The sequence below is a fragment of the Streptomyces sp. NPDC005808 genome (assembly GCF_042871385.1).
Lineage (GTDB): Bacteria > Actinomycetota > Actinomycetes > Streptomycetales > Streptomycetaceae > Streptomyces.
Genome location: NZ_JBIAIK010000004.1, coordinates 302530 through 358340 on the forward strand (window position 1 = coordinate 302530; position 55811 = coordinate 358340).

General features: G+C 70.2%; 52 protein-coding genes and 3 pseudogenes. 18 read left to right on the forward strand and 37 right to left on the reverse strand.

Annotated features, from left to right (window positions below; genetic code table 11):
* Positions 1 to 259 precede the first annotated feature (259 nt).
* Positions 260 to 1021, forward strand: coding sequence for an SLATT domain-containing protein (locus ACFYPC_RS11775; RefSeq protein ID WP_388674327.1), 762 nt, complete (start codon positions 260 to 262; stop codon positions 1019 to 1021).
* A 163-nt stretch (positions 1022 to 1184) separates the two neighbouring features.
* On the opposite strand, the gene ACFYPC_RS11780 is transcribed toward ACFYPC_RS11775, so the two are convergent.
* The 4 genes and pseudogenes from ACFYPC_RS11780 to ACFYPC_RS11795 form a co-directional block, all read right to left on the reverse strand.
* A complete protein-coding gene (locus ACFYPC_RS11780) occupies positions 1185 to 2714 on the reverse strand; it encodes a substrate-binding domain-containing protein (RefSeq protein ID WP_388673930.1) in 1530 nt (509 codons plus the stop codon).
* Positions 2715 to 2848: 134 nt separating this feature from the next.
* Positions 2849 to 5029: a protein kinase gene (locus ACFYPC_RS11785; protein WP_388673932.1), complete on the reverse strand. Its 2181-nt coding sequence runs from the start codon at positions 5027 to 5029 to the stop codon at positions 2849 to 2851.
* Positions 5030 to 5108: 79 nt separating this feature from the next.
* A pseudogene (locus ACFYPC_RS11790) lies at positions 5109 to 5669 on the reverse strand (MarR family winged helix-turn-helix transcriptional regulator).
* Positions 5666 to 6002, reverse strand: a pseudogene (locus ACFYPC_RS11795) (hypothetical protein). The pseudogenes ACFYPC_RS11790 and ACFYPC_RS11795 overlap by 4 nt, the downstream one beginning before the upstream one ends.
* A gap of 14 nt (positions 6003 to 6016) precedes the next feature.
* On the opposite strand from ACFYPC_RS11795, the gene ACFYPC_RS11800 reads away from it, so the two are divergent.
* The 3 genes from ACFYPC_RS11800 (at position 6017) to ACFYPC_RS11810 (ending at position 9233) form a co-directional block, all read left to right on the forward strand.
* A complete protein-coding gene (locus ACFYPC_RS11800) occupies positions 6017 to 7372 on the forward strand; it encodes an aspartate aminotransferase family protein (protein ID WP_388673934.1) in 1356 nt (451 codons plus the stop codon).
* Between the two features lie 174 nt (positions 7373 to 7546).
* Positions 7547 to 8242, forward strand: a complete 696-nt coding sequence (locus tag ACFYPC_RS11805; RefSeq protein ID WP_388673936.1) for a GntR family transcriptional regulator — start codon at positions 7547 to 7549, stop codon at positions 8240 to 8242.
* A 340-nt stretch (positions 8243 to 8582) separates the two neighbouring features.
* Positions 8583 to 9233, forward strand: coding sequence for a hypothetical protein (locus ACFYPC_RS11810; RefSeq protein WP_388673938.1), 651 nt, complete (start codon positions 8583 to 8585; stop codon positions 9231 to 9233).
* Between the two features lie 70 nt (positions 9234 to 9303).
* Here the strand turns inward: ACFYPC_RS11810 and ACFYPC_RS11815 are convergent, their stop codons facing one another.
* The 5 genes from ACFYPC_RS11815 to ACFYPC_RS11835 form a co-directional block, all read right to left on the reverse strand.
* Complete coding sequence (locus tag ACFYPC_RS11815) at positions 9304 to 9717, reverse strand: hypothetical protein (protein WP_388673940.1); 414 nt, start codon at positions 9715 to 9717, stop codon at positions 9304 to 9306.
* Complete coding sequence (locus tag ACFYPC_RS11820; protein WP_388673942.1) at positions 9714 to 9977, reverse strand: hypothetical protein; 264 nt, start codon at positions 9975 to 9977, stop codon at positions 9714 to 9716. The genes ACFYPC_RS11815 and ACFYPC_RS11820 overlap by 4 nt, the downstream gene beginning before the upstream one ends.
* Before the next feature lie 116 nt (positions 9978 to 10093).
* Entirely contained in the window at positions 10094 to 10981 is an 888-nt protein-coding gene (locus ACFYPC_RS11825; protein ID WP_388673944.1) for a hypothetical protein, read from the reverse strand.
* A gap of 170 nt (positions 10982 to 11151) precedes the next feature.
* Positions 11152 to 11442: a hypothetical protein gene (locus tag ACFYPC_RS11830; protein WP_388673946.1), complete on the reverse strand. Its 291-nt coding sequence runs from the start codon at positions 11440 to 11442 to the stop codon at positions 11152 to 11154.
* Between the two features lie 83 nt (positions 11443 to 11525).
* Complete coding sequence (locus ACFYPC_RS11835; RefSeq protein ID WP_388673948.1) at positions 11526 to 11966, reverse strand: hypothetical protein; 441 nt, start codon at positions 11964 to 11966, stop codon at positions 11526 to 11528.
* Between the two features lie 75 nt (positions 11967 to 12041).
* Between ACFYPC_RS11835 and ACFYPC_RS11840 the strand changes: the two are divergent.
* Together ACFYPC_RS11840 and ACFYPC_RS11845 are read left to right on the forward strand one after the other, a co-directional pair.
* Positions 12042 to 12536 (forward strand): annotated as a pseudogene (locus ACFYPC_RS11840) (DUF5753 domain-containing protein); the annotation flags it as partial.
* A complete protein-coding gene (locus tag ACFYPC_RS11845; protein WP_388673950.1) occupies positions 12533 to 12775 on the forward strand; it encodes a DUF397 domain-containing protein in 243 nt (80 codons plus the stop codon). The pseudogene ACFYPC_RS11840 and the gene ACFYPC_RS11845, both read left to right, overlap by 4 nt.
* A 28-nt stretch (positions 12776 to 12803) precedes the next feature.
* On the opposite strand, the gene ACFYPC_RS11850 is transcribed toward ACFYPC_RS11845, so the two are convergent.
* From ACFYPC_RS11850 to ACFYPC_RS11865, 4 genes are all read right to left on the reverse strand, one after another.
* The gene (locus ACFYPC_RS11850) at positions 12804 to 13403 is read right to left on the reverse strand and encodes a hypothetical protein (RefSeq protein WP_388673952.1); all 600 of its coding nucleotides are present in this window, start codon (positions 13401 to 13403) and stop codon (positions 12804 to 12806) included.
* Complete coding sequence (locus ACFYPC_RS11855) at positions 13400 to 14716, reverse strand: hypothetical protein (protein ID WP_388673954.1); 1317 nt, start codon at positions 14714 to 14716, stop codon at positions 13400 to 13402. The genes ACFYPC_RS11850 and ACFYPC_RS11855 overlap by 4 nt, the downstream gene beginning before the upstream one ends.
* Complete coding sequence (locus ACFYPC_RS11860; protein WP_388673956.1) at positions 14710 to 15459, reverse strand: ATP-binding cassette domain-containing protein; 750 nt, start codon at positions 15457 to 15459, stop codon at positions 14710 to 14712. Before ACFYPC_RS11860 ends, ACFYPC_RS11855 begins: the two co-directional genes overlap by 7 nt.
* A gap of 152 nt (positions 15460 to 15611) precedes the next feature.
* Entirely contained in the window at positions 15612 to 16895 is a 1284-nt protein-coding gene (locus tag ACFYPC_RS11865; protein ID WP_388673958.1) for an adenylosuccinate synthase, read from the reverse strand.
* A gap of 193 nt (positions 16896 to 17088) precedes the next feature.
* Here ACFYPC_RS11865 and ACFYPC_RS11870 point away from each other — a divergent pair, with 193 nt between their 5' ends.
* Positions 17089 to 17997: a diacylglycerol kinase gene (locus tag ACFYPC_RS11870; protein WP_388673960.1), complete on the forward strand. Its 909-nt coding sequence runs from the start codon at positions 17089 to 17091 to the stop codon at positions 17995 to 17997.
* A gap of 143 nt (positions 17998 to 18140) precedes the next feature.
* Here the strand turns inward: ACFYPC_RS11870 and eutC are convergent, their stop codons facing one another.
* Positions 18141 to 18938, reverse strand: coding sequence for an ethanolamine ammonia-lyase subunit EutC (gene eutC / locus ACFYPC_RS11875; RefSeq protein ID WP_388673962.1), 798 nt, complete (start codon positions 18936 to 18938; stop codon positions 18141 to 18143).
* A complete protein-coding gene (locus ACFYPC_RS11880; protein ID WP_388673964.1) occupies positions 18935 to 20329 on the reverse strand; it encodes an ethanolamine ammonia-lyase subunit EutB in 1395 nt (464 codons plus the stop codon). The genes eutC and ACFYPC_RS11880 overlap by 4 nt, the downstream gene beginning before the upstream one ends.
* A gap of 206 nt (positions 20330 to 20535) precedes the next feature.
* On the opposite strand from ACFYPC_RS11880, the gene ACFYPC_RS11885 reads away from it, so the two are divergent.
* Complete coding sequence (locus tag ACFYPC_RS11885; RefSeq protein ID WP_388673966.1) at positions 20536 to 22056, forward strand: APC family permease; 1521 nt, start codon at positions 20536 to 20538, stop codon at positions 22054 to 22056.
* A 111-nt stretch (positions 22057 to 22167) separates the two neighbouring features.
* Here the strand turns inward: ACFYPC_RS11885 and ACFYPC_RS11890 are convergent, their stop codons facing one another.
* Positions 22168 to 22719: a GbsR/MarR family transcriptional regulator gene (locus ACFYPC_RS11890; RefSeq protein ID WP_388673968.1), complete on the reverse strand. Its 552-nt coding sequence runs from the start codon at positions 22717 to 22719 to the stop codon at positions 22168 to 22170.
* Positions 22720 to 22879: 160 nt separating this feature from the next.
* Here ACFYPC_RS11890 and ACFYPC_RS11895 point away from each other — a divergent pair, with 160 nt between their 5' ends.
* The gene (locus tag ACFYPC_RS11895) at positions 22880 to 23794 is read left to right on the forward strand and encodes an ATP-binding cassette domain-containing protein (protein WP_388673970.1); all 915 of its coding nucleotides are present in this window, start codon (positions 22880 to 22882) and stop codon (positions 23792 to 23794) included.
* Positions 23791 to 25413 (forward strand): ABC transporter permease, encoded by a 1623-nt coding sequence (locus ACFYPC_RS11900; protein ID WP_388673972.1) that lies wholly within the window; start codon positions 23791 to 23793, stop codon positions 25411 to 25413. The genes ACFYPC_RS11895 and ACFYPC_RS11900 overlap by 4 nt, the downstream gene beginning before the upstream one ends.
* A gap of 165 nt (positions 25414 to 25578) precedes the next feature.
* Here the strand turns inward: ACFYPC_RS11900 and ACFYPC_RS11905 are convergent, their stop codons facing one another.
* Both ACFYPC_RS11905 and ACFYPC_RS11910 read right to left on the reverse strand, forming a co-directional pair.
* Entirely contained in the window at positions 25579 to 25776 is a 198-nt protein-coding gene (locus tag ACFYPC_RS11905) for a DUF397 domain-containing protein (protein WP_388673974.1), read from the reverse strand.
* A 20-nt stretch (positions 25777 to 25796) separates the two neighbouring features.
* On the reverse strand, positions 25797 to 26642 hold the full coding sequence (locus ACFYPC_RS11910) for a helix-turn-helix domain-containing protein (RefSeq protein WP_388673976.1): 846 nt from the start codon (positions 26640 to 26642) through the stop codon (positions 25797 to 25799).
* A gap of 173 nt (positions 26643 to 26815) precedes the next feature.
* On the opposite strand from ACFYPC_RS11910, the gene ACFYPC_RS11915 reads away from it, so the two are divergent.
* Both ACFYPC_RS11915 and ACFYPC_RS11920 read left to right on the forward strand, forming a co-directional pair.
* Positions 26816 to 27229 carry an ATP-binding protein gene (locus tag ACFYPC_RS11915; protein ID WP_388673978.1) on the forward strand — a complete coding sequence of 138 codons (414 nt, stop codon included), beginning with the start codon at positions 26816 to 26818 and terminating at the stop codon, positions 27227 to 27229.
* Positions 27230 to 27545: 316 nt separating this feature from the next.
* Positions 27546 to 27737, forward strand: coding sequence for a hypothetical protein (locus tag ACFYPC_RS11920; RefSeq protein ID WP_388673980.1), 192 nt, complete (start codon positions 27546 to 27548; stop codon positions 27735 to 27737).
* A 64-nt stretch (positions 27738 to 27801) separates the two neighbouring features.
* Here the strand turns inward: ACFYPC_RS11920 and ACFYPC_RS11925 are convergent, their stop codons facing one another.
* The 4 genes from ACFYPC_RS11925 to ACFYPC_RS11940 form a co-directional block, all read right to left on the reverse strand.
* Positions 27802 to 29022: a cytochrome P450 gene (locus ACFYPC_RS11925; protein ID WP_388673982.1), complete on the reverse strand. Its 1221-nt coding sequence runs from the start codon at positions 29020 to 29022 to the stop codon at positions 27802 to 27804.
* Positions 29023 to 29108: 86 nt separating this feature from the next.
* A complete protein-coding gene (locus ACFYPC_RS11930) occupies positions 29109 to 29786 on the reverse strand; it encodes a response regulator (RefSeq protein ID WP_388673984.1) in 678 nt (225 codons plus the stop codon).
* Entirely contained in the window at positions 29783 to 31129 is a 1347-nt protein-coding gene (locus ACFYPC_RS11935) for a sensor histidine kinase (RefSeq protein WP_388673986.1), read from the reverse strand. The genes ACFYPC_RS11930 and ACFYPC_RS11935 overlap by 4 nt, the downstream gene beginning before the upstream one ends.
* A gap of 212 nt (positions 31130 to 31341) precedes the next feature.
* Positions 31342 to 32334, reverse strand: a complete 993-nt coding sequence (locus ACFYPC_RS11940) for an alpha/beta hydrolase family protein (protein WP_388673989.1) — start codon at positions 32332 to 32334, stop codon at positions 31342 to 31344.
* Positions 32335 to 32516: 182 nt separating this feature from the next.
* On the opposite strand from ACFYPC_RS11940, the gene ACFYPC_RS11945 reads away from it, so the two are divergent.
* Positions 32517 to 33197, forward strand: a complete 681-nt coding sequence (locus tag ACFYPC_RS11945) for a TetR/AcrR family transcriptional regulator (protein ID WP_388673991.1) — start codon at positions 32517 to 32519, stop codon at positions 33195 to 33197.
* Positions 33198 to 33346: 149 nt separating this feature from the next.
* On the opposite strand, the gene kynU is transcribed toward ACFYPC_RS11945, so the two are convergent.
* From kynU to ACFYPC_RS12000, 11 genes are all read right to left on the reverse strand, one after another.
* On the reverse strand, positions 33347 to 34711 hold the full coding sequence (kynU, locus tag ACFYPC_RS11950; RefSeq protein ID WP_388673993.1) for a kynureninase: 1365 nt from the start codon (positions 34709 to 34711) through the stop codon (positions 33347 to 33349).
* A complete protein-coding gene (locus ACFYPC_RS11955; RefSeq protein WP_388673995.1) occupies positions 34704 to 35660 on the reverse strand; it encodes a tryptophan 2,3-dioxygenase family protein in 957 nt (318 codons plus the stop codon). Before ACFYPC_RS11955 ends, kynU begins: the two co-directional genes overlap by 8 nt.
* 166 nt (positions 35661 to 35826) lie before the next feature.
* Positions 35827 to 36240: a DUF3151 domain-containing protein gene (locus ACFYPC_RS11960; protein ID WP_388673997.1), complete on the reverse strand. Its 414-nt coding sequence runs from the start codon at positions 36238 to 36240 to the stop codon at positions 35827 to 35829.
* 208 nt (positions 36241 to 36448) lie between these two features.
* On the reverse strand, positions 36449 to 38032 hold the full coding sequence (locus ACFYPC_RS11965) for an MFS transporter (RefSeq protein ID WP_388673999.1): 1584 nt from the start codon (positions 38030 to 38032) through the stop codon (positions 36449 to 36451).
* A 63-nt stretch (positions 38033 to 38095) separates the two neighbouring features.
* Positions 38096 to 39118: a class II fructose-bisphosphate aldolase gene (fbaA, locus tag ACFYPC_RS11970; protein ID WP_388674001.1), complete on the reverse strand. Its 1023-nt coding sequence runs from the start codon at positions 39116 to 39118 to the stop codon at positions 38096 to 38098.
* A 172-nt stretch (positions 39119 to 39290) separates the two neighbouring features.
* On the reverse strand, positions 39291 to 39839 hold the full coding sequence (gene pyrE, locus ACFYPC_RS11975) for an orotate phosphoribosyltransferase (protein ID WP_388674003.1): 549 nt from the start codon (positions 39837 to 39839) through the stop codon (positions 39291 to 39293).
* Positions 39840 to 39849: 10 nt separating this feature from the next.
* Entirely contained in the window at positions 39850 to 40638 is a 789-nt protein-coding gene (locus tag ACFYPC_RS11980) for an aldose 1-epimerase (RefSeq protein WP_388674005.1), read from the reverse strand.
* Positions 40639 to 40879: 241 nt separating this feature from the next.
* Entirely contained in the window at positions 40880 to 41809 is a 930-nt protein-coding gene (locus ACFYPC_RS11985) for an SRPBCC family protein (RefSeq protein WP_388674007.1), read from the reverse strand.
* A gap of 76 nt (positions 41810 to 41885) precedes the next feature.
* Positions 41886 to 43547, reverse strand: a complete 1662-nt coding sequence (locus ACFYPC_RS11990) for a polyamine aminopropyltransferase (RefSeq protein WP_388674009.1) — start codon at positions 43545 to 43547, stop codon at positions 41886 to 41888.
* Positions 43548 to 43707: 160 nt separating this feature from the next.
* On the reverse strand, positions 43708 to 44241 hold the full coding sequence (locus ACFYPC_RS11995) for a DUF2617 family protein (RefSeq protein WP_388674011.1): 534 nt from the start codon (positions 44239 to 44241) through the stop codon (positions 43708 to 43710).
* Between the two features lie 407 nt (positions 44242 to 44648).
* Positions 44649 to 44942, reverse strand: coding sequence for a hypothetical protein (locus ACFYPC_RS12000; RefSeq protein WP_388674013.1), 294 nt, complete (start codon positions 44940 to 44942; stop codon positions 44649 to 44651).
* A gap of 128 nt (positions 44943 to 45070) precedes the next feature.
* On the opposite strand from ACFYPC_RS12000, the gene ACFYPC_RS12005 reads away from it, so the two are divergent.
* Complete coding sequence (locus tag ACFYPC_RS12005) at positions 45071 to 46285, forward strand: pyridoxal phosphate-dependent aminotransferase (RefSeq protein ID WP_388674015.1); 1215 nt, start codon at positions 45071 to 45073, stop codon at positions 46283 to 46285.
* A 266-nt stretch (positions 46286 to 46551) separates the two neighbouring features.
* Here the strand turns inward: ACFYPC_RS12005 and ACFYPC_RS12010 are convergent, their stop codons facing one another.
* Both ACFYPC_RS12010 and clpB read right to left on the reverse strand, forming a co-directional pair.
* The gene (locus tag ACFYPC_RS12010; RefSeq protein ID WP_388674017.1) at positions 46552 to 47082 is read right to left on the reverse strand and encodes a YbjN domain-containing protein; all 531 of its coding nucleotides are present in this window, start codon (positions 47080 to 47082) and stop codon (positions 46552 to 46554) included.
* A gap of 291 nt (positions 47083 to 47373) precedes the next feature.
* Positions 47374 to 49971, reverse strand: a complete 2598-nt coding sequence (gene clpB, locus ACFYPC_RS12015) for an ATP-dependent chaperone ClpB (RefSeq protein ID WP_388674019.1) — start codon at positions 49969 to 49971, stop codon at positions 47374 to 47376.
* A 266-nt stretch (positions 49972 to 50237) separates the two neighbouring features.
* On the opposite strand from clpB, the gene ACFYPC_RS12020 reads away from it, so the two are divergent.
* Positions 50238 to 50654, forward strand: coding sequence for a pyridoxamine 5'-phosphate oxidase family protein (locus ACFYPC_RS12020; protein ID WP_388674021.1), 417 nt, complete (start codon positions 50238 to 50240; stop codon positions 50652 to 50654).
* Positions 50655 to 50787: 133 nt separating this feature from the next.
* On the opposite strand, the gene ACFYPC_RS12025 is transcribed toward ACFYPC_RS12020, so the two are convergent.
* A complete protein-coding gene (locus tag ACFYPC_RS12025) occupies positions 50788 to 51126 on the reverse strand; it encodes a hypothetical protein (protein WP_388674023.1) in 339 nt (112 codons plus the stop codon).
* Positions 51127 to 51467: 341 nt separating this feature from the next.
* On the opposite strand from ACFYPC_RS12025, the gene ACFYPC_RS12030 reads away from it, so the two are divergent.
* From ACFYPC_RS12030 to ACFYPC_RS12040, 3 genes are read left to right on the forward strand one after another with little or no spacing between them, the layout of a single operon-like run.
* Positions 51468 to 52457 (forward strand): helix-turn-helix transcriptional regulator, encoded by a 990-nt coding sequence (locus tag ACFYPC_RS12030; RefSeq protein ID WP_388674025.1) that lies wholly within the window; start codon positions 51468 to 51470, stop codon positions 52455 to 52457.
* A 23-nt stretch (positions 52458 to 52480) separates the two neighbouring features.
* Positions 52481 to 53470: a LuxR C-terminal-related transcriptional regulator gene (locus ACFYPC_RS12035; RefSeq protein WP_388674027.1), complete on the forward strand. Its 990-nt coding sequence runs from the start codon at positions 52481 to 52483 to the stop codon at positions 53468 to 53470.
* Entirely contained in the window at positions 53467 to 54465 is a 999-nt protein-coding gene (locus ACFYPC_RS12040; RefSeq protein WP_388674029.1) for a helix-turn-helix transcriptional regulator, read from the forward strand. Before ACFYPC_RS12035 ends, ACFYPC_RS12040 begins: the two co-directional genes overlap by 4 nt.
* Here the strand turns inward: ACFYPC_RS12040 and ACFYPC_RS12045 are convergent.
* On the reverse strand, positions 54431 to 55498 hold the full coding sequence (locus ACFYPC_RS12045; RefSeq protein ID WP_388674031.1) for a LuxR C-terminal-related transcriptional regulator: 1068 nt from the start codon (positions 55496 to 55498) through the stop codon (positions 54431 to 54433). The two genes, ACFYPC_RS12040 and ACFYPC_RS12045, sit on opposite strands and share 35 nt — an antisense overlap.
* Positions 55499 to 55811 lie beyond the last annotated feature (313 nt).

Consider the following 55811-nt stretch of genomic DNA (forward strand, 5'->3'; position numbering starts at 1 on the left):
CTCCTGGTTTCGTACGGCTGTGAGTGCGGGTTTTCCCTCTCGGCACGAGCCTACGTGGTCCGCGGGGCCATCGCTCAAGCACTCTTTCGAGTGAGACGGTCCGGAAGCCTATACCTGATCAAGCCCCACTTCCGGTCGGAAAAGCGATGAAACCTGGGCCATCGCCACCCATTGGGCGGTAAGAAGGTGGCGACGCTCCTGCATCATGCGTCACGTGACGTCACGGAACGTCATCACCGTCGTCAGTAGGGAGTGCCGGGTGAGCCAGCCGGAGATGCAGCCCGAGGGGCCGCCCGAGGACGGCCGGGGCGGGCAGGGCGGGCGCGACGACGGCGCCGCGGGGGCCCGGCCGGGCGGCGACCTGACCGGGCGGCCCTTTCCGCTCGGGGACTGGGGCGAGCCGGCGGAACGGCTCGACGAGCTGTACCGGTGGGTGGAGCACGGGGCGCTCGACACGGCTTCCTGGTATCTCACCGACCGGGTACGCAAGCGGCGCGGGGCGCGGGCGCTGCGGTGCGGGGCCGCGCTGGGCGCTGTCGCCGGGGCCGCGCTGCCGTTGCTCGACCTCACGGGCGTGGTCGGCGGGGTCGCCCCCTGGGGGTACCTGGCGCTGTTGCTCGGGGGCGCGTGCGTCGCGGGGGACCGGTTCTTCGGGGTGACGTCCGGGTGGATAAGGGACGTGGCCACGGCTCAGGCGGTGCAGCGGCGGCTTCAGGTGCTTCAGTTCGACTGGGCGTCCGAGAGTGTGCGGGAGGTCCTGGGGCCGACCGAGGGGACGGCCAGTGAGGCCGCCGATCGGTGCCTCGGGGTGCTGCGGCGGTTCTCGGACGATGTGACGGAGCTGGTGCGGGCGGAGACGGCGGACTGGATGGTGGAGTTCCGGACAGGGTCGGCGCCCATGGGGATCCAGTCGGCCCTGGCCGGGTCGCCCCGGCCCGAGGGCACCCCGCCGGGGCGGTTGCCGTTGCCGCCGGGGACTCGGCCGAACATGCCTCGACAGCGGCCGCCGGAGCCTCGGTAGCGGGGCGGGGCGGGGCGGGGAGGAGTTTCTTCGCCCCCTCCGCCCCTGCCCGTCCCTTGTTCCTGGGGGCTGCCGCCCCCAGACCCCCGCATCGCGCTGGACGCGCTCGTCCTCAAACGCCGGACGGGCTGAAAGTCTCCGCCCTGGCGGGAGGAACCCCGGTTCAGCCCGCGCCGCAGATCCTCAGCCCCACCGGCGTCCCGCACGGCAGGTGCCCGTGCGTGCGGATCACGTCCTGGCCGGCGCCCCGGATGTAGGTGAGAAAGCTGGAGACGAGGGAGTCGACGGGCGGGGCGCCGTAGGTGGAGGCGTACTCGATCTCGCGGTACGGGTAGTCGCTGGTGCCGTGTTCGAGGTCCTCGACGGAGGCGTCGTGCCCGTCGAGGCCGATCCGGTGCAGACCGTCGTAGCCGTTGGCGCCGTTGAGCTCGCTGTAGCCGATCGCGCCGGGAAGCTCGGCCACCGTGCTCAGCACCTGGTCGGTGGAGTCGAGTTCGCAGCGGACGACCGGGGCGGCCGGGTCGTCCTTGTGGACGCAGTCCAGCGAGGAGTTCGCGATCTCGCCGCGCTCCAGCACGCGCCGCTGGAAGACCTGCCGGGTACCGGAGTTGGCGTCCCTGCTGACGAGGAGGACGGGCAGGTCGGGGCCGTCGAGCTCCGTCCAGTTCTTGATCTCGCCGCGGTAGAGGCGGCGTACGTCCTCGAGCGAGATGTTCATGAGGGGGATCTTGTTGTTGACGACCAGGGCGAAGACCGAGACGGCGACGCGGTTCTCGCGAAGTCTGTCGTAGCTGTCCGGCTTGGGCCCGTCGGAGAGGGCGATGACGGGCGGCGAACCGTTCTTGGACTTGGCTCCGGCGCTGTTCAGATCCCGCATGCCCGCCTGGCTGCCGTGCGCGTCCACCGTGATGTCGGCGCCCCCGCAGTCGTCCTCGTACTTCTCGGCCAACTCGCGCATCACGGGCGCGAATGCGGTCGAGCCGGTGACCGTCAGGCTGCCCGTCTCGCATCCGATCGGAGGCCGGGTGTCGTCCCGCATCACGACGATCAGCGCGAGCGTCACCACGCACACGGTCAGCAACGCGGTGATCAGCTGGGCCGCACGGCTGAACAGCGGCGGCCGGTCGTCCGGTGTCATGGCACGGTTGGGCCGGACCTCGCCGTCCCTGATACCGCCGATGATCCGAATCGGACTCCCCACGTCGCCGCCCGAAAGCAGCACCAGCAGCTTGAAGTGCTCGCCCCGGTTGAGCGGAACGCGCGGGATGAGCAGGGTGTTGTCCTCGTAGGCGAGGCCCGCGGCCCGAGTGAAGTGGTCCATCAGATGGTCGGTTCCGGCCGGCTGGGTGACGGACACGCCCCGGATGACGCGGTCCGTGAACACCGCGGTCAGACCGTGCCGTTCACGGCTCGTGTAGTCGTCGCCTGCGATGCTCTGCGAGCCGTCGTTCTCTATCCGCAGCAACACGAGCGTGGCGTCGGCCATGCCGGGCGCCTCGTCGAACCATCCCTGCCGGACGTTCGCACGCCCCGAACGCGCGCCGTCGCCCACCGGGTTGTCCATCTGCACCCGGTAGCCGATCCGCTTGCGGCGCGGCACCCGGCGCTCGTACCAGACCATCACGGCGGAGGCGACGACACCGATCACGGCGGTCCCGACAGCCACCACATTCTCTGCGCTCAGCCACTCCACTTGAGCCACTCCCCCGCGCCCGATGATCCGCACACGGTAGGGCGCGGATCACCCGCGTCGGGGAACCGCCGGGAGACGCCAGGTGAATTTCCTGAGGTGCCGTCAGCCACTCTTCGTGTACATCCCCCGCTCGGTCACCCGCTCTTCGTGTACGTCAGCGCCTCGCCCGACTCCGTGTTCACGCGGCGCAGGCTGCCGTCCGGGAGGAGCGTGACCTCGGAGGCGGCGCCCGGGGAGCAGGCGGAGGCCGGTTCGCCGACGGTGACCTCGGAGGGACCGATCTCCAGCGGCCCGTCGGCAGTCGGGGCCTCGGCCAGCGCGGCCTGGAAGACGCAGTGGTACGTGCCGCTGCCGGCCGGGCCGTCCGCGGTGAGCGAGAGGACCGTGTCACCCACCTCGCCCTGCTGGATGACCAGTTGGCGGGTGTTGGAGCCCGAGTCGTTGTCGATGCCGGAACTCCAGGTGCCGAGGTACGCCTCCGGAATGGTGCCGCTCTCGGACGCCTGCGTCGTGGGCGAGGCGCTTGCGCTGGTCGGGGACGGCTCGGGGGTGGCCGGGCCGGGTGTCACGGGCGCGCCGGCGTCGGCCGACGGCTTGGCGTCGTCGGTCGTGTCGCTTCCGCCGCCACTCATCAACGCGTAGACGGAGCCGCCCGCGCCGAGCGCGACGATCAGCGCCACGACGATCAGGGCGGCGGTGGAGCGGCTGCTTCTCCCTGAGCGGTCGGGCTGGGGGGTGAAGGGAGAGAAGGGGGCAACTCCGGGTCCGTACGGGGATGTTGGCCCCGGCGGCTGGGTCCAGCCGCCCGACTGCGGATAGCCGTACGCGGGGTGCGGGGCCTGCGGCGGGCTCGCCGACTGCTGCGGATGCAGCTGCGTGTACGAATGCGGCTGCGGCTGCGGATTCGGCTGGGCGTACGGATGCGGCTGCTGTTGGGGATAGCCGTACGCGGGGTGCGGGGCGGGCGGCGGGGCGGGCGGGGGCGGCACTTGGCCCGACCCCGTACCCGTACCCGTGCCCGTACCCGTGCCCGTGCCCGTGCCCGTGCCCGCGATCATCGTGGGCAGGTGATCCGCAGGAGCCGGCTGTCCCGACGGGGACGGGGCCGGGGGCAGGGACGGGGACGGGGACGGGGTCGGGCCTTCGTCGGAGGAGGCGGGGGCGTGCTCCGGGGAGGGCTGGGGCGGAGTCGCAGGCCTCCCCGGCGGCTTGGACAGGTCCGGGGTCGGAGCCGAGCGCGGGGCCGGAGACGAAGTGGGGGTCGGAGTCGGAGTCGGAGTCGGACCAGGGGGCGGGGTCGGAGACGAGGGCGGTGCGGCCGGGACGCGTGCCAGTCGTGTCGTCGGGGCCCCCGATCCCGGCCCCTCGTCCGGGTCCTCCGTGTCCAGCAACTGCACGGCGTGCCGCCCGAGTTGGGCCACCAGCGCACTCGGCAGCCAGGGATCGCGCGATCGCCCGTCCGAGACGGTGTCCTCCGCGCCGGACAGCTCCAGGATCTCGCCGAGCCCGGGCCGGGCGGCGGGATCCTTGCGCAGGCAGGCGCGTACGAGGTCGACGAGGCCCTCCGGAATCCCCTCCAGGTCGGGCTCCTCCTGCGCGATGCGGAACATCAGCGCGTGCGCACCGGAGTCGGCGCTACCGAAGGGAAGGGCGCCCGTCGCGGCGTACGCGAGGACCGAGCCCAGGCAGAACACGTCGCACGCGGGCGTGATGCGGTCACCACGGACCTGCTCGGGGGCCATGAACCCGGGCGAGCCGACGAGCGCGCCGGCGCGCGTGAGGCCGTTCTCGGTCACGGTCTCCAGGGCGCGCGCGATCCCGAAGTCGATGACGCGGGGCCCGTCGATGGTGACGAGGACGTTCGAGGGCTTGAGGTCCCGGTGGATCAGCCCCGCGGCGTGGATGTCCTGGAGGGCGTGTGCGAGCCCGGCCGCGAGGATGCGTACCGACCGCTCGGGGAGTGCCCCGTGGTCGTGGCCCACGACGGTCTGCAGGGTGGGCCCCGCGACGTAACCGGTGGCCAGCCAGGGGATCTCGGCCTCGGTGTCCGCGTCGAGCACGGGCGCCGTCCAGTACCCGCCGACCTTCCGCGCCGCCAGCACCTCCTGCCGGAACCGCGCCCGGAACTCCTCCTGCTCGGCAAGTTCCCGGCGCACCAGCTTGACCGCGACCGTACGCCCCCGGTCGGACCGGGCGAGATACACGTGCCCCATCCCGCCGACGCCGAGCCGCGCCAGCAGCCGATACGCCCCGATCCTCCCCCAGCCTCCGGCCGGGGGGACCCCCAGCGGATCCCCCGCCCCCAGCTTCTCCATGCTTGCGCCCACCCTCCCCCGCACCTGTGCTACAGGCTGAGGATAGTGCGGCCGAACGGGGCGGCGGGCGGAGCGGTGTCTACGGTTCCGTAACGGGGTCTTCCGGTTCTGTGTCTACGGTTCCGTAACGGGGTGCTCCGTTTCTGTGCTTACGGTTCCGTAACGAGGTGTTCCGTTTCTGTGCCCCGGCAGCGCTGTCCGTAGTCATGGCGTCGCGCGCCGCCGAAAGGCTTTCCAACACCCGTACGGCGTCCGCGAGTCCGTCCTCCCCAAGGGCCTCGGCCAGCCGCTCGGCCAGGTCCGCGTGGCCGGGGCCGATCTTGGTGATGGCGGCGCGGCCCTCCTCGGTGGGGTGAGGAGTTTGGCGCGGCGGTGGGCGGGGGCGGGGAGGTACTCGGCAAGCCCCTTGTCGGCCAGCAGGTCGGCAATGCGCTGCACGCTCGGTCGGGTGATGCCCATCGCGCGGGCGATCCCGGAGACGGGCAGCGGCTCGCGGAGTACCGCGCCGAGCACCTGCCACCAGGCGGCGGTAAGCCCCGGCGGGCCGGGCCAACTCCTCGGCCACGGAAAGGAACTGGCCGTTGAGCCGGAAGACGCCGAGTGCGCTGCGGCTCAGCAGGTCCTGGCGCGCTCGCCTCACTGCCCGGCCTTTTCGAGTACGGCGTAGGCGGCGGGGTCGGAGTCGTGGAACAGCCGGTACCAGGCGTCCAGCACCTCGCCCTCGTACACACCGGGGGCCCGAAGACCTCGCAGGCGAAGGCGACGGGTTCCGTGGGGCCGGCGGGGCGAGGTCGGGCTGGATGCGGGCGCCGCCGACCGTCGTCACGGGCTCCCGGGTGGGGCCGACGGTACGGATCTCGCGGCCGGCGCGGGCGAGGTAGGCGGTGGTGTGACCGCGTGAAGCCCGACAGACTGTCGTGGAATGCCCCCGGCCACAGACAAGGCGCCCATGTCGCGCCCGCCTCGTGGACATTTACGCTTCGCCGCATGACCCCTCAGCCCAGCCCCCAGGCCGGCGCCGCCGTGAAGGCCGCGGACCGTGCGCACGTGTTCCACTCCTGGTCCGCGCAGGAGCTCATCGACCCGCTCGCCGTCGCCGGTGCGGAGGGGTCGTACTTCTGGGACTACGAAGGCAAGCGGTATCTGGACTTCACCAGCGGGCTCGTCTTCACCAACATCGGGTACCAGCACCCGAAGGTCGTCGCCGCGATCCAGGAGCAGGCCGCAGCCCTGTGCACGTTCGCGCCCGCCTTCGCCGTGGAGGCGCGTTCGGAGGCCGCCCGGCTGATCGCCGAGCGGACCCCGGGCGACCTGGACAAGATCTTGTTCACCAACGGGGGCGCGGAGGCCGTCGAGAACGCGACGCGGATGGCTCGACTGCACACCGGGCGCCCGAAGGTCCTCTCCGCGTACCGCTCGTACCACGGCGGCACCTCCACCGCGATCAACCTCACCGGCGACCCGCGACGCTGGCCGAACGACAGCGGCGCGGCGGGTGTCGTCCACTTCTGGACACCCTTCCTCTACCGCTCCCCCTTCCACTCGGAGACCGAACTGCAGGAGTCCGAGCGGGCGCTTCAGCACCTTGAGGACACGATCGTCTTCGAGGGACCGGGCACGATCGCGGCCGTGATCCTGGAGACGGTTCCGGGTACGGCGGGCATCATGACGCCACCGCCGGGCTACCTCGCGGGGGTGCGCGCGCTCTGCGACCGGTACGGGATCGTCTTCATCCTGGACGAGGTCATGGCCGGGTTCGGGCGTACGGGGAAGTGGTTCGCCGCCGATCACTACGGCGTGACGCCGGACCTGATGACCTTCGCGAAGGGGGTGAACTCCGGGTACGTACCGCTGGGCGGTGTCGCCATCTCCGGTGCGATCGCGGAGACCTTCGCGCGGCGGCCGTACCCCGGCGGTCTGACGTACTCCGGGCACCCGCTGGCCTGTGCCGCCGCCGTCGCCACGATCAACGTGATGGAGGAGGAGGGGATCGTCGAGCAGGCCGCGCATATCGGGGAGACGGTCATCGGGCCCGGGCTGCGGGAACTCGCCTCGCGGCATCCGAGCATCGGTGAGGTGCGGGGTACGGGGGTCTTCTGGGCCCTTGAGCTGGTACGGGACCGGGAGACCCGGGAGCCGCTGGTGCCCTACAACGCCGCCGGGGCGGACAACGCTCCCATGGCCGCGTTCGGCGCCGCCGCCAAGGCGGGCGGTCTGTGGCCCTTCATCAACATGAACCGCACCCATGTCGTGCCGCCGTGCAACATCACCGAGGGGGAGGCCAAGGAGGGGCTCTCGGTACTGGATGAGGCGTTGGCTGTGGCGGACGAGTACGTGGTGTGACGGGGTTGGCCTGAACACGCTCGTCCGCGAACGCACGCCGGACGCGCGAAAGATCTCCAGCTCGAATGGACGGGAAGGGGCGGAGGGGGCGGAGGGGGCGAGAGACCTCCCCCCTGCCCCCACCGCGTAAGGTGACTGGCTCCTGGACATACGCGACAAGGGGAGTCCCACACCATGCCCGGCACCGGCGCCAAAGGCGCCGTAACCCGCAGCACCCTGCGCCAGCAGCTCGCGGACGCGCTCCGTGACGAGGTGCTGGCCGGCCGCCTCCAGCCGGGCCAGGCATTCACGGTGAAGGAGATCGCCGAGCAGTACGGCGTCTCCGCGACCCCGGTCCGCGAGGCACTGGTCGACCTGTCGGCACAGGGCCTGCTGGAGGCGGACCAGCACCGCGGCTTCCGGGTGCACGAGTACTCCCCGGCCGACTACCGCGGCATGATCGAGGCGCGGAGCCTCGTCACGGACGGCATCTTCCGGTCCATCACCGTCGGCGTCATGGACCAGCCCCAGGACCCCCGCACCACCGCCACCCTGGTGGGCGTCCGCCGCCGCGGCGAGGAGGCCCGGCGTGCCGCCGCCGCCGGCGAGCTGAACATCCTGATCGGCTACGACCTCCGCTTCTGGCGCGAGCTGAGCGGCCTCTTCGGCAACCCCTACCTCGCCGACTTCCTGCACCGGCTGCGCATCCAGTCCTGGGCCTGCGCGGTCCAGCACCTGCGCGAGGTGGCCGACCTCAAAGGTCATCTGTGGTCGGCCCACACGGAACTGGTAGACGCCCTCGTCCGCCGCGACTCCGCGGAGGCGCACGCGATCGTGACGGCGTACAACGCGCACTCGCTCGCGCTGATCGAGCGCCTGGCCGCCGAATGAGGCACTTGGGCGCCGCATGACGCGCCTGGGCGCCGCATGACGCGTTTGGGCGTCGAATGACGCGTTTGGGCGTCGAATGACGCGCTTTGGACGCCGAGTGATGCGGCCCGGCCGCCGGATGAGCGGTCTGCGCGGCCCGGGGCCGGAGATCATTTGGCCGTCCCGCGTTTGAGGACGAGCTCTTCGGGCGATCGGAGGTTCGGGGGCGCAGCACTCAGGAGCGGGCCCGTCCGGGCCACCACCGGGAAGCCGACTTGCGCACCGAGGCCTGACCAGGACCGCCGCGAGCATTACGCTTCCCTGACCACCGTGCACACCAAGGAGTTAGAGGAGCCGTCTGTTGGCCTGTGACCTGTGGCTGGTCCCGCTCGTCGACGTGTTGTGCCACACCCCCGACAATCCCTTCGCCGAAGAACTCGCGCTGTACGACAAGACGCTGGCGGAGGCAGGACTCCCGCCGGTCCCTGTGTACGCGTACATGCCGGGCCTGTCCGGCGACGTGGCCCCGGTCGCGGGGTTCGACTACGACGCCCTGCACTTCCTGCGCCGCGCGTACCTCCTTCAGATGTGCGGCCTCGCGGTGACACCTGTGGACGAACTCGGCGGCGACTACGAGCAGTTGCTGGAGATGTTCGGGACGAACGCCCAGCAGTCGCACCTGGTCTGGCACTACGACCACGCGGGCGCGTACGTCCCGGTCGACTTCCCGCACCCGCTCGCCAACGACGAACTCCTCGCGGGCGGCGGCCCCCTGGGCTCCTCCCAGACGCTGCTGCGCGAACTCGAGTTCGTCGCCCCGTCGATCGGCATCGACCCGGCGAACCCACCGGCCGCCCCACAGCCCCCCATGGCCCCGACCGACCTTGAGGAACCGGCGGCCCCCGCCCCCTACGACGCCAGCCCCTTCGCCCGCGAACGCCACGTCTGGCTGGGCCTGCACGCGGCCGCGACCCGCAGCCTGGCACAGGGGTCGATGATCGTCTTCAGCTGAGCTGTGCAGGCCGAACAAGACGGGCGGGGGTGAGGCCCGGTGATACGGACCTCACCCCCGCCCTTCCCCGTCACCGCTGTCGCGGCAACCTGATCGTCCGCACAAGCGGCATGTCCGCGTACAGGTCCGGATCCGTGGTCACCACATGGCGGCCGTCCGGCCAGTCCGCCGTAGGCCGGGACAGATGGACCGCGTGGCCGAGCCGCCACTCCACCCCGTCGCGCAGCAGCGCGCCCACGGTGGACGCACCTGCGAAGTCCAGCTCGACGATCTCGGCGGCGGGCAGGGCGCCGACGTGCTCGGCCAGCCCCTTCCGCCGACCGTCGGCGGCGGCGAGGCAGAGCGCGGGAACGTACACGTGGCGGGTGGGCCCGTGCTCGGTGTTCGAGATGAACTGTGACGCGAGCGAGTTCCCGGAGCCGAGCGCGAGCAGCGCGGTCTCGTCGAAGACCACGGCCGTCGAGCCCGCCCTCGCCCCGCTCACAGGCTGTCCACGGGCCGACCGGCCTCCAGGTCCTGCCAGACCTTCTCGGCCCTGTCGTGGTCCTCGTCGGTGAGCGTCACACCGAAGTGCGTCTCGCAGTACGCCTTGCTCTCCTCGTACCGCTTCCGCAGCTCTTCCTTCGTGGGCGTCGCGCCCGCCAGCTCGGCGATCAGATCGCGCATGGTCATCCCGCGCTCGCGGGCGAGCACCATGAGGCGGTCACGGACAGCGGGGTCGACCTTGACGGTGGTGTCAGCCATGACGAAAGTATACCTCCGGTATACCGTGTCAGGCCGCTCAAGCAATACGGTCATCGCATCCTTCTCGGTTGGGTTGACCCGGCCGCAGGGACGCACGGCCGGGAGTCTTCGTGGACCTACGCGGGCGCCGCCCGCCCGCTCAGCAGCGCGCGGGCCAGTGCGCCGCCCCGGCGCGCGGCGTCCCGGTAGGCGGGCGCGCCGGGTTTGCGAATCTCGGCGGTGCTGCGGATCTCGGCGGTGCTGCGGATCTCAACGGTCGTGACCGGAGTCGCTGTCGGCGCAGGGCCGGCCGGGCACTTGCGGCGCAGGCGGTCCTCGACGAGGGCCCGAGCCGAGTACACCGGAGACGGCAGCCCCTGCGTCAGCGCGGCCCGCACCGCCGCGCTGCTCGCGCCTCGCTCCCACCACTCCTCCACCAGCGGCGCGAGCCGCAAGGCCTCCGCCGCGCCGAGCGCGAGCCGGGGTTCGGCGCGGCCGAGCGAGCCGAGCAGCTTCGCGGCGAGCGCCGTGCGCTCGCTCTGCGACGGCGGTGCCGACGCCGACGTCGACTCCGCTGCCAAATCCGCTGCCGACTCCGCCGTCGGCGGGGAGGGAGGTTCTTGTTCCCTGGTCTTTTCTCCCGAAGGGAGCGGGCCCGAGGCCGCGGATTCCGACTCGCCGGAGGCCAGGTTCTGGATTTTTTCGGGTTCACCCGAGGGTGGTTCGTCGTCGTACGGAGTGTCGAACACCTCGTACACGGTGAAGAGTTGGCCGCTCTCCGGGTTCTTGTGCAGCACCCGCCGCAGATACCTGGATTCCTCCAGCTCATGCAGGGCCGCCGCGATCCGCGCCCGCCCTTCCTTGCGCTGCTCGGCGAGCGTACGGATGGTGGCGCGGGCGCCGTTCGGGAGGCTCAGGAGGTACGTCAGTACGCCGACCGCGCACCAGGAGATGCTCCGGTCACGGAGGAGGGCGTTCGCGAAAACTGAAAAGGCGCGCGTGGGCGTCGTACGATGAATACGCATCCGGAGGGCTTTCTCCTGGTGTCGAGCCCCCGGGTGTTGGCGCACCGCGGGGGCGTTTCGTTGGCGTGACTCTATGGGCACGCACAGCGACGAAAGCAAGCCGCAACTACCTTTTCCCAGGTGGAAGTTCGCGTTCTTCATCCCTGGGAGTGAATCGGACGCCCCTGCGGTCAGCGGATCTGGGACAGGCCCTTCTGAAGGTCCTCGGCGTTCATGATCGGGCTGACCTCGACCTTGGCGTTGAACTGGGTGAGGAACGGCTCACCGACAGGAGGCAGGTCGGAACTGTCCTTCATGTCGAAGACCAGGAGGCAGGTTCGGCGACCGTCCAAAGGCGCGAAGTACGCCGCCTCGGGCTTGAGTTGGTCCACGATCTCCTTGATCAGCTCCGGCATCTTGCCGCTGCGGATCGCTTCGTTCGACTTCTCCGTGTCCAGAGTGGCCTTGAGCAGGACGCGCATCGCACTCACCTTCTTCTGATCGACTCTTCTGGTCGACTTCTTCTGGTCGACGCACGTGCGTTTGCGTTTTCAGCCTATGCCCGTTATGAGAGGTATGCCCACTCCTGCGACTGGAGTGCGGAACGCAACAGCAGCGTGTGCACGAGGCGGCCGTCGACGCCTGGCCGATGGCGCCAACTCAGCGGCCAGGTCTGCCCACCGAGGGCGGGCACGGGGACGTACGAGACGTGGTTCGGGCCCGCGGTGAGCCGGGTGACGCCGTCCGGCCACGCGCGGTGCGACGTGCTGCCGACCGGGACCAGGAAATACACGGCGCGGCGCCCGTTCGCCTCCTCGACCACCGGGCCGGGGTCACCGCCTGTCATCCGCGCGAGGGTGTCCGCGAGGGTTCGGCCGTCGTCGCCGTCCACGCGGACCGCGTCGAACTGGACGCCCGCCTTGCGGAGTTGGATGCCGGTGACCGGGATCCAGTCAGGGATGAATGGGGGTTCGTCGAGGTTTGTTTCGTGACTTTGTGTATCCATGGGGACAGTTTCCGCAGGCGGGGCTAGCGTTTTCCATGACTCTGCGTCGACCATCGGCAACGGTGTGCGTAGCGCCTGTTCCAGACCGAGGAGTACGCGCGGGCGTTGATCGGCGGCGGCTATCCGCCGGTGTCCGAGCAGAAGCGGGAGGAGCTGGTCGAGGCGCGACTGGTCCGCAGGCGGCTCTTCGAGCGGGAGCCCGCCCCGATGATCGAGCTGATCCTCGAAGAGAGCGTGCTGCGGCGGCCGTTCGGCAGCTGGGAGGTCCTGCGCGGGCAGCTGCGCTCGCTCGCCGAGGACGCGGGCAGGGACAATGTCTGCGTGCAGGTTCTGCCGCTGGACCGCGGGCTGCGCGGAACGTACGCGGGCGCTTGCGGCCCCATGAAACTCGTGGTGACCAAGGAGCACGACCACGTCATCTACCTGGAAGTCGAGGACCAGGGCATCCTCGTCAGCGATCCGCCGGAAGTGGCCCAACTGGCGCACCGCTATGCGAAGATCCGCGCACAGGCGCTCAGTCCCGACGAGTCACTGAGCCTCATCGAGCGGTTGGCAGGAGAAGAACGATGACCCGCACCGGAACCCTGCGGTGGTTCAAGTCCAGCTACAGCGACGGCGGCGGTGGCGACTGCGTGGAAGTCGCCCTCGACTGGCACAAGTCGACGTACAGCGACGGCGGCGGCGGCAACTGCGTCGAGGTCGCCGCCTGCCCCCACACCATCCACATCCGCGACTCGAAGAACCCCGGCGGCCCCCACCTCACCGTCTCCGGCGAAGCCTGGACCGCCTTTCTCGCCGACCGCAGTTGAGATGACAGCGGTGCTGTCCCCCTTACCTTTATGAACGGCGGGGAAAGTCTCCTTGGGCCGTGCGGTACAGGCCGATCGAGAGGAGGGCGGCGGATCCCGCCCAGGAAAGGATGTCGGAGGACTCTGCCGCAGGCCACGCCCACCAATGGGCTGCCTGTTCCGGTCCGTAGCCGAAGACTGAGACGATCAGGGCGACCAGCGTCGGAATCACCGTTGAGGCGTGGGTGCCAAGAGTCGCTCTGCCGATGAGGGCGAGCCCGGTGTAACAGACCAGGTTGCGGACGGCCGACTCGACAATGGAGTCATTGAAACCGCTGATCCATCCTGCCGTGACCGGGGCTGCCACAGCGGCCGTTGCCGCCACCACCGCGACGGCGAGCAGAGAATCGAGAGCGGCAATTCGTCGTAGCGCTGTCATCTCGATGGGTGTGGGCGTGCCGTAGCACGTGTTCAGGGCGATGGCCGGAGCCAGTGGGGCGAAGAGAATGAACGGGACGTTCGCCGATGTCGCCCCGCCCAGCTGGGGCAGCGGCAGACTGCTGTTGCCCAGGACAAGGGTCAGAGCCCAGAATCCGACTGTGACGATCATGAGCAGCGTCACGCGCCGCGTGTGGAGCCACCATGTCATCGCGGCATGCACCACACGCGGGTGAGGGTGGCGCGGTACCAGTCCTTCTGGCTGGTCAGGCTGGAGTCGAGGACGTGTGCGACGGGTTCCCAGGTCCGTGGGTCGGAGCGGAGGCGGACTTCCTGCGCACTCATGCCGGCCCGAACGGCAAGCCAACTGCTGAGCTCATCCTGTGAGTCGAAAGCCTGTTGTGCGGCCTTGGCCGGGTCCACCGGGCAGTTCGCATTGCTGTCGTTGTGTGGACTGTTGACCAGGACCACGGTGAGATCGGCTATGAGACTGGTCATGATGTCCTGGCTGGTGAAGCCCGGATCCTGCCTGACCGTGACCGTCCACTGCTTCTGCCCGGGCTGCTGGTTGCTCTCCGTGATGACGTCCGGTGGCGTGACTCCGACGAGACGAAGGCGTTCGACCGCCGTGCTCACGGTACGGGCCGTCTCGACGAGACGGGGCGCGTGCTCGGGCCAGACACACACCCGCGTGCCCTGAGAGTTGGCGCAAACCAGATCAGACACCGGACGCGCCTGGATCGCATCGGGGCCGAGTTTGTTCACGAGGCTGACGCCCTCAGCAGTGGTGGCCAAGGCAGCGATCACCGCCAGTGCGGCACCCATGTACGGGACTGATCTGGGCAGGTTCCCCAGACGCGGTGTGTGCCGGGAAGCAGCCGTGGCAGCGAGCGCCAAGGCGGCCAGGCCGACAGCCAGAAGGCCAGGCGCCACGATGCCCCCCGGGTCAACTGCGGAGGTGTTCATACAGCAGCCGGAGGCCGGCCGAGTGAGATGGCGCAGCCACAGAGGCTCCAGCGCCGGCGGGTACACGTTCCACAAGTAGTCGCCGACCAGCACCACCGGGACGGCGGCCACCGTGGGCAGCCACATTCCGATCGCGTATCCGGCGATGACATGGGCGCACAGGATGACGGCGGCCGACGCGAGGATCCGGGCATCCGGCCACCCCGGAGCCGACCTCATATGCAGGCGAGCTACAGCGAGTGCCGTCGCGAGGGCGAGAAAGCCCAGCAGCACGACCGGCGCGAGCGACGCTACGGCGATCTGCCATCCGTTGCGGGTCGGGGTCCCGTCTCCGATTCCGGCGCGGCGGAGTCTTCCGGCTTCCCAGGCGGCACACGCCGCGGTCACCGGGGCGATGAAGTTCAAAGCGGAGGCCGCCTTGGCGGTGGCCGCGGTCCAGTAGCCGTCCAGGTCCCCGGCGACGTAGTCCGAGGAGACGTAGAGGACAACGATGCCAAGAAGCAGGGGAGCGACGAGAACAGCCGAGTTGGCACGGGGGTGGAGGCGGAACATCACCACGCTTCGCCCCCACCGAGAACAGCCGTGTAGGCACCGTCCGCAATTCGGCCCGCTGCCGTGTCGTTCGGGGCCTGGGCGTAGAACTCCTTGACGGTACCGCTGAATCGGATCATCCCGTCCGACAGGACGACGACGTGGTCATAGACCTCGGAAAGGTCCTCGGTCTGGTGTGTGGAGACGACAATGTCGGCGCTCTCGGAGAGCTGCTCGACGACCTTCCGGAACGTGCCCCGCTGCGCGGGGTCGAGACCCGCTGTCGGTTCGTCCATCAGAACGAGCCGGGAAGAGTGCACCAGCGTCTGGGCCACGCCGACCCGATGCAGTTGTCCGCCGGACAGCGATGCAGTCTGCTGCCCTGCCTTTTGGGCGAGCCCCACACGCTCGAGTGCCTCCAAGGCTCCGTCCCACGCGTCACGTCGTGACATGCCCTTGAGCCACCCGGCGTAGGCAACCTGTTCCTGGCACGTCATACCGGGAACAGGAGTGATCTGCTGAGGCATCCACCCGACCTGCCGCCGATAGCCACGCAGTTGGGACCGCACGGCGGGGTTGAGCCCGGCGAAGGAGACGGTGCCCGACCGGGGTTTCAAGGCAGAGGCGGCAAGAGCCAGAAGCGTGGTCTTGCCCGCACCGTTGGGCCCCAGCAACACGGTGCGGCCCGCGGGGAAGGCGAAGCTGAGTCTGTCGAGGACGACCGGGCCCCGCCGATACTGGTAAGTGCAGGTGGCGAACTCAACAGACACAGCCTCACAGCCTTCTTACAGAAAATGATGATCTTTCAGTGCGCTTCCCGGGTCAAGGCTGGGCATGCCGCTGGGAGCGCCCCCGGCGTGGCCGAAGCCTCACCGGGGGCGCTCCCTATGGTTGTACGGGGGTACGGGTCGTTCCCGCCGTACTAGATGAACGAGTTGATCTCGATCGTCTCGTCGCGGCCCGGGCCGACGCCGATCGCGGAGATCGGGGCGCCGGACATGTCCTCCAGGGCCTTGACGTAGGCCTGGGCGTTCTTCGGGAGGTCGGAGAAGGACTTCGCCTTGGTGATGTCCTCGGACCAGCCGGGCAGGGTTTCGTAGATCGGCTTCGCGTGGTGGAAGTCGGTCTGGGAGTACGGGAGTTCCTCGACACGCTTGCCGTCGATCTCGTACGCCACGCAGACCGGGATCTCCTCCCAGCCGGTCAGCACGTCCAGCTTGGTGAGGAAGAAGTCGGTGAGGCCGTTGACGCGGGTCGCGTAACGGGCGATGACCGCGTCGAACCAGCCGCAGCGGCGGTCGCGGCCCGTCGTGACGCCCCGCTCGCCGCCGATGCGGCGCAGCGCGTCGCCGTCCGCGTCGAAGAGCTCGGTCGGGAAGGGGCCCGCGCCGACCCGGGTCGTGTACGCCTTGAGGATGCCGATGACGCGGCTGATCTTCGTCGGGCCGACGCCCGAGCCCGTGCACGCCCCGCCCGCGGTGGGGTTCGAGGACGTGACGAACGGATACGTGCCGTGGTCGATGTCCAGGAGCGTGCCCTGGCCGCCCTCGAAGAGGACGACCTTGTTGTCGTCGAGCGCCTTGTTGAGGAGCAGCACGGTGTCGGCGACGTACGGCTTGAGCCGGTCCGCGTAGGCCAGCAGTTCCTCGACGACCTGGCCGACCTCGATGGCGCGGCGGTTGAAGACCTTGGTGAGGAGCTGGTTCTTGCCGTCGAGGGCCGCTTCGACCTTCTGCGTCAGGATCGACTCGTCGTACAGGTCCTGGACGCGGATGCCCACGCGGTTGATCTTGTCCGCGTACGTCGGGCCGATACCGCGTCCGGTGGTGCCGATCTTCCGCTTCCCGAGGAAGCGTTCCGTCACCTTGTCCACCGTCACGTTGTAAGGCGTGATGATGTGCGCGTTTCCGCTGATGAGGAGCTTGGACGTGTCGACGCCTCGCTCGTTCAGTCCGTTCAGCTCGGAGAACAGGACCGACGGGTCGATGACGACTCCGTTTCCGATGACCGGAGTGCACTCCGGTGTGAGGATTCCGGAAGGGAGGAGGTGGAGGGCGTACTTCTGGTCGCCCACGACTACCGTGTGGCCGGCGTTGTTGCCGCCCTGGTAGCGCACCACATAATCCACGGAACCGCCGAGCAGGTCCGTGGCCTTTCCCTTGCCTTCGTCACCCCACTGAGCACCGAGCAGCACAAGTGCGGGCACGCGCGTACACCCCTTCCGGGCGGGGCATGTCCAAGGTCGGGGACGTACGCGACCGATGCCTGTGCACGGTTGCGTATGCCGGCGACCTTCTTTGGCCGCGACCCTTCGGACCGGATGCCCCGGAATAGACCAAGCCCCTGGCGCAATAGCGCAAGGGGCTCTTGCACAAAGATGCTACCCGAGGAAGCGAGGCATGACCGAGGTGGCGCCTTCCGACCAGCTCCTGGTGGTCATCGACCCGGTCGCCCATCGCAGTGACGGTGAGTCGGTACGGATCGCAAAAGACGTGCTCAGCGCCGGTGCGGCCACGAAAGTGTGCCTCCCGGCCGGGCCTGAGGAATTTGCTCGCGCGCTCGCCCGTCGCGGGTCGCGACGGCCCGTTGTCGTAGGGGACGACCGGGCGCTGCTGCGCGCGGTGTCGCTTTTGCACCGGCAGCGGGCGCTGGGGGCGTGCGCGGTGTCCCTCGTGCCGGTGGGGGGTGTGCTGTCGCTCGCCCGGTCGCTGGGGGTGCCCATGGGGGCGGTCGCGGCGGCCCGGGCCGTGCTCGACGGGAGGGAGCGGCGAATGGATCTGCTGGTGGACGACAGCGACGGGGTGGTGGTGGGGACGCTGCGGATTCCGTCGGTGGCCTTGCCCTCTCCGGGTGCGGTCCCCTTCTCCGGCCCCGGCGAGGGCTCCGGCTCCGGCTCCGGCTCCGGCCCCGGGGAGTCGGCCGCCGCCCGGCCGCCCTGGCTGCGGACCTGCCAGTCGCTGGTCCGCACCCTTGCCTCGCGGCCGGGGCGCCTGATCGCCGCGCCCGCGCCCGAGGCCTCGCGGCCCTCGCGGCTGCGGGTCGAGGTCGACGGGGTGCTCGTCGTCGACCTCGACCAGCCCGTGGAGTCGGTCTCCGTCACGCCGGGGGTGCTCGGCGGTGCGGAGGTCGAGGTGCGGCCGGTGTCCCTGGGGGCCGCGGTCGCGCCGATACGGGTGGTGGGGCGACGGGTGACCGTCTCCGGGGCGGACTTCCGGTACCGGGCGGATGCGTTGGTCGGGGGGCCTGTCCGGACCCGGACGTGGGTGGTGTGGGAGGGGGCTTGGGGGCTTACGTTGCCGGTGGGGTGAGAGGTGGGGGCGGGCGGCGCGGGCGGCTGGGGTGGGGGTTTTCGCCCCCTCCGCCCCTGCCCGTCCCTTGTTTCTGGGGCCCTGCTCCCAGACCCCGTATCGCGCTGACGCGGCTCGTCCTCAAACGCCGGACGGGCTGAAAGTTACCTCGCCGGCAAGGCCACCAAGGCCCCCGTATCCGACTCGTCCTTCAAAGCCACCCCCGTCCCCCCAAGCTCCCGCGCCCGCCGCATCAGCGCCGCCAGCTTGGCGGCGGCCATGGCGTGGGACAGGCCCAGGGGAGGCCGGATGTTGGAGAGGCAATTGCGGTCGGCGTCGGTCGTGGTGCCCGGGACGGGTGCGTACGTCAGATAGGCGCCCAGCGAGTCCGCCGCGGACATCCCGGGACGCTCACCGATGAGGACGACCACCATCGCGGCGCCCAGCGCGTGGGCGATGTCGTCGCCGAGAGCCACCCGGGCCTGCTCGGCCAGGACGACCGGGGCGACACGCCAACTGCCCGGCAGCAGCGAGGTGGTCTCGTGGATCACCGGCGCCGCGTGCTCGTGCACGGCCCGGCTCGACAATCCGTCGGCGACCACGAACACCACGTCCCAGTCGTCCCGCGGCAGATGGGCCCGGTCGACCTCGTCGAGACGGCGGCCCAGGTCGGGACGCTGGAGATAGGTGAGCCGGTCGGGGGCGGCGCTCCGGACCCGTACGGTCGGAACTCCCGTCAGCGCGGCCGCCACCACCTCCGGTGCGAACGGCGAGTGCACCGCGTCCCGCGCGGCGGCGTGCGCGGCCTGGAGCTCCAGCCGGTGACGCGTCGGCAGGGCCGAGCCCGCCCGGCCGAGGCCGATCCGGGCCTGGGTATGCGTGCGCAGGGTGGCCCACATCGCGGCGTCGGACTCGGGCGCCACCAAGGCCCGTACGAGATCGGCCAATTGACGTTCTGTCATGCCGCGAGCTCCTTGCCGATCGTCATCAGGGGATGGGCCGTGCCGGAGACGTCGCGGACGCCGCCCGCTTCGTCCAGCAGCCCGATCCGCTGCAGCCACGCCTCGAACTCCGGTGCCGGGCGCAGGCCGAGCACCTCGCGCAGGTACAACGCGTCGTGGTACGAGGCCGATTGGTAGTTGAGCATGATGTCGTCGCCGCCCGGCGTGCAGATCACGAAGGACGCGCCCGCGACACCGAGCATCGTGAGCATGGTCGCGATGTCGTCGTCATCGGCGTCGGCGTGGTTCGTGTAGCAGATGTCGAGGCCCATCGGCAGGCCGAGGAGCTTCCCGCAGAAGTGGTCCTCCAGCGCCGCCCGCAGGATCTGGCGGCCGTCGTACAGGTACTCCGGGCCGATGAAGCCGACGACGGTGTTCACGAGGAGCGGGTCGTAGCGGCGGGCCACGGCGTACGCGCGTGCCTCCACCGTCTGCTGGTCCACACCGTGGTGCGCGTCGGCGGACAGCGCGCTGCCCTGGCCGGTCTCGAAGTAGAGGGCGTTGTGCCCGACGGTGCCGCGGCCCAGCGCCTTCGCGCCTTCGTACGCCTCGTCGAGGAGGCCGAGGGTGACGCCGAAGGAGGCGTTCGCGGCCTGCGTACCGGCGATGGACTGGAAGACGAGGTCGACGGGGGCGCCGCGTTCCATCAGGTCGACGCTCGTCGTCACATGGCACAGGACGCAGGACTGGGTGGGGATGTCGTAGCGGGCGATCACGCCGTCCAGGAGGTCCAGGAGATCCCGTACCGCCTTTGGACTGTCGGTCGCCGGGTTGATGCCGATGACGGCGTCGCCGGAGCCGAGGAGGAGTCCGTCCAGGAGCGCCGCGGCCACGCCCGCCGGGTCGTCGGTGGGGTGGTTGGGCTGGAGGCGGGTCGCCAGGCGGCCGGGCAGGCCGATGGTGGAGCGGAATGCGGTGACCACGCGCACCTTGCGGGCGACGGCCACCAGGTCGGCGTTGCCCATGAGTTTGGAGACGGCGGCGACCATTTCCGGTGTCAGACCGGGGGCAAGGGCGGCGAGGGCCGCCGCGTCCGCCGTCGCGGACAGCAGCCACTCGCGGAACTCGCCGACCGTGAGCCCGGCCACCGGCGCGAAGGCCGCAGCCTCGTGCGTGTCCACGATCAGCCGGGTCACGTCGTCGTCCTCGTACGGGATCACCGGCTCGGCGAGAAACCGTGCGAGCGGCACATCCGCGAGGGCCCACCGCGCCGCGACCCTGGCCTGCGCGGATTCGGCGGCGAGACCGGCGAGACGGTCGCCGGACCGCTCGGGGCTCGCGGCGGCGAGCAGCCGGGCCAGTCCGTCGAACCGGTAGCTCCGGCCGCCCAGGGTGGCGCTGTAGGTGGTCATGTCGGCGACCGTACGAAGGCCGGGGCCCGGGGTCCATGGCCGGCCGCAGAGTTTACGCAGACGTTCGATCCTCAGGCGGCCTAAAGGTCTAGTTGACAAACATTTAACGCTTCGACCTGCGGGGCGAATCATTCGGCCAGCAGGATTCCGGCCCATTGCCCGTGTGCAGAGATCAGCATTCGGCGATCGAGGAGAGGGGCCACCCGATGGCGGTTCAAGAGGGCGTAGCCCCTGCGGAGGGCGCGAGCGCGGGGGCGGGCGACGGCACCGTCCACCGGCTGAAGCCGAACGCGATCGGCCTGCTCGGCGTGGTCTTCATGGCCGTCGCCACCGCCGCCCCGATCACCGCCATGACGGGCAACGTGCCCTTCATGGTCTCCGCCGGCAACGGCATCGGCGCCCCCGCCAGCTACCTCGTCGCGATGGCCGTACTCGCCGTCTTCGCGGTCGGTTTCACCTCGATGGCGAAGCACATCACCTCCACCGGCGCCTTCTACGGATTCATCTCGTACGGTCTCGGCCGCACCGTCGGTCTGGCGTCCGGGCTCCTCGCGACCTTCGCGTACGTCGTCTTCGAGCCCGCGCTCATCGGCATCTTCTCGACCTTCGCCACGACGACGCTGAACGACCAGACGGGGATGGACATCCCGTGGTGGGCCTTCGCGATCCTGATGCTCGCGGTCAACGCCACGGGTACCTGGTTCGGTGTCTCGGTCGCGGAGAAGCTGCTGGTCGTACTGCTCGCCACCGAGGTGACGGTGCTGGCCGCGATGGCGATCTCGGTCGCCCTGCACGGCGGCGGCCCGCACGGCTTCACCTTCGGTCCGATCAACCCGGTCAACGCCTTCCAGGGCACCAGCGCCGGGCTCGGTCTCTTCTTCGCCTTCTGGTCGTGGGTCGGTTTCGAGTCGACGGCGATGTACGGCGAGGAGTCGCGCGACCCGAAGAAGATCATCCCCAAGGCGACGATGATCAGCGTCCTGGGCGTCGGCGTCTTCTACGTCTTCGTCTCCTGGATGGCCATCATCGGCAACGGCGAGACCGAAGCGGTCGCCGCCGCCTCCTCCTCGAACCCCCTCGCCCTCTTCTTCAACCCCACCGAGCGGTACGTCGGCCACTGGGCCGTCGACGTCATGCAGTGGCTGATGATCACCGGCTCACTGGCCTGCGGCATGGCCTTCCACAACTGCGCCGCCCGCTACATGTACGCCCTGGGCCGCGAGGGCGTCCTGCCCTCGCTCCAGCGGACGATCGGGCGGACCCACCCGAAGCACGGCTCCCCGCACATCGCCGGCCTCGTCCAGACGATCGTCAGCGCGATCCTGATCGGCGCGTTCTGGATCGCCGGCAAGGACCCGTACACCGGTACGTACGTCCTGCTCGCCATCCTCGGCACCATGGCCATCCTGGTCGTCCAGGCCGTCTGCTCGTTCGCGGTCCTCGCCTACTTCCGCACCCACCACCCCGAGAGCAGGCACTGGTTCAAGACCTTCACCGCCCCCCTCATCGGCGGCCTCGCGATGCTCGGCGTGGTGGTCCTGCTGCTCTCCAACATGGGCGCGGCGGCGGGGGCGGAATCCGGCTCCCTGGTCCTGAAGGCGACCCCGTGGATCGTGGCGCTGATCGCGGTGGGCGGCGTCGGGTACGCGACCTATCTGAAGCGACGCGCTCCGGAGCGGTACGCGCTGCTGGGGCGGACGGTGCTGGAGGAGACGAAGGAGCGGTGACCGCCTCCGGCTGTGGCCGGTGCCGGGAGCTCTCCTCAGGGACGCGGGGCCGCGACATACGCGGCTCCGCGGCGGGGCGCGGGCAGCGACAGGGCCCCTATTCACGCAATCTCACCCTTCAGCGGGGCCGCCGCGCCCCTCACCGAAAACCTGTTCCCGGTGGACGCGCCAGCGGTCCATCATCAGGGCGATCTCGCCGTCGATGAACTCGAAGAAGGCCTGGGTCTCCGCGAGTCGGCGGCCGGCGGGCGTGTCGACGCCGAGATTCTCGACGCCCTCGCGCAGCGCGTACGCCCAACGCTTGAGAATCGCCTCGCGGTTGGTCAGCGCCTCGTACCACTGGTTGCTGTGCACGCGGTAGCGCTCGCGCCGTGAGCCGGGTTCACGCTCGCGCGAGACCATGTGCACCTGCGCGAGGTAGCGCACCGCGCCGGAAACCGCGGCCGGGCTGATCCGCAGCTGCTCGGCGAGTTCGGCGGAGGTCAGGGTGGCGGCGTCGGAGGCGAGCAGCGCCGCGAAAACCCGGGCCGGCATGCGCGTCATGCCGGCTTCGACGAGCTGCGCCGCGAAGCCCTCGACGAACTTCGAGACCGCTTCCGGGTCCCGTCCGGCTCGGTTCGAGACCGCCTCGCGGTCCCGCCCGGCTCCGCTGGATTCGGTCATCCCTGGATCATCTCCCCTGCTCAGGTGCCACCATCAAGTGTATCGGCCGTTCATACGCTTCCTTAACTTCACAAATTTCTGAAAGAAGCGTACGTTCTGAAGCATGACGAAGGCGAAGGCTGAACGACGACGCACGCTGAACCACGACGAAGGCTGAATCATGACGAAGGCAATCACCGTCTCCGGACTGCACAAGTCGTTCGGCAGGACGCACGCGCTCGACGGTCTCGACCTGGACGTCGAGACCGGTGAGGTGCACGGCTTCCTCGGCCCGAACGGCGCCGGGAAGTCCACCACCATCCGAGTCCTCCTCGGCCTGCTGCGCGCCGACTCGGGCGCGGCGCAACTGCTCGGCCGGGACCCCTGGGCGGACGCGGTGGAACTGCACCGCCGGATCGCGTACGTCCCCGGTGACGTGACCCTGTGGCGCAACCTCTCCGCCGGCGAGGTCATCGACCTGTACGGGCGGCTGCGCGGCGGCCTCGACACGGCGCGCCGGGCCGATCTCGTCGAGCGGTTCGAACTCGACCCGACCAAGAAGGGGCGCACGTACTCGAAGGGCAACCGGCAGAAGGTCGCCCTCGTCGCCGCCTTCGCCTCGGACGTCGACCTGCTGATCCTGGACGAGCCGACCTCCGGCCTCGACCCGCTGATGGAGGAGGTCTTCCAGGCCTGCGTGGAGGAGGAACGCGACCGAGGCCGGACGATCCTGCTCTCCTCGCACATCCTCAGCGAGGTCGAGGAACTCTGCGACCGCGTCAGCATCATCCGCAAGGGGCAGACCGTCGAGAGCGGCTCCCTCGCCGACCTGCGCCACCTCACCCGTACCAGCATCACGGCCGAACTCACGGAACCGCCGGGCGGGTTGGCGACACTCCCCGGCGTCCACGACCTCGACGTCGACGGCAAGCGGGTCAAGCTCCAGGTCGACACCGACAAGCTCGACGCCGTACTGCGCTCCCTCACCGACTCGGGCGTACGGTCGCTCACCTCGACCCCGCCGACGCTGGAGGAGCTGTTCCTGCGGCACTACCAGGAGGACGTACACGCTTCGGAAGGAGCGATGGCCCGATGACCGCCACCACCGCCACCACCGCTTCGGCCTTCGCCGTGCGAGCCGGGGGTTCCCGCCAACTGGCAGGCACAGGAGCCCTGTTGCGGTTCGCGCTGCGCCGTGACCGGGTGATGATCCCGCTCTGGGTCGGGGTGATCGCCCTGCTGGTGCTCTCCATGCCGAACTCCCTGGAAACCGTCTACAGCACGCCGGCCGAACGCGCCGACGTCGCACGGCAGATGCTCACCAGCAGCTCCCTGCGTGCCACGTACGGACCGGTGTTCAGCAACTCGCTCGGCGGACTCACCGCCTGGCGCATCGGCGGCTACGCCGGGGTGTTCGCCGGGATCATGAGCCTGCTCATCGTCGTACGGCACACCCGTGACGAGGAGGAGAGCGGGCGGCAGGAGATGCTCTCCGCGGGGATGGTGGGGCGGCGCGCCCCACTGACCGCGGCGCTGCTGGCGGCATTCGTCGCCAACGGCGCGCTCGCGCTGCTGATCGCGGCCGGCCTGGCGGGCCAGGGCGGCGCCGGAGCAGTGGCGTTGGGGCTCGCGGTCGCGGGGGTCGGCATGGTCTTCGCGACCATGGCGGCGATCGTCGCGCAGTTCACCGAGAGCGCGCGGCTCGCGAAGGGGCTGACCGGCGGACTGCTCGGCGCGGCCTTCGTCCTGAAGGCGGCCGGCGACTCGGCGACGACCGACGGCTCGTCCGCCCTGACCTGGATCTCGCCGGTGGGCTGGCTGGAGAATCTGCGGGCCTTCGCGGACGAACGCTGGTGGGTGCTCCTCCTGTTCGTCACGGCGTGCGCGGTGCAGGGCGCGGTCGCCTACGAACTCGCCGGACGGCGCGACGTCGGCATGAGTTTCCTGCCCACCCGGCCGGGGCCCGCCGCGGGACGACTCGGCAGTGCCGGGGCGCTGGCATGGCGGCTCCAGCGGGGCAGTGTGCTGGGCTGGAGCCTCGGGTACCTGGCTGCCGGCGCCGCCTTCGGCGCGATGACGAAGGGGGCGGCGGATCTCGTCGGGGACAACGACAAGACCCGCGAGATCATCGAACGGATGGGCGGCCAGACCGGGATCACGGACGCGTTCCTCGCCACGATGGTGGGGATGCTCGGCATGGTCGCCGCGCTGTACGTCGTCTCCTCCGTGCTGCGACTGCACGGTGAGGAGACCTCGCAGCGGGCCGAACCCGTCCTCGCCGGGGCCGTCGGCCGACTGCGCTGGGCCGGTGGCCACCTGGTCATCGCCTTCGGCGGCGCGGTCCTCATCATGCTGCTCGGCGGCCTCGGCCTCGCGCTGGGATACGGCGCCTATCTCGGCCCCCTCCTCGGCGCCTGCCTCGTCCAGATCCCGGCCGTCTGGACCCTGGGCGGCCTGGCCGTCCTCCTCTACGGACTCTCCCCCCAACTCGCCCCCGGCGCCTGGGCCGCAGCCGGCCTCGCCCTCCTCCTCGGCTGGATCGGCCCCGCCCTGAACGTCCCGCAGGCGGTCATGAACCTCTCGCCCTTCGGGCATCTTCCGAAGCTGCCGGGTGGGGAGATGGCTTGGACGCCGGTTCTGATTCTGACGGGGGTTGGGGTGGGGCTGGTGGGGGTGGGGCTGGGCGCTTTGCGGAGGCGGGACTTGAGTGGGTGAGGGCGGCCCGAGCGGGCGGGCGGACGTGGCTACACGTCCGAGGCCGTCACGCCGGGAGGCGGCGTCCCGCGCCCGGCCCCCAACGTCGGGGATTGGCAGATATGTACCAACGTCAGCCGCGATAATGCCTGTTCACGGCCTACACGCCTGGGACGGATCTGCCAATCAGTGCCCGAACTCTCCGGTCTGCATCCCCGTGACGAACGCCCGCCATCCCTCGCCGTTGAAGGCGAGCAGCGGGCCGTCCTGCGCCTTGCTGTCGCGTACGGCTCGGCCGCCGGTTGCTGTGGCGGCGACCTCGACGCAGTTGCCCTCCTGCCCGGAGTACGAGGACTTGCGGAAGGTGCTTATGACCTCGGTCACGATGGGGCTTCCTTGCTACTTCACAGTGCGCTCCGGATGAGTCGCGCACTGGCGTCAGGCGCCAGTGCTGCCGATCGTAGTTGGTCGTACGCATTGGCGTAAGCGGCAAGATCCTCGGGGTCCTCAAGGACCGAAGTACCCCGCAGGTTCTCCATGGTTACGGCCTCGACGGTCGGCTCGGATTCGAAGCTGAAGGAGGAGAAAGCGTACGTCGAACCCGCCACCGCGCCTGCGCTGAACGGCAGCACCTGAACCGTGACGTTCTTCCGCTTCCCGACCTCAAGGATCGCGGACAGCTGCTCCCGGTGAATCTCGACGCTCACCAACGGGTGCGCGATGACCGCTTCCCAGAGGATGGCGGTGTACGCGGCCCCACCTTCCTCGATCTTCGCCTGTCGCCCTTCCCGTACCTTCACCAGCTGGGCAACCCGTTCAGGAGCAACGTAGTTGGGGCCCTCCGTGATGATCGCCTCCGCGTAGGCCGGAGTTTGTAGGAGCCCCGGGACCAGAACCGGCTGCCACTCGCGGATGTACGTCGCGTCATCCTCCAACGCGATGTGGTCGAGGTAGTCCGGCCGCAGGTGTTCGGCATGTTGGAGCCACCAGCCGCGCCGGTTCGACTGCTTGGCCAACGCCTCCAGTTTCTCGCGGACTTCGGGCTCGTCGACGCCGTACGCCTTCAGCATCGCCCGGATCTCGATGGGGCGGGCGATGACGTGTCCGGTCTCGATGCGGCTGACCCTGGTCTGATGTGCCGCGATCACCTCGGCCGCCTGCGGCTGGTCAAGCTTGACGGCCAGTCGGTACCTCCTGAGCGCTGCGCCAAGTCGCCTGCTGCGCACGGTCGGTCGTCCCCCTGCGGGCATCGCACACCTCTCTCTTTCGCAAGCCCACTGTAAAGCAAGGCAAGTACAGCACATTTGTACGACAGCATGTATGCGACCTTAGAGGTTGCGATTGTTTCTCTTGCGCCTCTAGCCTCAAAGTCACGCGCCCACACCCGGCGCATCCTTGACGCCCTGTCAGGAGGAGGCTTGCCATGCCCACAACCACTTTCCACCTCCCCAAACACAGACGACACGTGCCGACGGCGCGGCAGCACGTACGCCGAACCCTCGCCGACTGGGGACTCACCGGCGAACTCGCCGACAACGTCACCGTGTCGGCGAACGAACTGGTCACCAACGCCGTGACCCACTGCCGCGTGGCGTTCGCCCGGATCGAGGTCACCCTCTCCATGCGGGGTCCTGACCTGGTCCTCGAAGTCTCCGACCCCGACAGGCAGAGGCTTCCTCAGGCCCGCGACTCCGACCCGGACGCAGAGGACGGGCGCGGCCTGGCCCTCGTAGGACGGCTGGCCGACGCGTGGGGGCACACGCAGCGGCCGTACGCGAAATGCGTGTGGGCTCGGTTCGGCATCACGGAGAAGCCCTGCGCAGAAGGAAGCGGTTGAGTGGCTGTGTCAACGACCGGACTGGAGTTGTCGGCATTGCAGAACGCCATTCTGTGCGTGGTCGCCCTACTGGGTGCGTTACTTCCCTTTCAGCCGCGCAGGCGGGTCAGACCCGCGATGTCGGATCCGCACGACGCCGCCCAGCCAGTACGGACCCCGGACCCGTACGTGTGGCCCGTGCCGAACCCGCGCGAGGAAGTTTGGTTCCCGCCCGAGCCGTGGCAACGCGGGTGGGAAGCCGACGACGACCCGGTCCGCGCGTACGTGCGCGAAGCCATGGGCGAGGAATGGCGCCCGGGTGGATGGGAGTCACCGCATGAGTGAGGACGGAGACGGCGTGGAAGTGTCGGACGCGCCGGAGGAGCCGGAATGGCTCGCCTGGCTCGTTCACGTGAGGACGTGTACCGGTGACTGCCGGGTCCGCGGCAGGGACTGCCCGACCGCGGGCGAGTTGCGAGAGGCGCTGCGCAAGGCGCGTGCCCTGATCGAGAGCGTCACGCCCCGATGACTGCCGTTGATGGTTCTGGGCGGGGTGGCCGCCTCACTCGGACTCTGGGCCCTCGGCCGGCGACTCAGAGCGCGACGCTGAGCCCCTCAAGTCCCCGGATCACAAAGGCCGGCTTCCGCTCAGGCTCGGCGGCGAGGCTGAGCGTCGGGGCCTGGGACAGCAACGCGCGCAGGGACGCGGTCAGTTCCAGGCGGGCGAGCGGTGCGCCGATGCAGTAGTGGATGCCCGCGCTGAAGGAGATGTGCGGGTTGTCCGCCCGGGAGAGGTCCAGCTCCGACGGGGCGGTGAAGACAGCCGGGTCGTGGTTGGCGGAGCCGAAGAGCATGGCGATCTCGGAGCCGCGGGGGATGGTCGTACCGTCGATCTCGATGTCGTCGAGCACCCAGCGCTCGAACAGCTGCAGCGGGGTGTCGTACCGCATCAGCTCCTCCACGGCCGTCGGCACCAGCGAGTGGTCAGCGCGGAGGGCGGCCAGCTGACCGGGGTTGCGGAAGAGGGCCCACCAGCCGTTCACCGTGGCGTTGACGGTCGCCTCGTGACCGGCGTTCAGGAGCAGGACGCAGGTCGAGATCATCTCCTGTTCCGTCAGCCGCTCCCCGTCCTCGTACGCGGCGATCAGGCCCGAGATCAGATCCTCGCCCGGTTCCTTGCGACGGGCCCCGATCAGCCCCAGCAGATACTCCGTGAACTCCTCCGACGCCCGGACCGCCTTCGCCGCCGTCTCCTGCGACGGGTTCATCTCGTACATCCCGCAGATGTCCGCCGACCACGGCCGCAGCGGCGCCCGGTCGGACTCCGGGATCCCCAGCATCTCGGCGATCACCGCGACCGGCAGCGGCTCGGCGACGTCGGTGAGCAGGTCACCGCCGCCCGCCGCGACCAGCCTGCCGGCCAACTCGCCGGCCAGTTGGTCCACGTACGGCTTGAGCTGCTCCACCGTGCGCGGCGTGAACGCCTTCGACACCAGCCGCCGGATCCGCGTGTGGTCCGGCGGCTCCAGGTCGAGCATCCCGTTGTCGTTGAGCACGTGGAACGGCTCGTCCTCGGGACGCGGCGCGGTGCGTCCGAAATCCTCGTGCGTGAAACGGTGTTGGTACGTCCGGCCGAGGCGGCGGTCCCGCAGCAGCGCCGACACGTCCGCGTGATGCGGGACCACCCACTGCTTGGTGGGCTCGAAGTACTGCACCCGGCCACGGGCACGCAGCTCCTCGTACACGGGGTACGGGTCCGCCAAGAACGCCGGGTCCCACGGGTCGAAGGCCTGCGGTGTCTCCAAAGCTGCCATGAACGGACGCTAGCCCGACCCGCCCCTCCCTGACCAGGGGCGTCTCCACGGACGGCCTCTGTCGGACCACCGCGCGCACCCTCTGCTCACCTCGGCGTGACCAGCCGTGCCTCGTACGCGAACACCGCCGCCTGCGTACGGTCCCGCAGGCCCAGCTTCACCAGGATCCGGCTCACATGGGTCTTGATCGTGGACTCGGCGACGAACAGCCGCGTCGCGATCTCGGCGTTCGACAGACCCTGCGCGATCAGGACGAGCACCTCCGTCTCCCGGTCGGTGAGGTCGCCGTGCGCCGCCTGCGCTGTCGCCGAGAGTCCGGGCGCGTCCGCGAGCTTGGCGAACTCGGTGATCAGCCGTCTGGTGACGGAGGGGGCGAGCAGCGCCTCCCCGGCGGCCACCACCCGCACCCCGTCGGCGAGTTGGCGCGCCGAGGCGTCCTTGAGGAGGAAGCCGGAGGCTCCCGCCCGCAGCGCCTGGTACACGTACTCGTCGAGGTCGAACGTCGTCAGGACCAGCACCTTCGCGGCGCCGTCCGCCGCGACGATCTCCCGGGTCGCCTCGATCCCGTTCATCTGCGGCATCCGGATGTCCATCAGCACGACGTCCGGGGCGAGCTCGCGAACCCGGTCGACCGCTTCCCGGCCGTTGACCGCCTCGCCCACCACCTCGATGTCCGGCATGGCGCCGAGCAGCACGGAGAAGCCCTCGCGGACCATCACCTGGTCATCGGCGATCAGGACGCGGATGGGAGCGCCGCCTGTCATGAGGGCTCCTCTGCGGCGGGCACCGGCAGGAACACCGCCACCTCGTATCCCCCGTCGTCCGTTACGCCCGCCGTCATCTCTCCGTCCAGCATCGTGACGCGCTCGCGCATGCCGGTGATGCCGTGCCCCGCGCCGTGCGTCGACTTCGCCAGGCTCGTCGCCGGTGCGGGGTCGTTGACGATGCGCAGGCCGAGCCCGCCGAGGACGTAGCCGATCTCGACGCGGGCCGCCGCGCCCGGCGCGTGCCGCAGGGCGTTGCTGAGCGCCTCCTGGACTATGCGGTACGCCGACAGCTCGACGCCCTGCGGAAGCCCGCGCACCGCGCCGGTGACCACCTTGTCGACGGTCAGGCCCGCGTCACGCACATTGGCGAGAAGCGCATCGAGGTCGGCGAGGGTGGGCTGGGGGGCATCCGGAGCCTCGTAGTCCTCCGCCCGGACTACACCGAGGACGCGGCGCAGCTCGGTCAGGGCCGCCACCGCGTTCTCCCTGATCGTGACGAACGCCTGCTCCAGCTCGGGCGGCGGGTTCTGCACCCGGTAGGGGGCGGCCTCGGCCTGGATGGCGACCACCGACATGTGGTGGGCGACTACGTCGTGCAGCTCGCGGGCGATCGTCGTGCGCTCTTCGAGAAGGGTGCGCCTGGAACGCTCGTGCGCCGTCTCCGACTGGTGGGCGGTCACCTCCTGCTCGGCGTCCCGGCGTATGTGCAGGACGGTGACGACCAGGAGAGCCAGGGCGGCGACGAAGAGCAGCGGCACGGTGTTGGTGCTGTAGTACCCCCCGCGGAAGGTGGTCTCGGCGGCGATCCCGTACGCCGCGGTCAGCGCCCACATCCACCCGGCGGTACGCGGCCTCGTCCGGAGCGCCACGACCGTCAGCACCACCAAGTAGGCCGCGAAGCTGCCCGGCGCCCACGGCCAGGCGGTCCAGGTGTCGCTGAGGGCGCTCACGATCGGTGTCGCCGCGAAGGAGAACCAGAAGGCACCGACCGGCCGGACCAGCGTCAAAAGGACCGGGAGCAGGGCGAGGAGAGCGCACGTCAGCGTCACGATGCTGCCGCTGGCGCTGCCGGTGGTGGTGTTCGCGATGGCCATCGCGAACAGTCCGGCCGCCGTCACCAGGGCGTGCGGGGTCCAGGCCGCGTACTTCCGTATGCCCGCCGGCAGCCGTCGGGTGAGCGGGCCGTCCACCCGCATCCGTGGCAGCGGACGGTAGGCGAAGGCGTCATGGAACAGGTCCTGCCGCAGCCCGCGCAGGGCGTCGGCGGCCAGCCGGAACTCCGGGCTGCGTGGCTTTGCCCCGCCCGGCGGCGTCATCTGCGTCTGGGTCGTCTCGGTCACGTGGAAAAGGTAGGCCGACCCCGGGGTCGCGGTCGTCACCAGGGAGGAGGGTCCTTCAGGATCCGTCTCAGGTACTACGGGGTATCACTGCGCTCCTCCGAAGGAGGGGGTGGAGGGGGTGGAGGGGGTGGACGGGGTGGAGAGGGCGGGCAGGCCGGGAGGGTGCGAGGCGGAGGGGTGGGAAGTCGGAGGAGTGTAGACAACTCCCCCGGCTACCAGGCCAGTTGGGCGATCTCCTCGGCCACCACCGCGCACGCGTCCGCCGCCGGATCGATCAGTGGGAAGTGCCCGACGTCCTCAAGGAGAGTCAGGCCGACCACCTCGCCCGCCCTCGCGGCAGCATCGGCGTACGACTCGGCGACCGCCTGTGGGACGACGACGTCGGTACGGCCCTGTACGAGGGTCGTGGCGATGCCGGTGGGGAGGAGTTGCGCGGGGTCGGCGTACGGCAGGCGGTGCGCGAACTCTTCCTCCCCGCCGAGGAGTTGGAGTACGGCCCCACCGCACACGTCGAGTTTCTCAGCGACCCGGAAGTCAGCGATCGGGGCGAGGGCGACGACGCCGCGCAGGGGCGCCGGGCGGTCGGTGTGCCAGGGGGCGTCGGCCGGCAGGAGATGCCGGGTGGCGGCCCACAGGGCGAGATGGCCGCCCGCCGAGTGGCCCGTGACCACGATGCGGCGAGGGTCGGCCTGCGGCAGCTTCTCCCGTACGAGCGTGGGAAGGGCGTCGAGCGCGGCGGCCACGTCGTCGAACGTGTCCGGCCAGCGACCGGCGACCGGAGCGCCGTCACCCTGCGCGGGCTTTGCGTCACCTTGCGCGAGGTTTTCGTCACCCTGCGCCGCGCCCGCGCCACCCCGCCGGTACTCGACATTGGCCACGGCGAAACCGCGGCGGGCCAGGAAGTCCGCGAAGGGGGTGATGTGTCGGCGGTCGTACGGGGCACGCCAGGCGCCGCCGTGCAGGAGTACCACTAGGGGGACGAGGGGGGTGAGGGGGGCGAGGGGGGTGAGGACGGCGGGATCGGGGTCGCGCGGGGCGTAGAAGTCGATCACCTGGTCGGGGTGGTCGCCGTACGCGACGGTGACGTCGGGGTCGACGGGCGGGTGCGAGAACGCGGACGCCTCCTCGGCCTCGTCGCGAGCCACGGCGGCGTCGCCTGCTCCCGCGTGCCCGGCGCCGTCCCGAGCTGCGACGTCGTCCTGCATGCTCCAACCTCTCAGCGGTGAAACGGATTTGGCGGACCAGGGAAGAATCCGGCCGTTGTGCGGGGACGCTATCAGGCCCGTGACGTGCGTCGACACGGGGATGTCACTGTCGGTTAAGGTCAAACGGTTCTGCCGTTTCGTTACGCTGTCGGGCAGCGACCACGTCCGCGAGGGAGTCCGCCATGCCCGCCGAGCCCGCCAGAGCCCCCGAGGCCGCCGAGCCCGCCAGGGCCCTCGATGCCGCCGAGCCCGCCAGGCCCGCCGAACCCGGCACCGTACGCCCCGGGGGCCGCACCGCCCGCGTCCGTGCGGCCGTGCTGCGCACGGCGGGTGACGTACTCGCCGAGCAGGGTTTCGCACACCTCGACCTCGCCGATGTGGCACGCCGGGCCGAGGTCGGCAAGACCACGGTGTACCGGCGCTGGGGGTCCGTGACCGGGCTGGTCGCCGATCTGCTGAGCGACATGGCGGATCAGTCGCTGCCCCGCACGGAGACCGGGTCGGTGCTGGGTGACCTCCGCGCCAACGCCGCGCTGGTACGGCGGACGCTCGCCGATCCCCGGCAGGGGGCGCTGTTCCGGGCGGTCATCGCCGCGGCCGCGTGCGACGGGCGTACGGCGGAGGCATTGCGACGGTTCTACGACGTCCGGGTCGCGGAGTGGGCGCCCTGTGTCGAACAGGGCGTCGCCCGAGGGGAGTTGCCGCCGGGTACCGACCCCGCGCTGGTCGTGCGCGCGGTGTCGGCGCCCCTCTACTACACCCTGCTCACCACGGGGACGGCCCCGGACACGGCCGCCGCCGACCGCGCGGCCGAGGCCGCCGTCGCCGCGGCCGCGGCCGGGGTGTACGTCATCACCAAGTGACCCCCGGCAGGGGCGTACGTCATCACCAGTGACCCCCGGCAGGAGCGTACGTCATCACCAGTGACCCCCGGCAGGGAGCGGAGACCGCTCACCACGCCGCCGTGAAGTTCCGGCGGACCGGTCCGGTGGGTCCGGACCGGTCCGGTGGGTCATCCCAGGACGCCCGCGAGCACCCTCGCCGCCCGCTCCACCTCCGCGAAGCCGACGTACAAGGGAGTGAAACCGAACCGCAGGACGTCCGGGTGCCGGAAGTCTCCGACGACCCCCCGCTCGATCAGGCCCTTCATGACCTCGCCCGCGTCCGCGCACCGCAGTGCCACCTGGCTTCCGCGCTCCGCGTGCGCGGACGGAGTCAGGGGCTCCACCCGCCCCTCGGGGACGTACGCCGCGACGCACTCCAGGAAGAAGTCCGTGAGAGCCAGGGACTTGGCGCGGACGGCGTCGATGGAGAGGCCCTCCCACACCTCGAGGGCCGCCTCCAGAGCCAGCATGGACAGGATGTCCGGGGTGCCGACCCGGCCCCGCAGCGCGCCCGGCGCCGGGGCGTACGACGGGTCCATGCCGAAGGGGTCGGCGTGCGAGTTCCAGCCCGGGAGAGGGGAGTCGAAGCGGTCCTGCAGCTCTTCGCGCACGTACAGGTACGCCGGTGAACCGGGGCCTCCGTTCAGGTACTTGTAGGTGCAGCCGACCGCCAGGTCGACCCCGTGGGCGTCGAGGCCCACCGGCAGGGCGCCCGCGCTGTGGCACAGGTCCCAGACCGCGAGGGCGCCCGCGGCGTGGATCGCGGAGGTCAGGAACGGGAGGTCGTGCAGGCGGCCGGTGCGGTAGTCGACGTGGTTCAGCAGGACCGCCGCCGTACGGGGGCCCAGCGCGTCCACCACCTCGCCCGGCGCGACCGGACGCACAGTCCGGCCCGTCAGACGCGCCGCCGACTGGGCGATGTACCCGTCCGTCGGGAAGGTCGTCGCGTCGACCAGGATCTCGTCCCGGCCGTCCCCGGCCAGCCGCACGGCACCCACAACAGCCTTGAAAACGTTGACACTTGTGGAATCGCCGACCACGATCTGGCCGGGCGCCGCGCCGACCAGCCGGCCGATCCGGTCACCGATCCGCTCCGGCGCCGTCCACCAGCCGCTCTCGTCCCAGGACCGGATCCGCAGCTCGCCCCACTGGCGGCGTACGACATCGTCGACCCGACCCGGTACGTTCACGGGCAGCGCGCCGAGCGAGTTCCCGTCCAGGTACACCACGTCGTCGAGGACGAACCGCTCGCGCAGCCCGGCCAGCCCGTCGGCGGAGTCGAGCCGCTCGGCCCTGCTCCGCAGCCCGGCCGGCCCACCGGTGAAGTCCAACTCCTCAGGCCTGCTCCGCAGCCTGTCCGGTTCCTCGACCGAGTCCAATTCCTCGACCGACTCCAATTCCTCGACCGACTCCAGTACCTCGACCGACTCCAGTTCCTCGGCCGAGTCCGACTCCTCGGCCCGCTCGCCCATATCAGACCGCAGCTCAGACATGGGACCTCGCCGTCCACAGCTCCGGGAACACGTTCTTCTGCGCCCGCTTCTCCAGCCAGGCGACCCCGGCGGAGCCGCCCGTGCCCGTCTTCGCGCCCATCGCACGGCGCGTGGCGACGAGATGGTCGTTGCGCCAGCGCCACACCAGCTCGGCGACATCCGTCAACGCCTCGCCGAGACGGGCGAGTTCGGCGTCCTCGTCGCCCGCGTACAGCGACGTCCACACCTCTTCCACCTCCGGCGAGGACTCATAGCGCAACGACACATCGCGCGTGAGCACCGCCGCCGGAATCGCGTACCCGCGCCGCGCAAGGAGCCCCAACACCTCGTCGTACAGGCTGGGTTCGTGCAGCGCCTTCTCCAGCTCCGCGTGGACGCGCGGCGCGCCGCGGTGCGGGACCAGCATGGACGCGGACTTGTCGCCGAGCAGGAACTCCATCCGGCGGTACATCGCGGACTGGAAGCCGGAGCCCTCGCCGAGGGCGCCGCGGTAGGAGTTGAACTGGGCCGGCGTGAGCTGCGCGAGGGGCCGCCAGGACGCGTTCAGCGCCTCCAGCTCCCGTACGGACCGCTTCAGCGCGGCCACCGCGACCGGCACCCGGTCCTCGCGGAGCGCCTTCGCCGCGGTCTCCCACTCGTGGACGATGACCGTGAACCACAGCTCCATGACCTGGGTGGTCACCAGGAAGACCATCTCTCCGGGGTCGTCGGAGCGGGTCTGCTGGAGGTGGGTGAGGACATCCGCCTGTACGTAGTCCTCGTACGGCGTGGTGCCGTGGAAGTCGAGATTCGGGGTCTCTGGCTTCTGAGCCGCTGCGAGCTGGGCCTCGGTGAGTTGGGCCTCTGCGAGACGGGCCTCTGCGAGCTGGGCCTCGGTGAGACGGGCCTCAGTGAGATGGGCCTCTGCGGGCTGGGGAGCCTCTGCGGGCTGAGCCTGCTGGGACGACATCGCTGTCTCCTGATGCGTACTCCGGGTAGCGGTCCGCCCCTGCCGATTCCGACACGGGGGCCCCGGTCCCCACCGGCATCCTCCGCAATCGTCCCCCGAGAACGCAAGGCCCGCCTGGTCACACCAGGCGGACCTGCACAAACGCGGCGCGCGACAGGACAGACGACTAGCCCAGCGTGTGCGCCGCCGTCGGGGAGGAGTCCTTCAGGAACTGGCTGCAGCGCTCGTATTCCTCCTGCTCGCCGATCGCCTGTGCGGCGCGGGCGAGGCCGTGCAGGGCGCGCAGGAAGCCACGGTTCTGCTCATGCTCCCAGGGGACCGGGCCGTGGCCCTTCCAGCCGTTGCGGCGCAGGGAGTCCAGGCCGCGGTGGTAACCGGTGCGGGCGTAGGCGTACGACTCGACGACGCTGCCGCGCTCGTATGCCTCGTCGGCGAGCTGTGCCCAGGCGAGGGAGGAGGTGGGGTACTTGGCGGCGACGTCCGCGGGGGCCGTGCCGTTCGCGAGGAGCTCGCGGGGCTCCGGGTCATCGGGAAGGTGGGTCGGGGGCGGTCCCCCGAGGAGGTTCTCGTGAAAGGTCATGGGCTCCAGTCTGCTGCATTCGTCGGCGCGGGGTCGGGGTCGGGGCTTTTCGCCCCTCCGCCCCTGCCCGTCCAAACGCCGGACGGGCTGTCTCCAGCCCGTCCGGCGTTTGAGGACGAGCGCGTTCAGCGCGACAGCGGAAGTCTGGGGGCCGGCAGCCCCCAGAAACAAGGAACGGGCAGGGGCGGAGGGGGCGAAAAAACCACCCTCACCCCCGCCGCCCCGCCTCCAACGGCGGAGCCGTGACCCACCCGTGCGTGCGGCACTCGGGGCGTCGGCAGTCCGGGGCCGGACGCCGGACCGTCGCGAAGGCGACCACCGCGCCGAGGACCAGGACCCCCGCGCACAACGGCATCGCACGCCGGAACGCGGAGTCGAAAGCGTCCGCCGACCGGTACGCCTCCGATCCCATGCCGGCGAGCAGCGGGAGCGCGGCGACGGCGATGAGCCCCGCCGCACGGGCCGCCGCGTTGTTGATACCGCTGGCGAGGCCGGCCCGCCCGGTGTCCACGGAGGCCAGGACCGTGGCGGTCAGCGGCGCGACCAGCGTCACCATGCCCAGGCCCATGACCGCCAGCGCGGGAAGCACATCGGCGACGTACGAGGCACCCTCACCGACCCGCAGCATCAGCAGCATTCCCGCCGCACACAGCAGCGGCCCCACCGTGAGCGGAATCCGCGGCCCGATGCGCTGGGCGAGTTCGCCCGAGCGGGCGGAGAACAGCAGCATGAGGACGGTCGTGGGCAGCAGCGCCGTACCGGCGCCGAGGGCCGAGTAACCGGCCACGACCTGGAGCTGGAGCGCGGCCAGGAAGAAGAAGCCGCTGAAGGCCGCGTACACGCACAGCGTGACGGCGTTGACCGCCGTGAACTGGCGCGAGGAGAAGATGTCCAGCGGCATCATCGGATCGGACCTGCTCCGCTCGACGTACACGAAGGCCACTCCCGCGGCGACACCCGCGACCGCCGTCACCCACACGAGCACGGACCCGCTGCGGGCCTCGATCAGGGCGTACGTCACCAGCGCCAGCGACAGGGCGCCGAGAGCCGCGCCCAGCACGTCGAAGCCGCGGTGTACACGTCCGTCCGCGGACTCGGGGACATGCCGCAGGGCGACCGGCACGCACAACAGCGCCACCGGGATGTTCAGCAGGAAGACCCAGCGCCAGCCGGGACCGTCCACCAGCCAGCCGCCCAGGAACGGCCCGACCGCCGCGCCGACCCCGCCGAAACCCGACCACAGGCCGACCGCCCTGGCCCGGTCGTCGGGATGGAAGGAGGCCTGGATCAGCGACAGCGAACCGGGCGTGAGGAGCGCCCCGCCGATGCCCTGCAACGCACGGGCCGCGATCAGCACTTCCCCGTTGGGGGCCAGCCCGCACAACAGCGAGGCGACGGCGAACCACACCACCCCGATGACGAACACCTTCCGCCGCCCGAAGCGGTCCCCCAGCGAGCCGCCCAGCAGGATGAGCCCCGCCAGGGTGAGCGTGTACGCGTTCACGGTCCACTGGAGGGCCGCGAGGTCGGCGTCCAGGTCACGGCCGATGCGCGGCAGCGCGACGTTGACGACCGTCGAGTCCAGCATGGCCATGCTGGAACCGAGGACGGTGGTCAGCAGGATCCACTTGCCCGCGGGGCCGGCGATCCTGACGCCCGGTTCTGCCGGTTTCTCCCGCGAAGCCTGTGCATCCTGCGGAGCCTGCGACGCCTGCAGATCCTGCGAAGCCTGCAGATCCTGCGAAGCCTGCGGATCCTTCCGAGACTGCGGATCCTGCGGAGTGGCAGTCATACACCGGAGCATACGGAAGGGCCCGGCACCGAGCAGGTGCCGAGCCCGAATTCCCTCCGCGGTCTACTTCAGCTTGGTGCCCGCCGAACGCAGCGCCGCACACGCCTCGCTCACGCGCGCGGCCATGCCGGCCTCGGCGGCCTTGCCCCAGGTGCGCGGGTCGTACTTCGACTTGGTGCCGACCTCGCCGTCGACCTTCAGGACCGCGTCGTAGTTGCGGAACATGTGGTCCACGACGGGGCGCGTGAAGGCGTACTGGGTGTCGGTGTCGAGGTTCATCTTCACGACGCCGTTCTCCAGGGCGGTGGCGATCTCCTCGGCCGTGGAGCCGGAGCCGCCGTGGAAGACGAAGTCGAACGGGTTCGCCTTGCCGTACTTGGCGGCGACACCCTCCTGGAGGTCCTTGAGGAGCTCGGGGCGCAGGACGACGTTGCCCGGCTTGTAGACACCGTGGACGTTGCCGAAGGACGCGGCGAGCAGGTAGCGGCCCTTCTCGCCCAGGCCGAGGGCCTCGGCGGTGCGCAGCGCGTCGTCGACCGTGGTGTAGAGGGAGTCGTTGATCTCGTGCGAGACGCCGTCCTCCTCGCCACCGGTCGGGGTGATCTCGACCTCAAGGATGATCTTCGCGGCGGCGGCCTTCGCGAGCAGCTCCTGGCCGATCGCCAGGTTGTCGGCGAGGGTCTCGGCGGAGCCGTCCCACATGTGCGACTGGAACAGCGGGTTCTCGCCCTTGGCGACGCGCTCGGCGGAGATGTCGAGCAGCGGACGGACGTAGGCGTCCAGCTTGTCCTTGGGACAGTGGTCCGTGTGCAGCGCGACCGTGATGTCGTACTTGGCGGCGACGATGTGCGCGAACTCGGCGAGCGCGACGGCGCCGGTCACCATGTCCTTGTTGTACTGGCCGCCCAGGAACTCGGCGCCACCGGTGGACATCTGGATGATGCCGTCGCTCTCCGCCTCCGCGAAGCCGCGCAGCGCAGCGTGCAGGGTCTGCGACGAGGTCACGTTGATGGCCGGGTAGGCGAACTTGCCTGCCTTCGCCCGGTCGAGCATCTCGGCGTAGACCTCGGGGGTTGCGATGGGCATCTGTCCGCTCCTTGTATATGCGGGTGGCGTTCTGCTGCTTACGGCCCTGACCTAGGGGGTGACGTCATCGTCGTCCCCATCTTTCCAGACTTGCCCAGATGCTCCAGACAACGTGTCCACCCTGTGGATAACCCTCGGTCCGGGCCGTGCGCAAGGGCTTGAAGCGGGCTGCTCAGTCGAGGCCCAGTTCGTCCTTCGAGTACGCGAAGAGGTAGGGCACCCCGGCCGCCGCCTCGATCTTCTCGGCGGCGCCCGTCGCGCGGTCGACGATGGTCGCGACGCCGACGACCTCGGCGCCGGCCTCGCGCACCGCCTCCACGGCGGTGAGGGGGGAGCCGCCGGTGGTGGAGGTGTCCTCGACCACGAGCACACGCCGGCCCACGATCTCCGGACCCTCCACGCGCCGCTGCATCCCGTGCTCCTTGGCGGCCTTGCGTACGACGAAGGCGTCCAGTCGCTTTCCGCGCGCGGCGGCGGCGTGCAGCATGGCCGTGGCCACCGGGTCGGCGCCCATGGTGAGCCCGCCGACCGCGTCGAAGTCGAGTCCGTCGGTGAGGTCGAGCAGCACCTGTCCGACCAGCGGCGCGGCCTCGCCGTCCAGCGTGACGCGGCGCAGGTCCACGTAGTAGTCCGCCTCGAGACCCGAGGAGAGGGTCACCTTGCCGTGCACCACGGCCTTGTCCTTGATCTGCTGCAACAGCGCGTCGCGTACGTCACTCATGGCAGCCAGCTTAGAGGCGCCGCCAAGTCCAGGTGGTGGCCGCCTCCAGGGGCTCGATGGGGGTGACCAGGCGGGGCAGGGTGTTGAGCCCGTTGGGCGGTCCGGTCTGCGGTTCGACGCACACGGCTGCCTCCTGCTCGTCGTACACCACGACCCACTCCTCACGGCTGGCGATGTTCAGCTCCAGCTGCCCCGGCCAGGTGAGCGTGACGTCGACTCCGTCGGGCATGCCGAAGCAGTCGTCCCAGGGGCCGGGGAGCGGCTCGATGCGCCGTCCGGTGGGGAGGTGGTCCTCGCCGCGCTCCTCCTGCCAGGAGGGCGTGAAGTCGACCTGCACGTCCTCCTGCCCGAGGTTCCGGTTGAACCACGGGTGCCAGCCGATCTGGGCGGGGAAGGAGGAGTCGTACGTCTCCACGGACATGGTGAGCGTGAGGGCGTCCTCGGTCAGGGCGAACGCCTGGGTGACGCGGCCCGGGTGGGGCCACGGGTCGACGAGGTCGTACGTGATCACGGTCTCGTTGTCGGTGGTGTGGGCGGTGCGCCAGGCGGCGTTGCGGGCGGTGCCGTGGATGGCGTGCGGTGGGGAGTTGAGCGGCATCTGCCGGACGGTGGCGCCGTCCAGGAACCGGCCGTCGCGGATCCGCCCGCACCACGGGACCATCGGGAAGCACCCGTATTTCTCGCCCTGCCGCAGCAGTTCGACGCCGCCGACCCGCAGACTCCCGACCCGTCCGCCGTTGCCCGGCAGTACGGTCACCTCCGCGTCACCCGCGGTCAGCGTGATGTCCTCGTTACTCACGGAGCTGACCCTACTGGGCGGGGGCCGAAGTGATTTCGCCCCCTCCGCCCCTACCCGTCCCTTGTCCCTGGGGCTCCGCCCCAGACCCCGCTCCTCAAACGCCGGACGGGCTGAACTTCTTCAGCCCGTCCGGCGTTCGAGGACGAGCACGTTCAGCGCGAAGCGGGGGTCTGGGGGCGGCAGCCCCCAGGTACGGGGACGGGTAGGGGCGGAGGGGGTGAACAAACCCATCCCCCAGTCCTCAGCGCCGCTTACGCAGCACCCGCGTCACCACGATCGCCGACGCAAGCGCCAGCGCCGCCGCCGGCGCGGCCCACCGCAGGGTGGCGCGGGCGGCGGTGGTCTCCGGCGCGGGGACGGGTGCGTACCGCCCGCGGGGCGGCGCGTGGTCGACCTCCTCGGCGCTGCGGCCGATCATCGTCCGCCGGGCGTGGGCCGCCTCGGCGATGGAGTCCTCCTCGACCGAGTCGAGCGAATCGATGGACTCGATGGACTCGATCGACGCAAGGGACTCGATCGAGTCGGGGGAGTCGGGGGAGTCGTGTGCATCCTCCGCACCCGGCTCGTCCTCGTCCTCCCCCTCGCCCTCCCCCTCGTCCGCGAACTCCCCGACGAACCCCTCGGCCACGAGGTCGTCCTCGACCGACGGTGCCGGAATGTCGGCGTCGAAGCCGGAGGTGGTGGATACGGGCCCCGCCTCCGGCTCCTCCTCCGGCTCCTCCTCGGGCCGGGCTGCCGCAGCGGCCGTGGACGCCGCGGCTCCCAGGTTTTCCACGAACCGCACCACGAGCCGCGCCACGGCGGCGGACACCGCGTCGGGCGCCAGCTCCGCCACTCGCCCGTCGGCGGACGCCGTACCGCCGACGGTGACCGTCGTACCGCCTTCGGCGGGAGCCAGCCGCACGGCGAGCGCGAGTTTGACGAAACCACTGCCGCGGGCTTCGTTCGCGTCGCCCTCGACGGCGTAGGAACCGTCCTCCTGGGGGGTCACGGACAGCGTGCCGCGATAGGTGATCGTGTGGTTGCCGAAGCGGACTTTCAGCCGCCCGGAGACGGGCGCAGTCCCCGCGTCCTGCTGAAGGCCGGGAACCGCCCGGGCCACCAGCGCGGGATCGCCCAGCGCCTCCCGCAGCCGCTCGGCCGGAACCGGAACGTACACCTCATGCTCCATGCCAGCCGAGCCTACCCAGCACGACCCGGGCCGTACCCGCGTATGACGGGATTCCGGTGGGATTCCCGCCTCCGGCTCAGTCGGCGTACCGCGGATGCACCAGCGTGGAGGGCGGGAGGCCGGGAATCCGGGTGCGGGAGGCCGCACGCGCGTCCGCGGCCAGCGCCGCGGGCGTGAGGGTGTGCGGGCGCGGGCCGCCCGGGTCCAGGCCCAGGGGCGGACCCGTACCGGAGGGTTCCGTACGGGAGGCCAGGACGAACCCCCAGTCGTGCGGGGCGAAGGACGCGCCGGCCGTGCGATCGGGGCCGGCCGCGAAACCGGAGTCGCGACCGCCCACGCGGTAGGGCACGGTGGGCAGTCCGGCGGTCCGGATCGTCGTGTCGATCGTCCAGAAGATCCGGGGGCGGCTCGCCACGGGGCCCGCGTGGACGGCGAGGCGGCCGCCGGGGGCCAGGACGCGGCGCACCAGACCGTAGAACTCCTGGGAGTACAACTTCGTGCTCGCCGTGATGCCGGGGTCGGGCAGGTCGGAGATCACCACGTCGTACGTCGAGGGGGCGCCGCGCAGCCAGTGGAAGGCGTCCGAGGTCACCACGCGGACGCGCGGGTCGTCGTACGCGTGCCCGTTGAGCCGGGAGAGCGCCGGGTCCTGGCGGGCCAGCCGGACCACCCCGGCGTCGAGTTCGACCTCGTCGACATGGCGTACGCCTGGGTAGCGAAGCACCTCGCGGGCGGCTAGGCCGTCGCCGCCGCCGAGGATGAGCACGCGCGCGTGGGCCCCGTTCATCGCGGGGTGGACGAGAGCTTCGTGATAGCGGCGCTCGTCGCGGCCGCTGACGCGCAGGCGGCCGTCGAGGAAGAGGGCGAGGGGGCGGCCGTGGGTGCCGCCGGTGAGGACGACCTCCTGAACCCCGGTCTGGAGCGCGACCCGCACCTCCGCCCCGTACACCGCGTGCCGCGCCGCCCGTTCGAAGTCGTCGACCAGCACCGCGGCCGAGGCGAGGAGGCCGAGGACCAGGAGGTTGGCGACGACCAGGGCCCAGCGTGCACGCCGGGTCAGGTCCTTGCGGAACAGGCCGAGTACGAGGGCGCCGCCGACCAGTGCGTTCACCCCGCCGGTGAGCAGCGCGCCGGTGAGCTGGCCGAGCCAGGGCAGGAGGAGGAAGGGGAAGGCCAGGCCGCCGACCAGTGCGCCGACGTAGTCCGCCGCGAAGAGGTCCGCCACCGCGCCGCCGGGGTCCTGGCTGCGAACGCGCTGGATCAGCTCCATGAGGAGGGGGACTTCGGCGCCGATCAGCAGGCCGATGGTGAGGGAGAAGGCGACGAGCAGGTAGCGGGAGCCGTCGCTCCACGCGCCGCCCCAGTCGCCGGTCCACGCGAACGCCGCGTACAGCGCTATGGCGCTGTAGCCGCCGACCAGGGCGAGCGCCGCTTCGACCGCGCCGAAGCCGGCCGCGGCGCGGGGGCGCAGCCGCTTCGCGGCGAGGGAGCCGATGCCCATGGCGAAGACCATGACGGAGAGGACCACGGAGGCCTGGGTGACCGAGTCGCCGATCAAGTACGAGGCGAGGGCGACGAGTTCGAGTTCGTACACGAGTCCGCAGGCCGCACAGACGAACACACCGGCGAGGACGAGGAACCGGCCGGTGCCCTGGCGGACGGGCAGCCGCGCCTGGCCCTGGACGCCACCCCAGGGAGGGGGTGCGCCGGGCGGTGCGGGCGCGTGCGGATCGATCACGCTGCGAACGGTACGTCACACCGGTACTACGCCTCGTCACCCACACGTGTGGAACTGTTGCGCTCAGGTGTAACGGGCGTTGATGGGTCCACCCTCTACGCGCCGAGCAGATCCGCCCTACGAGCCGAGCAGATCCGCCCTACGCACGACCACGTCCGCCCTACGCGCTGAGGAGATCCGCCGCGGCCACCACCCGCACCCCCACCCTCGTCCGGGTCGCCACCAACTGCCCGTCCTGCGGGTACGCGTGCCACGTACGCCAGTGCACCTGCCCCTCATGTCGCTGGGCCAGCATCGCGGTGAAGGCGTGGGGGCTGCCCGGGAAGACGCCGGCGAGGCCGTTGGGGTGGTCGGAGACCAGGGCCAGTAACTCCTGGGCGCGGCCCGCGAAGGAGCCGTGGGAGAGAGTCTCGACGCGGGCCGCGAACTCGTACTCCCAGTCGCCGACCCGCTTGGCCACGCCGAGCGGAAGGGGCGTACTGCTGCCGGGGATGCACGCGACAGTCTCCGAGCAGCTGCCCCGCGCCTCCTCCAGGAGTACCTGGTGGGACGCGCCGAGCAGTCTCAACTGCATTTTCGCCCCGCCGAGTTCGAGGTCGAGGGTCGCGAGCGCGGGCAGCGGCTCGCGCCCCAGGGTCCAGGCGAGGTCGGCCGCGCGCGTGTCGGTGTACGAGGTGTTGAGAGTCGTGAGCATGGGTCGGCTCCGCTAGCACGCAAAGGGAGGTGGGGGTCCGGCGCACCCGGTGGGTAGTACCGGGGTATCGGCCCGGTCAGCCCGGTCGGGAAGGGCGATCCGAGGCCCTGTCGTCACCTTGGCGTCGCCCGCCGGAAGGGCGGTGCCAGGCGTCGCCCGGCAGACGTCATGGAGACGACAGGGCCTTGGGGCTGCGTTGGTGATTTAGAGGGAATCATGGACTGTGGTGCCACCACAGCGTTTTTACCCAACTTCGTGCGGTTTCCATCCCCCCGAGGGCTCCACAGCTCAACTGTTCAACTACGGCGTACGCCCGGCGTACGGAAGTGCCCGTCGGCAGCCGGTGCCGACGGACACTTCTTCGTACTTCGGATGCGTTTCCCCCGGAGGAGCTCAGCTGCCCCGTGTCAGCTGCCTCCGCCGCATCCGCCCCCGCCGCCGCAGGAGGATCCACCTCCACAGGAGGACCCACCTCCGTCGGACGACGAACCCCCGCAGGACGTCATGCCACCCGCCCCGCCGGCCCACCAGCCACCGGAGGAGTCACCGCGCGAGCGGAAGCGCCTCCGCCTGGCCGGCTTCGCCGCTTTCGACGTCTTCGTCAGCGCGACTTTCCTGTCTGCCTTGTTCTTCCGGCCGCCGAAGCCGAAAACCGCGACCAGCGTGCTGCCGAAGACCGCCAGGATGATGCCTGTGATCATGGCGCCACCCTCCTCTCGTTCCCCCGAAGCGACCCCCCGTGGGCGCCTCGCATCTTGCGTGAGAGGGGGATGCCCGCGCGGCTCACGCGCCAAAGCAGAGTTGAGGAACTCCAGAGCTTGGGCGCAGGATGACGGGCATGACCATCCACGCCCGCCGCCCCCTGCTCAACCGCCGGCTCGCCGAGTTCGGCACGACGATCTTCGCGGAGATGTCGGCTCTGGCCCTCAGTACCGGCTCGATCAACCTCGGCCAGGGTTTCCCCGACACCGACGGGCCCGAGGAGATCCGCGAGGCGGCGGTGCGCGCGCTGCGCGACGGGCGCGGCAACCAGTACCCGCCGGGTCCTGGCGTGCCCGAGCTGCGTACGGCGATCGCCGCGCACCAGAAGCACCGGTACGGGCTGTCGTACGACCCCGACCGCGAGGTCCTCGTCACGGCGGGCGCCACGGAGGCCATCGCCGCGGCTCTGCTCGCGCTGCTCGAACCGGGTGACGAGGTGATCGCCTTCGAGCCCTACTACGACTCGTATGCGGCCTGCATCGCGATGGCGGGCGCGACCAGGGTCCCGGTCACCCTGCGCCCGCAGGACGGCACCCGCGACGGAGTCGCAGATCGACGCTTCCGCCTGGACCTGGACGAGCTGCGCGACGCGGTGACCGACAACACCCGGCTGCTGCTGATCAACACCCCGCACAACCCCACCGGCACCGTGCTCACCCGCGAGGAGCTCACGGAGATCGCGCGGCTCGCCGTGGAGCGGGATCTGCTCGTGGTGACGGACGAGGTGTACGAGCATCTCGTCTTCGACGGTGCCGAACACCTGCCGCTGGCGTCCTTCCCGGGGATGCGCGAGCGGACGGTCACGATCGGCTCCGCCGGGAAGACCTTCTCCTTCACGGGCTGGAAGGTCGGCTGGGTCACCTCGACCCCGGATCTCGTCACCGCCGTACGGTCGGCGAAGCAGTTCCTGACGTACGTGTCGTCCGGACCCTTCCAGTACGCCGTCGCCGAGGCGCTCGCGCTGCCGGACTCCTACTTCGAGGACTTCCGGGCCGACATGGCCGCCAAGCGGGACCTGCTGGCGGCGGGACTCGCGGACGCCGGCTTCGAGGTCTACCGGCCCGCGGGCACGTACTTCATCACCACCGACATCCGGCCGCTCGGCGAGTCCGACGGCTTCGCCTTCTGCCGCGCCCTGCCCGAACACGCCGGTGTCGTCGCCGTCCCGAACGCCGTCTTCTACGACCACCGAGAGGCCGGCGCCCCCTTCGTACGGTTCGCCTTCTGCAAGCGCACCGAGGTCCTGGAAGAGGCGGTCAAGCGGCTCGGGGCGGCCTGGTAGCGGCGGCCGCCCGTGGCCTGGGAGCGGCGGCGGGTCGGTCGCCGGTGGCATGGCAGCGTCGGCGGGTCGGTCGCCCGTGGCATGGCAGCGTCGGCGGGTCGGTCGCCCGTGGCATGGCAGCGTCGGCGGGTCGGTCGCCCGTGGTACGGCAAGAGCCCGGTCCCCGGCGCACGACCGTGGTGGTCGGCGCCCGGGCCGGGCTCTCGTTCGCGTACGGCGCGCGCCTGGTCACGGCCGCGCACCCCTCACGCCAAGTGTCGGGGAGACTACTCCTCGTCGTCGCCGGGCTTCTCCGCCTCGTTGACTTCCTGCTCCAGGCCGAGCTGCTCGACGAGCCACTTGTCGAACTCGATGGCGGCGCGCACCCAGCTCACCGTCGACGACACGAAGTGCTCCAGGCTGACGCCCGTGCCGATCAGCATCTGCGCCTCGCCGATCAGGCGGACGGTGCCGTCGTCGTGCGTGTGGCTGTAGACCTTCGGCCACAGCGTGCGGCGGTTCCAGTCGTCGATGGACTCAAGGATCGCGGGCTTCTCGTCGATCTGGTGCGGCCGGTCGTAGAACGTCCGCACCGAGAAGACCTGCTGGTCACCCTCACCACGGAACATGAAGTACGTACGGAACTGCTCCCACGGCGCCGCGAGGTCACCCTCGTCGTCGACGACGTACTTCAGCTCCATCTGTTCCAGGAGCTGCTTCACAAGGTCCTGATCCGGGACGACGGGGCCCGCCGGTCCGCCGGGCTGCGGCTCGGGCTGGCCCCCGAAGTTCGGAATCGAAGACGGGTCGATGGACATCTGTGACACTCCTGCAGTCGTCTGACTCGTCCGGCCATCGCTGAGACCAGACGTTCGCACCCCACCCTCTCTCGCCTCGCCCCCAACCTGCAACAGCCTCGCCCGCCGGCCGCGGCGGAGGGGCCGGATCCAGCGCCGTGAGCTGCGGAACTCCGGATCGAAACCCATAGAGACCCATCGAAACCCAAGGAGCCCGCAGCTCCGGCACCGAGACCGGCGAACTACAGCGTCCTGCCCGTCGCCGGACCTCCGAGGCCAGGCGAGACCGCCGAGACCGGCGAGACCGGCGAACTACAGCGTCTTGCCCGTCGCCGGACCCACGATCAGCCCCGTCCCGAAGGCGTCCACCCGGACCGTGTCGCCGTCCTTGACCTCGCCCGCGAGGATCTCCTTGGCGAGGCGGTCGCCGATGGCGGTCTGGATGAGGCGGCGCAGCGGGCGGGCACCGTAGGCGGGATCGTTGCCCTCCTCGGCGAGCCAGGCCAGGGCCTCGTCGCTGATCTCCAGGGTGAGGCGCCGCTGGGCGAGGCGCTGCGCGAGCCGGTCGATCTGGAGCCTGGCGATCCGCTCCAGCTCTTCCTTGTTCAGGGCCGAGAAGACCACCAGGTCGTCAAGACGGTTCAGGAACTCCGGCTTGAAAGAGGCCCGTACGACCTCCAGGACCTGCTGCTTCTTCTCCTCGTCGGAGGACAGCGGATCGACGAGGAACTGGCTGCCCAGATTCGAGGTGAGGATCAGGATGGTGTTGCGGAAGTCGACCGTCCGGCCCTGACCGTCCGTCAGACGGCCGTCGTCCAGGACCTGGAGGAGGATGTCGAAGACCTCGGGGTGCGCCTTCTCGACCTCGTCGAGGAGCACGACGCTGTACGGCCGCCTGCGCACCGCTTCGGTGAGCTGGCCGCCCTCCTCGTACCCGACGTATCCGGGCGGCGCGCCGACCAGGCGGGAGACACTGTGCTTCTCGCCGTACTCGCTCATGTCGATGCGGACCATGGCCCGCTCGTCGTCGAAGAGGAAGTCCGCGAGGGCCTTGGCTAGTTCGGTCTTGCCGACGCCGGTGGGGCCGAGGAAGAGGAAGGATCCGGTGGGCCGGTCGGGGTCGGCGATTCCGGCGCGGGTGCGCCGTACGGCGTCGGACACCGCCTGCACGGCCTCCGTCTGTCCGATGAGCCGGCGCCCCAACTCCTCCTCCATGCGCAGGAGTTTCTGCGTCTCGCCTTCGAGGAGCCGGCCGGCCGGGATGCCGGTCCAGGCGCCGACGACGTCGGCGATCTCGTCGGGGCCGACCTCCTCTTTCACCATGGTGTCCTTGGAGACCTCCACCTCGGCCTCGGAGGCCTCCTCCAAGTCCCTTTCCAGGGTGGGGATCTCGCCGTACAGCAGCTTGGAGGCGGTGTCGAAGTCGCCGTCGCGCTGGGCGCGTTCGGCCTGGCCGCGGAGTTCGTCGAGCTTCTCCTTCAGCTCACCGACGCGGTTGAGGGACTGCTTCTCCTTCTCCCAGCGGGCGGTCAGACCGCGCAGCTCCTCCTCCCGGTCGGCGAGGTCGCGGCGCAGCTTCTCGAGGCGCTCGCGGGATGCCGGATCGGTCTCCTTCTCCAGCGCCAGCTCCTCCATCCGCAGCCGGTCCACCTGGCGCTGCAGCTCGTCGATCTCGAGAGGCGAGGAGTCGATCTCCATGCGGAGCCGGGACGCGGCCTCGTCGACGAGGTCGATGGCCTTGTCGGGGAGGAAGCGGGAGGTGATGTACCGGTCGGAGAGCGTGGCGGCGGCGACCAGCGCACTGTCCGCGATCACGACCTTGTGGTGGGCCTCGTACCGCCCCTTGAGCCCGCGCAGGATCGCGATGGTGTCCTCGACGGACGGCTCGGCGACCAGCACCTGCTGGAAGCGGCGCTCCAGGGCCGGGTCCTTCTCGATCCGCTCGCGGTACTCGTCGAGCGTCGTCGCACCCACCATGCGCAGTTCGCCGCGCGCGAGCATGGGCTTGAGCATGTTGCCCGCGTCCATGGAGGAATCCCCGCCGGCGCCGGCACCCACGACCGTGTGCAGTTCATCGATGAAGGTGATGACCTGCCCGTCGGAGTCCTTGATCTCGGCGAGGACGGTCTTCAGCCGCTCCTCGAACTCACCGCGGTACTTGGCTCCCGCGACCATGGCGCCGAGGTCCAGCGAGACGAGCCGCTTGTTCTTGAGCGACTCCGGGACGTCACCCTTCACGATCCGCTGGGCGAGCCCCTCCACGACGGCGGTCTTGCCGACGCCTGGCTCACCGATGAGGACGGGGTTGTTCTTGGTGCGCCGGGACAGGACCTGCACCACCCGACGGATTTCCTGGTCCCTGCCGATGACGGGGTCGAGCTTGCCCTCACGGGCGGCGGCGGTGAAGTCGGTGCCGAACTTTTCGAGCGCCTTGTACTGGCCCTCGGGATCCGGGGTGGTCACCCGGCGCCCTCCCCTGCTCTTCTGGAACGCGTCGAGGAGCTTCTTGGCGTTCGCCCCCTGCTGGGAGAGTACGTCGGCGCTCCGGCCGCCCTTCGCGGCGATGCCGATGAGCAGGTGCTCGGTGGAGATGAACTCGTCCCCGAGCTCCTTCGCCCGTTCGGCCGCGTCGGCGATGACGGCGAGCAGCTCACGGTTTGGCTGCGGAGGCGCGACGGTGGATCCGGTCACGCTGGGCAGACCGGCGAGCACGCGCTCGGCAGCGGCCCGCACGGAGGCCTGGTCGGCCTCGACGGCGGCCAGCAGGTCGAGGATGTTCTCGTTGTCCTGGCCTTCGAGCAGCGCCAGCAGCAGGTGGGCGGGGGTGAGGTCCGGATGGCCCCCGGATACGGCCCGGGTGCCGGCCGCGTTGATCGCGTCCCGGCTCCTGTTGGTCAGCTCTGCGTCCACGGTCGCGCTCTCCTCCTGGGGTTCCTGGGCCGGCCGGGCTTCGGCTCGGTCTTCGGCCGGTCAGCCTTCATCTCGATGCCGTTCGATACTGAGTGTGCCAACGAGCACAAAGTTGAGTCTATTCCACTCAAGACTGCTCCGGAAGCCCACTCGGAGCCGATCCGGAAGCAGGTCCGGAAGCAGCTCCGGAAGCAGGTCCGGAAGCAGCTCCGGACCGAGCGGAAATCCGGAGCGGAAACCCGGGCCGCGAAGTAGATTCGGGCTTCATGGCTTCCTCGTACCCAGTGGACCCGCGACGGCCGGACGCCGCCTACCTCAGCTTCTGGCGGGAGAGGCACCTGTGCACGCTGACGACCCTTCGACCCGACGGCAGCCCCCATGTGGTGCCGGTCGGGATTACATACGATCCCGAGGCAGGTCTGGCTCGGGTGATCGCGAACAAGTCCAGCGCGAAGGTGGGGCACGTACTGGCCGCGGGCCCCGACGGGGTACGGGTGGCCGCCTGTCAGGTCGACGGGCGGCGCTGGGCGACCCTGGAGGGGCGTGCGACGGTGTCCGCCGACCCCGGGCGCATCACGGAGGCGGAACGGCGTTACACGGAGCGGTACGGACGGACACCCTCTCCCAACCCGTCCCGAGTGGTGATCGAGATCGAGCTGGCCTCTGCGCTGGGGCGGGGCTGATTTCAGCCTCTCTGGAATGGGCCCGTACCTGGAGATTTTACGTAAAACTGCAGCGGCGTCACCGTGTTCAGGTCACGGTGACGCCGCTGCGGGGGGAAGTACCTGCGCGATTTACTACGACGGGGGAATCGCGTCAGGCACTGCGGGGGGTGGCTGAGATGGTCTGCACGTCCGGAGCAGTCTCCGGTTCGACCTGCTGGTGGTCACGCTGGTCCAGGTTCACAAAGATCATTCCGTACCGAATGGCACACCGCACAGGCTGCGGCGCCCCCCGAGGACGTCGCAGACACCGGTACGCCCGCAGGTCCTCGTCGTCGTCCCGGGTGACGACGACCGGCTCTCCGAATACCGTCACCATCAAGGAGTCACCACTGTGGGGGATGGCGGTGACCAGATCGATGAAGTGCCAGCCGGAGCGGTATGCGGTGGCCATTTCTCTGCGGAAGGAGCGGTCATCAGGAGGAGTCGTCATCGGTCAGCCCCAACTGCTGTCATCCGCGTCGTCCGGCGACCCCGAACCCAGGGCTTCGGGACTTTGGCCTGCGGTCGCCGGCACCAGCGGACCCCAGCTACTGTCCGCCAGGTCATTACTCTTCGCACCGGCAAGGCCATCCAGCGCCCCGAAGGCCACTACGGCGGAAAGGGCGGCGACAAGCATCGACCGAAGCATTTTCCTACGCATAATCGGCTTCGTCCTCACTTGAAGGTCTCCTCTTCCCCCGTCGAGTACGACGATGGCTCATTCGGGCACGTGGTGGCCACACATTCGATGCATCATGTTCCTGCACGTTCAGGACCCTGGGGGGTGGAGATTTGGTAACAAATAGAACCAATGGGACACATCCCCATGCGGTGACCGAACTATGCCAGGAAGGTGGCCGCCTGTATGCGGACGCTCTCCGCTCGGGACGCATCGCACGCGCGGATGTCGAGTCCGTTCCCTGCTTGATGGAGTTCGCCCTCCTTCATCCAGATCCTGACGATGCGAACTGGCTGCGCCCGGTCCCCCCGTCGGTCGCTCTCGCTCAGCGGCTCAACCCCATAGAGAGCGAGATCACGGAACGCAGGCGGATGTCGATCGAGCTGGCAGATGCCTTCGAACCGTTCATGACCTTGAGCGCTCAGGTAACGGCGAGCAGTCACTCGATCACAGTGCTGGAGGGCTTCGACCGAATCAACGGAGCACTCGACCTGGCCACGGCTCAGTGCCAGAACGAGATGCTGACGGTCCAGCCGGGTGGCCGTCGGCTGGAGCACACCCTCGTCCAGGGTCTGGAGCGCGACAGGCCCTTGACCGAACGAGGCGTGAGCATTCGGACCCTCTACCAGCACACGGCCCGGTATAGCCCCGAGACGCAGGCCTACGTAGACCAGTTCTCCAACGGCAAGGTGGAGTACCGCACCATCGACGAGCTGGTCGAGCGGCTGATCATCTGCGACGAGACCGTCGCCTTCATCCCCACCCGCGATGACCGGCAGGTCGCCCTGGAACTGCGTCACCCCGGCCTCGTCCGCTACCTGGTCAAGGTCTTCGAGTTCATGTGGGGCCGCGCGGTCCCCCTGAACGCGGGCGCCCCTTACGAGACCGCTCCCGACGGCATCACCGACATCCAGCACTCCATCGCGAAACTGCTCATTGAGGGCCACGTCGACGAGGCCATAGCCCGCCGACTCGGCATGAACGTCCGCACCTGCCGTGCCCACATAGCCAAGCTGGCCACAGCTCTCGGCAGCGGCAGCCGGGCGCAGCTCGGCTTTCTCATAGCCCAGTCGGGGATCCTGGACCAGGAGCAGGACCGCTGAATCTCGAGGGAAGAGAGCCGCAGGTGACCACCGGGGTACACGGGCACAGAGCCGACGAACTCTGCGAGGGGGGTCTGGACCTTTACGCCCGTGCGCTGCGCGAAGGCCATGTTCCCCACGAGGAGGCGGACACCGCCGCCCCATGCCTGATCAACTCCGGCCTGCTCCAGCCAGACCTCAAAGACCTGCGCCGGCTGCGCCCCGTAGCCCCCGCCGTAGCCCTTCCGCGGCTGCTGCGTGCCACCGCCGAGGACATCGCCCAGCAACGACAGCGCGAAGCTCGCCTGGCGGAAGCCCTCGAACCGCTCATCGCCCTGCACGCAGGACAGGCAAGCCCCACGGACGCACCAGCAAACACTGTTCTGATCGGCATCGAGCGGATCAACACCGTCATCGCCAGAGCCATGGCCCACTCGTCACGCGAGGTACTCGCGATCCAGCCTGGCGGAAAACGTCCCCCGCCGGTCCTGGCAGCCGCGTTTGTGCAGGAGCAGGAGATGCTCTCGCGGGGCTGCCGCATGCGCACCCTCTACCAGCACACCTCTCGCCACGACCCCGCGGCTCTCGCCCACTACGCGCGGCTGAAGGGCGACGTAGAGGTCCGCACCCTCCACGAGGTCACCGACCGCCTCATAGTCCTCGACCGCGCCGTGGCCTTCATCCCCGCCAACACCGACCGCACGATGGCAGTCGAGGTCCGCAATCCCGCCATCGTCGCCTACCTCGCCACCACCTTCGACCGCCTCTGGCGCCTGGCCACTCCGATGTACCCCCGGGCAGCCCAGCAGCCCATCCTGAACGGCATAACCCCCCGCCAGCACGCCATCGCCAGCCTCCTCATCGAAGGCCACACCGACGCCGCCATAGCCGATCGCCTCGGCCTGAACATCCGCACCGCCCGCGTCCACATCGCCAAACTCGCCGCGACCCTCGGCAGCGAAAGCCGGGCCCAACTCGGCTACCTCATCGCCGAGTCAGGAATCCTGAAGCAGGAGGAGGGCACGGCGGAGTGACCACAGCACACCCGGATCACGGACTGGAGGACCTCTGCCCGGCGGGAACGGAGCTGTACACCAGCGCCCTGCGCGAAGGCCGGGTACACAGGGAGGCCGCCGGCAGCGTGCCCTGCCTCGTCGACCTCGGACTGCTCCAGCCGCATGTCGAGGACATGCAATGGCTGGAACCCGTAGCACCCGCCGTAGCCCTCCACCGGCTCCTGCGCACCGCCGCTGAGCGCATCGCGGACGAGCGTCGGCGTGAGGAGCGGCTGGCCACGATGTTCGAGCCGCTCCTGCGGATCGACGGTGCCCGTACGGCAGACGCGAAGGCACCGGCGATCAGCCTGCTCAGCGGCAAGGACCAGATCAACGCGGCCATCAGTGAGGCCATGGTCGACGCATCCGAGGTCCTGGCCGTCCAGCCTTACGTCTCCCATGTCGGTCCGCCTCCCGAGAACCATGTCGGTGCCCTGAGCCGCGACCAGGAACTGCTGGACCGCGGCGGGCGCATCCGCACGCTCTACCAGCACACGCTCCGCCACGCCCCCACGGTGCTCGCCCGCTACGAACGTCTGAGGGGGGACGTGGAGGCACGCACTCTGGACGAGGTCATTCAGCTGCTGATCGTTGTCGGTCGCAGCGTGGCCTTCATCCCGGCGAGCAAGGACTACACCCTCGCCCTCGAAGTGCGTCACCCCGCCCTGCTCGAGCACTTCCTCACCACCTTCGACCGCCTCTGGCGACTGGCCACCCCCATGCACCCGGAAGCGGTCCAGCGCCCCTCGCACAACGGCATCACCCATCGCCAACAGGCCATAGCCGCCCTGCTCGTCGAAGGCCACACCGACGCGACGATCGCCGAACGTCTCGGCCTCAACATCCGCACCGCCCGCGTCCACATAGCCAAACTCGCCGCCACCCTCGGCAGCGAAAGCCGGGCACAGCTCGGCTACCTCATCGGGCAGTCAGGGATCCTCAGCCAGGAGGAACGGCAGGACCGGGCACCTTAGGCACGCCGGGCACGCCGGGCATGCCGGGGACCGTGACCGCCTCGAGGTCCGGGGAGCGTGGAGGGTCGTGCAGGCCCGCCTGGGCGATGCGGACGCCGAGCTGGGTGCGGCTTGCCGCGCCCAGGGTCTCCGAGAGGCGGGCGATGTGCGCCCGGCACGTACGCACGCTGATTCCCAGGCGCTCCGCGACCACCGCGTCCTGGTGGCCCTCCGCGAGGAGCGCGGCGATGGACCGTTCGCGGTGGGTGATGCCCTCGATGCCTGTCGAGGGCAGCGTGGAGGCGAGCGGGATCGCCAGGCGCCACAGGCGCTCGAAGACCGTCACCAGGTAGTCGACCAGGGCGGGGTGGCGCAGCTCCAGCGCTACCGTGCGGTCCGAGTTCGCGGGGATGAAGGCGACCGTGCGGTCGAAGAGGATGAGGCGTTCCACGACCTCGTCGAGCGTGCGGGCCTCGGCCGCCCCACCCATCAACTCCATGTAGTTCAGGAGGCCTTGGCCGTGCCGAGCCACATGCGTGTACAGGTCGCGCATGCGGACGCCGCGGCGGCGCAGTCCCAGGGCCCGGTGCAGGCCCTCGGAGAGTTCGTCCTCGCGGCGGATGCCGCCCGGCTGCACGGTGAGGACCTCGGACGTACACGCCTCGGTCGCCGCGTCCATGGCGGCCCGGATGCGGGGCAGTCCGTCGAGTACGCGGATCGCGGCGCCTTCCGCCGGCGCCTGGACGCGCCCGCCGAGCCCGGCGTACCACTCGAACGCGGACACCGCCTCGCCCACCCGCGCCTGGCTCGCGCTGACTTCCGCGTACACCCCGCGCAGCAGCCGCGTCATGACCTCCTGCGGCGAGGTCGGCACCAGCCACCCCATGTCGTCGGGGTCGGGGTGCAGCAGCGCAAGCTCCACCAGGCAGGGCACCGTGTCCGCGTCCTCGCGGGGCACACGTCCGTGCCGTACGGCACGGGAATACACCCGGTCCCCTGCCGCGCACAGCTGGTCAGCGCCGTGCGGATGCGTGTCCGTGCCTTGCCCGGCCATCTCCCCACTCCCGCCCGGCCATCTCCCCGCCGTCGGCTCCAGCGTTTTCCGTCTTCCGCGCCTGTGTCCTACGCGCTTCCCTCTCCTGCGCTTCCGTGCTGTGTACTCCGCGCTTCCGCAGCGCAACTATGCGCGGCCCCGTCCGCCATCGCAACACGGCGACACCTCCCCACCGCCCCCAATTACCCCCGTACGTCCACAAAAATCCCCACCTCCGGGGCGGGCCATTGCAACAAGCTGACGGTGGCGGCCCACCCAAACCTTCCGGCGCATCGTGGATCCGCTTCCGAGACACCCGGGCACCCTCGACGCC

Coding starts and splice junctions, on each gene's coding strand:
- ACFYPC_RS11785 (WP_388673932.1), bottom strand. CDS start 5,029: ATGGAGAAGCTGGGGGCGGGGGATCCGCTGGGGGTCCCCCCGGCCGGA.
- ACFYPC_RS11800 (WP_388673934.1), top strand. CDS start 6,017: ATGACCCCTCAGCCCAGCCCCCAGGCCGGCGCCGCCGTGAAGGCCGCG.
- ACFYPC_RS11805 (WP_388673936.1), top strand. CDS start 7,547: ATGCCCGGCACCGGCGCCAAAGGCGCCGTAACCCGCAGCACCCTGCGC.
- ACFYPC_RS11820 (WP_388673942.1), bottom strand. CDS start 9,977: ATGGCTGACACCACCGTCAAGGTCGACCCCGCTGTCCGTGACCGCCTC.
- ACFYPC_RS11825 (WP_388673944.1), bottom strand. CDS start 10,981: ATGCGTATTCATCGTACGACGCCCACGCGCGCCTTTTCAGTTTTCGCG.
- ACFYPC_RS11830 (WP_388673946.1), bottom strand. CDS start 11,442: ATGCGCGTCCTGCTCAAGGCCACTCTGGACACGGAGAAGTCGAACGAA.
- ACFYPC_RS11835 (WP_388673948.1), bottom strand. CDS start 11,966: ATGGATACACAAAGTCACGAAACAAACCTCGACGAACCCCCATTCATC.
- ACFYPC_RS11845 (WP_388673950.1), top strand. CDS start 12,533: ATGACCCGCACCGGAACCCTGCGGTGGTTCAAGTCCAGCTACAGCGAC.
- ACFYPC_RS11850 (WP_388673952.1), bottom strand. CDS start 13,403: ATGACATGGTGGCTCCACACGCGGCGCGTGACGCTGCTCATGATCGTC.
- ACFYPC_RS11870 (WP_388673960.1), top strand. CDS start 17,089: ATGACCGAGGTGGCGCCTTCCGACCAGCTCCTGGTGGTCATCGACCCG.
- eutC (WP_388673962.1), bottom strand. CDS start 18,938: ATGACAGAACGTCAATTGGCCGATCTCGTACGGGCCTTGGTGGCGCCC.
- ACFYPC_RS11880 (WP_388673964.1), bottom strand. CDS start 20,329: ATGACCACCTACAGCGCCACCCTGGGCGGCCGGAGCTACCGGTTCGAC.
- ACFYPC_RS11885 (WP_388673966.1), top strand. CDS start 20,536: ATGGCGGTTCAAGAGGGCGTAGCCCCTGCGGAGGGCGCGAGCGCGGGG.
- ACFYPC_RS11890 (WP_388673968.1), bottom strand. CDS start 22,719: ATGACCGAATCCAGCGGAGCCGGGCGGGACCGCGAGGCGGTCTCGAAC.
- ACFYPC_RS11895 (WP_388673970.1), top strand. CDS start 22,880: ATGACGAAGGCAATCACCGTCTCCGGACTGCACAAGTCGTTCGGCAGG.
- ACFYPC_RS11900 (WP_388673972.1), top strand. CDS start 23,791: ATGACCGCCACCACCGCCACCACCGCTTCGGCCTTCGCCGTGCGAGCC.
- ACFYPC_RS11910 (WP_388673976.1), bottom strand. CDS start 26,642: ATGCCCGCAGGGGGACGACCGACCGTGCGCAGCAGGCGACTTGGCGCA.
- ACFYPC_RS11915 (WP_388673978.1), top strand. CDS start 26,816: ATGCCCACAACCACTTTCCACCTCCCCAAACACAGACGACACGTGCCG.
- ACFYPC_RS11920 (WP_388673980.1), top strand. CDS start 27,546: ATGAGTGAGGACGGAGACGGCGTGGAAGTGTCGGACGCGCCGGAGGAG.
- ACFYPC_RS11925 (WP_388673982.1), bottom strand. CDS start 29,022: ATGGCAGCTTTGGAGACACCGCAGGCCTTCGACCCGTGGGACCCGGCG.
- ACFYPC_RS11930 (WP_388673984.1), bottom strand. CDS start 29,786: ATGACAGGCGGCGCTCCCATCCGCGTCCTGATCGCCGATGACCAGGTG.
- ACFYPC_RS11940 (WP_388673989.1), bottom strand. CDS start 32,334: ATGCAGGACGACGTCGCAGCTCGGGACGGCGCCGGGCACGCGGGAGCA.
- ACFYPC_RS11945 (WP_388673991.1), top strand. CDS start 32,517: ATGCCCGCCGAGCCCGCCAGAGCCCCCGAGGCCGCCGAGCCCGCCAGG.
- kynU (WP_388673993.1), bottom strand. CDS start 34,711: ATGTCTGAGCTGCGGTCTGATATGGGCGAGCGGGCCGAGGAGTCGGAC.
- ACFYPC_RS11955 (WP_388673995.1), bottom strand. CDS start 35,660: ATGTCGTCCCAGCAGGCTCAGCCCGCAGAGGCTCCCCAGCCCGCAGAG.
- ACFYPC_RS11960 (WP_388673997.1), bottom strand. CDS start 36,240: ATGACCTTTCACGAGAACCTCCTCGGGGGACCGCCCCCGACCCACCTT.
- ACFYPC_RS11965 (WP_388673999.1), bottom strand. CDS start 38,032: ATGACTGCCACTCCGCAGGATCCGCAGTCTCGGAAGGATCCGCAGGCT.
- fbaA (WP_388674001.1), bottom strand. CDS start 39,118: ATGCCCATCGCAACCCCCGAGGTCTACGCCGAGATGCTCGACCGGGCG.
- pyrE (WP_388674003.1), bottom strand. CDS start 39,839: ATGAGTGACGTACGCGACGCGCTGTTGCAGCAGATCAAGGACAAGGCC.
- ACFYPC_RS11985 (WP_388674007.1), bottom strand. CDS start 41,809: ATGGAGCATGAGGTGTACGTTCCGGTTCCGGCCGAGCGGCTGCGGGAG.
- ACFYPC_RS11995 (WP_388674011.1), bottom strand. CDS start 44,241: ATGCTCACGACTCTCAACACCTCGTACACCGACACGCGCGCGGCCGAC.
- ACFYPC_RS12000 (WP_388674013.1), bottom strand. CDS start 44,942: ATGATCACAGGCATCATCCTGGCGGTCTTCGGCAGCACGCTGGTCGCG.
- ACFYPC_RS12005 (WP_388674015.1), top strand. CDS start 45,071: ATGACGGGCATGACCATCCACGCCCGCCGCCCCCTGCTCAACCGCCGG.
- ACFYPC_RS12010 (WP_388674017.1), bottom strand. CDS start 47,082: ATGTCCATCGACCCGTCTTCGATTCCGAACTTCGGGGGCCAGCCCGAG.
- ACFYPC_RS12020 (WP_388674021.1), top strand. CDS start 50,238: ATGGCTTCCTCGTACCCAGTGGACCCGCGACGGCCGGACGCCGCCTAC.
- ACFYPC_RS12025 (WP_388674023.1), bottom strand. CDS start 51,126: ATGACGACTCCTCCTGATGACCGCTCCTTCCGCAGAGAAATGGCCACC.
- ACFYPC_RS12045 (WP_388674031.1), bottom strand. CDS start 55,498: ATGGCCGGGCAAGGCACGGACACGCATCCGCACGGCGCTGACCAGCTG.